The sequence below is a fragment of the Arthrobacter sp. Edens01 genome, assembly GCF_001307035.1.
Classification (GTDB): Bacteria; Actinomycetota; Actinomycetes; order Actinomycetales; family Micrococcaceae; genus Arthrobacter_B.
In genome coordinates, this window is record NZ_LKIU01000002.1 from 56069 (window position 1) to 112187 (window position 56119).

Consider the following 56119-nt stretch of genomic DNA (forward strand, 5'->3'; position numbering starts at 1 on the left):
GCCCGCTGGGGCTGACGGTCCGTTTCGCAGCGCCCAAGGGACAGAAGCTGGACGACCGCTGGGGAGACCCGACGCAGCTGAAGATCTCCTCCTCACCCGAGGAGCTGCTGGTCTCCGGAGGCGGCACCGCCGTCGGGCTGGTCCGTGAACTGGTGCTTTCCGACGCCGTCACTGAAGGCGTTCTGCACATCACCGCCCGTGCCGCAGCATGTGACGGCGAACCGGGGGGAGAGATCCCGGACCATGCTGCATGCCATCTGTACCAGCAGGACTGGGGCATCCCCGTGGTCGTGCAGGCAGGCGGCGAGACTGAACTGACCCTGGATCTGCGCGGACTGGACTAACTCCCGCACCCCCACCCAACGAGATAGCAGAAACTGCCCGTATCCGGCCGGATACGGGCAGTTTCTGCTATCTCGTGTTACTCGATAACCGCGGTAAGGGAGATGCCGCCGTCAGTCACTGAAAGCCGGGCACCGAAGGTGAAGTCCTTGTCTTCCACCAGAGGGCTCTGCACCCCGGAGAACAGATCGGTCTGGGTGGCTTTGACCCGGGCCGTGCCCTGCAGCGGGGCGAGCACCCAGTGACCCTCTGCGGGGGAGATCTCAACACTCGGGTAATCGACAATCTCCCACGTGATGGGAGGCTCAACCCGGTTGTCCGTCAGGTGGTAGAAGGGGCAGCCCGGAGGCGCCAGCCGGTTCTGTTCCCCGGCACAGCTGTCCAGGAACTCGCGGACCCGGGTGTCAACCGCTTCCACCAGCTCATCGGTGGGCTGGCTCCGCAGCGTCAGGTCCAGTGAATCTCCGGGAGAGGACAGGACTGCCGCCTGTTCAGGAGCCTCGAAGTACCCGCTCGAGTAGGAGGCCGCCACCCGGGCGGGGTAGAACGCTGTGAACGTGTTGCTGCCCTCGGGCAGCAGGACCTGGCTGCCGTTCAGCACAGCCTCGTTCTGGTTGGCGGCGTTGACCTGGAAGGTCGGGAGTTCCTGCGGACGGATCTTCCACTCATCGAAGAAGATCCAGCGGGTACCGGTCCGCTCAAGTTCGAAGGTCGACTGGTGTTCGGATCCATCCAGCCGGTACTTGACCACAACGTCGGTGCGTCCCTTAACGGATGCTTCTGCTTCATCCATGGACAGCACTTCAAGCCCGTCCATGGAGGCTTTCAGCGCCTCTCCGTCCAGGAGGGCGGCGTTGGCGTCTGGAACCTTGGCGTTCAGGATCCCGAGGGCCTGGCCGCCGTTGCCCTCCTGAAGCGCCTGGAAATAGTCCTCCACCTGGTTGGCCGGCCCGTAAACCTTTGCGTTTACGAGCCAGATAGCGACGACGGCGGACGCGATGGTCAGCATGAGGACAGTGAGCCATATGGTGACTGCCCTGATTACCGGTGATGATGCCTGCACGCTCTTACGTTACCTGCCGCGGGCGGGCGCAGCTTACCCGGAGGCGGCTGCGTGCCGTCCCCGGGTCAGCCGGACCGATGCCCCTTAGGCGTCCGCTGCGGTGGCCGCGGCTTCCTTTTGTTCGTCGCGGGCCATGGCGATTTCTTCGGCACGCCGCTCATTAGCTTCTTCAGTCAGTTCCGCGCCGGCCTCCGGATCGCGGGTCAGGTTCTCGCCCGTCTCCGGATCGAAGATATGGATCTTGCGGGTGTCCAGCCACAGCTCTGCCTCACGGCCGCCGCGTACCCGGCTGGCGGCGTCGAGGGTCACCACGATCTGCGGGCGGAGTTCATCCGCGTCCATGTCCCGCGCCAGGTTGTCCAGCAGTTCCCGGACCTCGGGCGTGGGGTCGAAGTGGATGTAACCGTACTGTTCGTTGCCGAGCCATTCGGTGTGGGTGATGGCGGCCTTGAAAGTGGATCCCTTCGCCAGCTTGTCACCTTCCACCAGCGAGGCATCCTCAAAGAACTCCGGCCGGATGCCCACTAGCACGACTTTCTTGCCCTGTGCCTTGGCAGCCTTGTCTTCGGGGACCTGGATATCACCGACGGCGGTCTCCAGGATGTTTCCTTCCTTGATGGTCGCCGGGAGGAAGTTCATGGAGGGGGAGCCAATGAAACCGGCTACAAAGAGGTTGACGGGCTGCTCATACAGTTCACGGGGGGACGCCACCTGCTGCAGGATGCCCTTTTTCAGGACTGCAACGCGGTCGCCGAGGGTCATGGCCTCGGTCTGGTCGTGGGTCACGTAGATGCTGGTCACGCCCAGGCGCCGCTGCATCTGCGAGATTTCCGACCGCATCTGGCCGCGGAGCTTGGCGTCGAGGTTGGAGAGCGGCTCATCGAACAGGAACGCATCGGCCTGACGGACGATCGCGCGGCCCATGGCTACCCGCTGGCGCTGGCCGCCTGAGAGGTTCGCGGGCTTGCGGTCCAGGTGCTCCGTCAGCTCCAGGGTGGAAGCTGCGTCATTAACGAGCCGCTTAACTTCCTCATCGTTGTACTTGCCCTTGTTGAGCCGCAGCGGGAAGGCGATGTTCTCGAATACGGTCAGGTGCGGATAGAGGGCATAGTTCTGGAACACCATCGCAAGGTTCCGGTCCCGCGGAGCCTTGTCATTGACGCGCTCACCGTTGATCAGCAGGTCACCGGAAGTGATGTCCTCCAGACCCACGATCATACGAAGCAGGGTCGACTTACCGCAGCCGGACGGTCCCACCAGGATGATGAACTCGCCGTCGGCAATGTCCAGGCTGACGTCGTTGACGGCGGGGAAGCCGTCCCCGTACTTCTTGACGAGATGGTTGAGAGTGATAGATGCCATGCTCATGGCTCCTTTTCTAGTACCGTGCGTCTGGGGGCTAGCCCTTGACGGCGCCCTGGGTTAGTCCGGATACGATCTGTCGCTGGAACAGCAGTACGAGTACAACGACCGGGATGGTCACAATGATCGCTGCTGCGGAAATTGCCCCCGTTGGTGCCTCGAACTGGGAAGCTCCCGTAAAGAAGGCCAGCGCGGCCGGAACCGGCCGGGCGGCTGAGGTCGACGTGAGTGAAATGCCGTACACGAAGTCGTTCCAGGCGATGAAGAATGCGATGATCGCCGTCGTGAAGACGCCGGGCGCGGCAAGCGGAACGATCGCCTTCCGGAACGCCTGCCACGTGGTGGCGCCGTCCACCTGTGCCGCCTGCTCCAGTTCCCACGGAATCTGGCGGAAGAACGCGGCCAGGGTCCAGATGGAGATGGGAAGGGTCAGCGAGAGGTAGGGAATGATCAGCCCGGGCCAGGTGTCGTAGAGGCCAATGTTCCGCCAGAGGTTGAACAAGGGGGTCACGATGGAGATCACCGGGAAGATCGAGACGCCAAGAGCTGTGGTCAGCACCAGCCGCTTGCCCGGGAAATCCAGGCGGGCGATGGCGTAGGCACACAACGTAGCAAGTACGACGGCGATGAACGTGGCGATCAGCGAAATGCCGATCGAGTTCCGCAGCGCGGAGAGGAACAGTTCCTGTGCGTCTCCAACCAGGATCTGTTCGTAGTTCACCGTGGACCAGGTGGTCGGCAGGAACGTGCCGGAGGTGAGGTCGCTGGGAAGCTTGAACGACGTCGCGAAGATGGATGCAACGGGGAACAGCGCATAGACGATCACCAGGATGGAAATGATGGTCCAGGTGATGCGCCTGCGTATCGGTGACGATTCCATTTAGTTGCCCCCTCGTGCGCCGGTCAGGTCCACCTTGAAAAGTTTGATCGCCACGAAGCAGATCAGGATCACGCAGAGGAACAACAGGACTGAAACTGCCGAACCCATGCCGATCTCCAGCCGGGTAATCGATGTGCGGTAGGCCAGGAGGGACAGGGTCTCAGTGCCGTAGGCGCCCCTGGTCATGATGTAGACGTTGTCGAAGATTCGGAAGGCATCAAGTGCGCGGAACAGGACGGCCACCATGATGGCTGCCTTCATGTTCGGCACGATCACCCGGGAGAACCGCTGCCACCAGGTGGCGCCGTCGACCTCTGCCGCCTCGGTGAGCTCACCCGGGACCTGCGCGAGTCCGGCCAGCAGGAGGAGGGAGATGAACGGCGTCGTCTTCCAGATCTCCGAGGCCATGATGACGGTGATGGCGGTACCGAAGTCAGCGAACCAGTTCAGGTCGGTGCTGATGCCCGGCACCCAGCTGAACCAGTGGTTTATGTATCCGGAGTTGATGTCGAAGGCGTAGAACCAGGCGAATGCCGATACCACGGTGATGATGCCGTAGGGGACCAGGATGGCCGTGCGCAGCCAGCCGCGGACTGCCTTCAGAGCGCTGTTCATGACCATGGCCAGCGCAAAACCGAGCACGAGCTCGATCACCACGGTGACCACGGTGATCAGCAGGGTTACTCCCAGGTCCCGCCAGAAGACTTCATCGGTGAGGATGGTGGCGTAGTTGCTGAGGAAGACGAACTCCCGGTCGTCCGGAGCCGTCAGGCGGTACTTGAAGAGCGAATCCCAGAGCGCCAGGAGGATGGGATAAGCGGTTACGGCCAGCATGATGATGAACGCAGGCCCGGCCAGCCAGAAACCCAGCCGCCGTTCAGCCCTGGCCCGGTCGCTCAGCCCGGGTTTGCGTCCTTTGGGACTGCCGCCGGCAGCGGCGGCACGCATCTCGACTGACGTGCTCATAGCAGCCTCTCTCCCTTCAGGACCTCAAGAATGAACTGCTGGCTGGTTTCCGGCGTGGTGTCCGGATTGACGTCCTGCGGCGGAGTCCAGGTCTGCTGGATGCCGGTGGAGATTTCGTTGTAGTACGGAGTCTGCGGGCGGGGTTTGGCCAGATCGAGCGATTCACGGATCGTCCCTGCCATGGGGAACGTATCCACCACCTCCGGATCGTTATACGCATCCGGGTTCGAGGGCGGGTTGCCGTTGCTGGCGAAGTAATACGCCTGGTTCTCAGGACTGACAATGCACTCGATCGCGTCGAAGGCCTCATCCGGATGCTTGCTCTTGGAGCCAACGCCCAAATTGATGCCGCCCAGCGGGGGAGCGGTTTCCTCGCCCTCGTTGACCTGGGGGTACAGTGCCCAGCCAATGTCGTCGATCAGGGAAGCCGGCAGGGCACCCTCCTCAACGGCAGCGTTGGTCGCGGGCCAGACGAAGGGATAGTTGACCATAAACGCTCCCTTGTCGCCCTGGAACTGGATCATCGAAAAGTTCTCGGTCTGGGTTGGAAGCCCCGGGCCGCCGAGGCCTTCCTTGCCGATGGTGGAGACGATTTCGGCGGCCTTCTTCCCGGCATCCGAGTCGATGCCCAGCCGGATCTCATCGGCCGAGGCATCCGGGTTCTCCACGATCTGCCCGCCGGCCGATTCGATCAAAGCGTTCACCCATACGGTCATGGACTCGGCCCGGGCGCCCTGGACGCTGAGGTACTTGTCCTGGCTGGCGACCGCTTCGATCAGCTGGTCCCAGGTGACGGGCTGGCTCATATCGAGCCCGGCGGCCTCGGCCACGGACTTGCGGTACCAGAGAATCTGAGTGTTCGCCCAGAACGGGACGGCGACTACCTCGTCCTTCCAGGTGGCACCGGCAAGGGCGCCTTCCAGGACGTTGGCGGTGGTGCGTTCACGCACGTCATCAGGAATCGGCGCCAGGTATCCCGGTTCCGCGTATTCAGGGACGTTGGGCGGGTCCAGGCTCATGATGTCCATGCTGGTGTCACCTGCTGCGAGCCGCCGCGCCAGCTGCTCCCGCTGCGACGGGGCATCGTTGGGAAGAAGCGAAGTCTCAATGGTGTATGCCCCGTCCGAAGCGTCAGTGCAACGCTTCGCGAGTTCGGCCTGGCCGCCGTCGTCGGGGTTGATGTACCACGTCAGGGTCGGCGCAGAACCGGAATCCGAGCTGCAGCCGGCCAGCAGAGTGGCACCAACGGCGAGGGCGAACCCCGCAGCTGCAGACTTCTTCATCCGGTGTCTGCCGTGATGTTTTGCACCTTGTGGCATGGGTGTCTGCCTCCACCTCGTCGTAGGCACGGACTGCATGATGTTCCGCGAAAGGTTGCTCAGCAACCTTTCGATCGACCATATGCCCTCAGGGGTGGGTTGCGCCACAGTTCGCTGGTGAAACCAGCGAAACCTCAGGTGGCAGGGGTGTGGACCGTTACCGATCCGTGTTGAAGGGGGCAGTACAAGCGTAGTTTGGGCAGCAAAAAAGGGCCGAAGGTGAGTAGTGTGCCCGCAGGTGTCTGCAGGCTTGCGCCGTCGGGGGCCCAGCCCGCTCCCGTCAGGGACTTGGTATGTCCGCGGCGCTAGGAACGGGAGGCAGCCAGCGGAGGGCGCTCCGTGCCGGGGGTGAGGGCTTCGGCGGGATCCGTGCCGAGCTGCAGGATGCGGTTGTCCGCATCAACGTGCACCACCGTGGGAACGTAGGCGCGGGCCTCTTCGGTGGTCATGTCGGCGTACGTGATCAGGATGACTTTGTCGCCAATGTTCACCAGGTGCGCGGCTGCCCCGTTGATGCCTATGACGCCGGAACCGCGTTCACCGGCAATGGTGTAGGTTTCCAGCCGCGAGCCGTTGTCCACATCCACGATCGCTACCAGCTCGCCGGGAAGGATGTCCGCTGCGTCCAGAAGATCCTCGTCAATCGTCACGGACCCGACGTAGTGGAGATTTGAATGGGTAACGGTAGCTCGGTGGATCTTGGACTTAAACATTTTGCGGTTCATAGCGTGTACAAGTCTACGCCCGCCCCGGTCCGGCCCCTGGGCTCAAAAAAGGATCACCCCGGCCGGTGAGCCAGGGTGATCCGTGTTGGAGCGGGCGACGGGAATCGAACCCGCGTATCGAGCTTGGGAAGCTAGCGCTCTACCATTGAGCTACGCCCGCATGGGCCGGTGAACACCGGCACAGGAGACCACTTTACATGTCTTTGGCACCAGCAGCCTAAACACGTTTCGGCTGCCGGTAAGGCTCCGGTGCGCCGGAGAACGGCTAGGCCCGGCGGGCCGCTTCGCCGCTGCGCGCCCGCTCCACCAGCTCGCGCCAGCGCCCCTTGAGCGAAGTCTCCGGGATGGTGACGGCCTCTTTGCCCACGCTTATCTCGTACGTGAAGCGGTCGGCACCGTTCTGCTCTTCCTGAGGCGGGTCCTGGAGCAGGGGAAGCCAGCGTTCTTCGGCCTCCTCGGGACTCACCTCACTGCTCCACGTGCGCCGCATGCCAGCCATACCTCCAGTACGCACCACAACGAGTCTCATACCATGACATTAACCTCTTCCCACGCCGCCTGCACAGCAGAACTTTCTTCGCTTCCGGAGCCGTAGCGCTTTTCCGCGGCCGCAACGGTGGCTGCGGCGAAGACGGAAAACGTGCAGTCGACGGGGAGGCCGGGCTCGGTAATGGTGTCGTACCAGACCTGGCCTGCGCGTTCCCAGGCGAATCCGCCCAGCCGCACGGCGGCAAGGTAGAAGGCGTGGTTGGGAATTCCGGAATTCAGGTGCACGCCCCCGTTGTCCGAAGTGGTTTCAACATAGTCCGCCATGTTGGCCGGCTGCGGATCCTTGCCCAGCACGTCGTCGTCGTAAGCCGTGCCGGGGGCTGACATGGATCGGAGGGCAGTCCCGGAGACTTCCGGAGTGAACAGGCCTTCCCCGATCAGCCAGGAGGCCTGCTCCGCCGTCTGCCCGCGGAGTTTCTGCTCCACCAGGGTTCCGAACACATCGGCCACGGATTCATTCAGCGCCCCGGCCTGGTCCTGGTAGACAAAGTTGGCGGTGTACTGGATGACACCGTGGGTCAGCTCATGGCCGATCACCGTCAGCGATTTGCTGAACCGCTGGAATACCTCGCCGTCGCCGTCACCCAGGACCATCTGGGCCCCGTTCCAGAAAGCATTGTCATAGTCACGGCCGTAATGGACGGTTGCGAGCAGCGGCTGCCCGGCGCCGTCGACCGATGAGCGGCCGTACGCGTCAGAGAACAGTGCGTAGGTGGCACCGAGCCCGTCGTAGGTTTCGTCGACGGCGGGATCGCCCGTAGGCGGGGTTCCCTCAGTCCGCACTTCCTTGCCCGGGAGTTCCTGCTGCCCAAGGGCGTCAAATACGGTCCTGCGGAGCTTGGGGCTGAACGCGGTTCCTGAGGACGGAGGCATCGCGGAGCGGCCGAGCTGCCGGGTTTCCGCCACGGAAGTGAATTCCATGAGCGTGCGCCTGGCAGCATCGGCCGCTGCAGCGAGCCGGTCGGGACGGTCCGCAATCCGGGAGAGCAGATACGGCGGAACGATCGAGCAGTTCATTGGGGAAGCTGGGAAACAGGTCACTTTACAGCCCTCCATCTGTAGTGAGTTTCCTCAGAGTAGACGCCGCCACCCCCACTGCAATGCCGTTAGGTGCAAAACCGTGCGGGCGTATCCAAAGGGCAATAAACGCGCCGCAAATCCCGGGGACCGGGCAGGGAAGGTGTTATTCGTTGGAGGAGTCTGTGCCTGCTGCGGAGCCGCCAAACGCGGCGACTACTGCTTCGACGCCTTCGGGGCCGAGTTCCAGGCCCAGGGAGTTGCCGGGGTTGATGGCCAGCCCGTATCCGGGAGCGATGCTGCGCAGGGTGGCTTCGCCGGAGGCCTTGACCATAATCGGGGCGGTGTCGCGGATCCGCTGCGGAATGCGCTGGGCGTCCGTGAAAGTGGCCGCTACGGGAGCTGCTCCTTCGGGCGACTGCAGGACCAGCGCCTGGAAGCTGGCGGGGTCGTCCTCCACTGTCAGGCGTCCCACGCTGAGCAGCTCCGAATTCCAGATTGCGGTAATGACGTCCTGGTTGCTGATCGTGCCCGACTGGCCGGCCACGATGGCCTGCTCCAGCGCAGTGGCAGGTTCGGGTGAGCTCGGGCGGGTTTCGCCTGCCGGCGTTCCGGCTGCTTCCTCAGCTGCGCCGTCGGGCGTGTTGTTAATGCCGTTGTCCAAGGGGGGCCTCCTCTGGAGGGTCGGATGCATAAACGGCCAGTCTTCCACAGCCTGTCCGTGGCGCAGAAGAAAATCCCGGCGGGCTGCCGCTACCGTGAAGTCAGCACTGCGGACCGCGCACCCGGCAGGCCCGGGACAACAGACCAAACCACAGCCACAAATGGAGCAGTGATGAGCGTAGACCGGAACACCCGGGACCTGGAGCCGGGCATTGAGCGGGATTTCAGCAGGAAAATGAGCTACGGCTCGTATCTGGGCCTTGATGAACTGCTCTCCGCCCAGCACCCGGTCAGTGACCACCATGACGAGATGCTGTTCATCATCCAGCACCAGACCTCCGAGCTTTGGCTCAAGCTGGTACTCCATGAACTGCGCGGAGTCCGTACCCGGCTGATGAATGACGACCTGCGTGCTGCCATGAAAGGGATCGCACGGATCAAGCACATCCAGCGTTCGCTGACCGAGCAGTGGTCCGTCCTGGCAACCCTGACGCCGTCGGAGTACGCGGAGTTCCGCGGCGAGCTCGGAGCCTCTTCCGGCTTCCAGTCCTACCAGTACCGTGCGGTTGAGTTCCTGCTGGGAAACAAGAACGCCGCCATGCTCGAAGTGTTCCGGGCGGACCCGCAGGCCCAGGAACTGCTGGCTGACCTTCTTGCGGGGACCAGCGTCTACGACGAATTCATCCGGGCCCTGCACCGGCGCGGTTACCCGGTGCCGCAGGAACTCCTGGACCGGGACGTCACCCAGGCGCATGTCTTCAGCGGCCCATTGATGGACATATTCCGGGACGTGTATGAAAACCCTGCTGAGAACTGGGACATCTACGAGGCATGCGAGGAACTGGTGGACCTGGAGGACAACTTCCAGCTCTGGCGCTTCCGGCACCTGCTCACCGTGCAGCGCACAATCGGCATGAAGCGGGGAACCGGCGGCTCCTCAGGGGCACACTTCCTCCGCAGCGCCCTCGACCTCACCTTTTTCCCTGAGCTCTATGCCGTCCGCACCGAAATTGGGCAGCGTTGAGGATGCGCTATTTTTAGAAGGTGCTGATATCTGACCGCGACATCCGAGCCGAAATTGCCGACGAGCGGATCGTCCTGGATCCATATGACCCCGCAATGGTCCAGCCTTCCAGCGTCGACGTGCGGATCGACCGCTACTTCCGGCTCTTCGACAACCATAAATACGCGCACATTGATCCGTCCCTGGACCAGCCGGACCTTACCCGCCTGGTTGAGGTGGCCCCTGACGAGCCCTTTATCCTCCATCCGGGTGAGTTCGTCCTCGGATCCACGTACGAAAGCGTTACCCTGCCCGATGACGTCGCTGCGCGGCTGGAAGGCAAGTCCTCGCTGGGCCGGCTTGGCCTGCTGACGCACTCCACCGCCGGGTTTATCGACCCCGGGTTCTCCGGCCACGTGACACTCGAGCTCTCCAACATGGCGACCCTTCCGATCAAGCTGTGGCCCGGTTCCAAAATCGGCCAGCTCTGCTTCTTCAGGCTCAGCTCGCCGGCCGAGTACGCCTACGGGTCCGGTGTCTACGGCAACCGGTACCAGGGACAGCGGGGACCGACGGCGTCGCGCAGCCACCTGAACTTCCACCGCACCAGCATCTAGGGCCAGGTCCGGCGCCAAGGCGCCCTTACTGTGGACACCTGCTCGGCACGGTGCCAGATTGTCCTGCATGGAACCCGCAGAATCAGATGCCCTGACGGACTACCTGGCTGCCCTGGACCACCCCATGTCCTCGGTGGTACGGCACCTGCGTGAGGCCATCCTTTCGGTTGACCCGCAGATCCGCGAGAACATCAAGTGGAACGCGCCGAACTTCACCCTCCGCGATGACTTCGCCACGTTCAACCTCCGGCGGCCGGACAACGTCCAGGTAGTGCTGCACACCGGTGCAAGGCCCAAGCCTGACCATCGGGAGATCACCGTCAATGATCCGCACAAGGTGCTGCGGATGGTTGGACGGAACAGGGGAGTCATCACGCTCTCCAGCCGCGCAGCCGCGGAAGCGGCCATGGCGGACTTCACCGACGTCGTGCGGCAGTGGGTAGCCCAGCTGGAATAGCGTCTGCTAAATCTCGGGAACGACGGCCCTGGGGGTGCGGTCCGGGGAACGGACCGGCAGGAGCGCCAGCAGTCCCAGGAGCAGGACCAGCAGGATTCCGATGATGCCGTAGCGCTGTGCCCCGAATATGGCGATGAACGCAGCGAACAGCGATGGTGCAAGGAAGCTCACCGCGCGGCCAGTGGTGGCGTAAAGCCCAAACAGTTCGGCCTCCTCGCCTTCGGGTGCCAGCCGTGCGAGGAACGCACGGGAGGCGGACTGCGCCGGTCCCACGAACAGGCACAAAGCGAGGCCGAAGATCCAGAACGTAGTGTCTCCGGTCCATTCCAGGCCCAAGACGCTGACATCGCCCGCTCCCAGGACAGCGATGGCAGATCCGGCCAGCAGCAGGCCGGTGAGAGCTCCAACGATCACCGGTTTGGGGCCAATCCGGTCGTCCAGGAAGCCTCCGGCGAACGATCCAGCTGCTGCGACGATGTTCCCGAAGATGGCGAACATGATGACCTGGGGCAGCTCCCAGCCGAAGGTTCCGCCGGCAATCACGCCGCCGAAAGTGAACACTGCGGCCAGCCCGTCCCGGAACACGGCACTGGCCAGCAGGAAGAAAATGGTGTGCGGGCTGGTCTTGTAGATGGCCTTGATTCGGCGGAACAGCAGGCCGTAGGACGCGAAGAATCCGATTTTGGCGGCGCGCTGCCGCGGGACCTCGGGGACGGTGAAGAAGATTGGCAGGGAGAACACCAGGAACCAGACAGCGGAGAAGACTGCCACTGCACGGATGTTCTGGCCATTCTCTGAAGTGACTCCGAACCACCCGACATCCGGGTTGATGAAGCCCACCAGCACCAGGGCGAGTGCGGCGATGCCACCCACGTAGCCCATGGCCCAGCCGAACCCGCTGACCCTGCCGATAGTGGAGGGTGTGGAGACCTGTTTGAGCATCGCAAAGTAGTTCACGTTGGCGAACTCGAAAAACACATTGGCCAGCGCGATCAGGGCGACGCCGAGCAGGAGGAAGTTCTCACCCGGATAAACGAAGAAGCACAGGCTGGTTGCTATGCAGACCGCAACTGTATTGATGCCCAGCCACAGCTTGCGGCGCCCGCCTGCATCCGAGCGCTGGCCGGCAACGGGCGCCAGTACGGCTACCAGCACACCCGCAACCGCCAAACCCGCCCCGAGGACGGCAGAAGCGTGATCTTCGCCACCAAATGAGTCGGATGTCAGATAGACGGTGAATACAAAAGTCGTCATGACGGCGTTGAAGGATGCCGATCCCCAGTCCCAGGAGGCCCACGCCCAAACCTCCCGCCGTCGCGCTTTAGCGGGGGCCCCGGAGTGTCCGGGGGATGCGTGCGTCGTCGAAGCCATGATCCAGATGCTAGCGGGCAAATGGGTGCGAAAGGAGAAGGGACGCGTCACAAATCTGCGGCGGATGCAAGGGGCACTGAATGTGACCGGCGCTTATGCCTCAGCTAGAATGAACGAAGCCCCTCGACCCGACGTTGATAACTAAAGCTGTGTTCTGACCTGCAAGGCCCATCAGAGAACCCGGGAGATCTACGTGCTATTTGTGCTAACCGTTCTATTTGCGGTGGCACTAGTGGCGCCCTTATTCTTCCGCCGGATTGGCAGGTCTGCTTTCTATCTCCTGGCGGCAGTTCCGGCCGGCGCTTTCATCTGGCTCATGGCAACTTACCCCCGGTACATCGACTCGGACCAGTCCCTGGCTTCCGGGGCCCCGAACGCGCCGCCGTCGGTCATCATTTCCTGGATCCCGGACCTCCGCGTGGAACTCGCGTTCCGGATGGACGCGCTCTCCGCCGTCCTGGCAATACTCATTCTTGGCGTCGGCTCCCTGGTGCTCTTCTACTGCGCCCGGTACTTCCGTCCGGAAGATCCGAAAATGGGCAGCTTCGGCGCCCAGCTGCTGGCCTTCGCCGCGGCCATGTTTGGTCTGGTTACCGCAGATGACCTGATCCTGCTGTTCATCTTCTGGGAACTGACAACAATCCTGTCCTACCTGCTGATCGGCTACGCGGCCCACCGGCTCTCGGCACGGCGTGCAGCGCTGCAGGCCCTGATCGTCACCACCTTCGGCGGGCTTGCGATGCTCGTGGGCATGATCATGCTCGGCTCCGCCGCAGGCACTTACCGGATATCCGAGATCATGGCGATGGCTCCGGAACTGGCAGCCAGCGGAGTCATCGTCGACGTCGCCGTCGTCCTGCTGCTGCTTGGTGCGGTTTCCAAGTCTGCGCTCTTCCCCTTCCACTTCTGGCTCCCGGCCGCCATGGCCGCGCCCACCCCGGTCAGTGCCTACCTGCACGCCGCCGCAATGGTGAAGGCCGGCATCTACCTCGTCGCCCGCCTGGCCCCGGGATTCTGGGAAACAACCTACTGGACCCCGGTCATCACCGTGCTGGGCCTTGCGACCCTGCTCCTGGGCGGCTGGCGCGCACTGCGCCAGCACGACCTGAAGCTGATGCTTGCCTACGGAACTGTCAGCCAGCTCGGCTTCCTCACGCTCGTTGTGGGGCTGGGCAACCGCGAAGCGGCCCTGGCCGGGCTGGGCCTGCTTGTTGCCCACGGGTTCTTCAAGGCCACCCTGTTCCTGGTTGTGGGCATCATCGACCACCAGGCCGGTACCCGCGACATCCGCAAGCTTTCCGGCGTCGGGCGTTCGGCTCCCATACTGGCCGTTGTTGCGGCCATTGGCGCAGCATCCATGGCGGGCCTGCCGCCGCTGCTGGGATTCGTGGCCAAGGAATCCGTCTACGAGACCTACGTCCACTTCGCCGAGGAACAGGGCACGCCTACGGCCGTGGTCCTGCTCATCGGCGTGGTCGCCGGTGCCATCCTGACCTTCGCGTACAGCTGCCGGTTTGTGTGGGGCGGCTTTGCCACCAAGGAATCCTGCAAGCCCACAGCGTTCAAGGCGATTCCTTGGCCCTTCCTGGCACCTCCGGCGCTCCTCGCAGCTGCCACCGTATTCTTTGGCCTCTGGCCCAAGCCGCTGGACACGATCATCAGCCCGTACGCGGATCTTTACCCGCTGAAGGGCGAAGCGACGCACCTGGCGCTTTGGCACGGCCTGACCCTGGCCCTGGGCCTCACTGCCCTGACGATCGCGGCCGGAAGCCTGCTGTTCTGGCAGCGCACACGGATGGAGAAGTTCCAGGCCCGTGTCGCAAGCCCGCTTGATGCCGAGCGTTCCTACCGCGGCCTGATCGGCATCCTGGACGACGCCGCTGTCTGGGTCACCGGCCGCACGCAGCGTGGTTCGCTGACGTTCTACCTGTTCGTCATCCTGAGCATGGCAATCGTTACCCCGCTGAGCGCCGTCCTGCTTCGCAACGCGCCAATGCCGGAGAACTTCTACTGGTTCGACACCCCTCTGCAGGCCGTGGTGGGTGCCGCCGTGGTGATCGGTGCCGTGGGTGCAGCCCGGGCCAACAAGCGGTTCCTGGCCGTGCTTATGGTCAGCGTGAGCGGCTACGGCATCGCGCTCATCTTCGCCCTGCAGGGCGCACCGGACCTGGCCCTGACCCAGATGCTGGTGGAAACGATCGTCCTGGTGGCCTTTGTGCTGGCGCTGCGTTCCCTGCCTGCCCGGCTCTGGAAGCGCGAGCCTACCGGCCAGCGGCTGCTCCGTGCCCTGCTGGGAATCAGCTTCGGCGCTGCCATGGTGGTCTTTGCGATGTCCGCAATGGCGTCCCGGGTTGCCGAGCCCATTTCACTGTCCTACCCCGAACTTGCCTACAAGGGCGGAGGCGGACTGAACATCGTCAACGTGACCCTGGTGGACATCCGCGCCTGGGATACCTTCGGTGAAATCTCCGTCCTGGCCATGGCTGCTACCGGCGTCGCATCCCTGATCTTTATCCGCGGCCGCGGCGACAAGCGCCGCCGTGCCAACGAAGTGGCAACCGGTTCAGTGGACCGGGGCCGCGAGCACTTCGCCTCCTCCGAGCGTGAAGCCGCAACCCTGGCGCTGGCCCGCAAGTTCTCCTCGGTGGCGCGTGAAGCCTGGCTGGTAGCCGGACGGACGCTCGCTCCCGAACGCCGCTCCATTATTTTCGAAGTCGTCACCCGCCTGCTGTTCCACTCGGTGATCATCTTCTCCATCTACCTGCTCCTTGCCGGGCACAACACCCCCGGCGGCGGCTTCGCGGGCGGCCTGATGGCCGGACTGGCGCTGACCATCCGTTACCTTGCCGGCGGACGCTTCGAGCTTGCCGAAGCAACTCCCGTCAGCGCGGGCACTTTGCTGGGCGGCGGACTGGGCCTCGCTGCCCTCTCCGCGGCAGCTCCGCTGTTCTTCGGCGGACAGGTCCTGCAGAGCGCGATTATCGAGTTCACCTGGCCGGTCTTCGGGGACATCAAGTTCGTCACCTCCACCATCTTCGACATTGGCGTGTACCTGGTGGTGGTCGGCCTGGTGCTCGACGTCCTGCGCAGCCTCGGGTCTGAAATCGATGAACGCAGCGAAGGCGGTTCAGACGATGACGACGACGATGACCTGGTGGAGCCCGAACCCGAAATCCTTGAAACGGAAGGAGTGTCCCGATGAGCGTCAACATCACGCTGCTGCTCATCATGGGCGCACTCTATGCGGCGGGAATCTACCTGGTGCTGGAACGCAGCCTGACCCGGGTGGTGCTGGGACTGGCCATGATGACCAACGCGACCAACATCCTGCTGCTCGCCACGGGCGGGTACCAAGGGCTGGCACCGCTGTTCAACGCTGAGATCCCGCCGGAAGACTACAACGACCCGCTGCCGCAGGCGTTCATCCTCACCTCGATCGTTATCTCCTTCTCCGTCACTGCCTTCATGCTGGGCATCATTTACCGCTCCTGGGTGCTTGGGCGGCAGGACGAGGTCCAGGACGACATTGAAGACCGCCGCGTGGCCAGCCAGAGCAGCTACGACGCGGAAGACGACGCCGATGTCCCCGAGGACACGACTGAGTTCACGCCGGCTGATGAGGCCGAAGAAGCACCCGGTTCGCAGCGCGGACAGGGCACCGGACCTACAGGAGAGGCAAAACGATGAACGCTTCCAGTTTTGCCCCGCTTGCCGTCGTCCTGCCGTTCTTCGGCGCCGCGCTGGCATTCCTCCTGATCCGGCACCAGCGCTCCCAGCGGATCGTCTCGATCAGTGTGCTCACCCTGACCCTGGTGCTGGAATGCATCCTGCTCGGTGCCGTGTGGCAGACCGGCGCGCAGGCGGTGAACCTGGGCGGGTGGATTCCGCCGTTCGGCATCACCATGGTGGTGGACCAGTTCTCCGCACTGATGCTGGTGGTCTCCACGGCCATCAGCCTGGCCGTGCTTATCTATGCTGCCGGCCAGGGCATGACCGACGGTGATGAAGACGGACCTATTTCGATCTTCCATCCGACCTACCTGATCCTGGTTGCCGGAGTCTCGAACGCGTTCCTGGCCGGGGACCTGTTCAACCTCTACGTCGGCTTCGAAATCCTGCTCACCGCCAGCTACGTGCTGATGACGCTCGGCGGCACCACACCCCGCATCCGAGCGGGAGTGACCTACGTCGTCGTCAGCGTCATTTCCTCGGTGCTCTTCCTTACCGCCATCGGCATGATCTACGCCGCGACCGGCACCGTGAACATGGCCGACCTGGCGATCAAGCTGGGCGAGCTGGACCCGGGAACGCAGATGATGCTGCACCTGATGCTGCTGGTTGCCTTCGGCATCAAGGCGGCCGTGTTCCCGCTGTCCTTCTGGCTCCCTGACTCCTATCCCACGGCTCCTGCACCGGTCACCGCCGTGTTCGCCGGCCTGCTGACCAAGGTTGGCGTCTACGCCATGGTCCGGACCGAAACCCTGCTGTTCCCGGGAGACCGGATCAACACGCTGCTTATGGTGGTGGCCGGGCTGACCATGCTGGTGGGCATCCTCGGTGCCCTGGCCCAGACCGACATCAAACGTATGCTCTCCTTCACCCTGGTCAGCCACATTGGCTACATGGTCTTTGGCCTGGCGGTGGCCTCCGTCGTGGGCATTGGAGCGGCTGTCTTCTACGTGGTCCACCACATCACGGTCCAGACCAGCCTGTTCCTGGTCACCGGCCTGATCGAACGCCGCGGCGGCACTGCCAACATGGACCGGCTGGGCGGGCTGGCCCGGCTGTCCCCGCTCCTGGCCGTGCTCTACTTCATCCCGGCCATCAACCTTGCCGGCATTCCGCCGTTCTCCGGCTTCCTGGGCAAGCTGGGCCTCATGCAGGCCGGCGTGGAGCTCGGAACCCCGCTGGCCTACATCCTGGTCGCAGCAAGCGTGCTGACCTCGCTCCTCACCCTGCTGGTAATGGCGCGGGTCTGGAACCGTGCCTTCTGGCGGACTCCGGAGGATGCCGTACACCCGGATCCGATTCTGCTGGCCACTACTACGGACGGCAGCACCGTCCGCGACTCCGGCAACGTCAGCGGACAGAGCAGCGGGCGCTTTGGCGGCCGTTCCACGGTAAACCTGCTGCCGAAGTCCATGGTCTACCCGACCGTGGGCCTGGTGGCGCTGGGCGTGTCGCTGACCATCCTGGCCGGCCCCCTGTTCTCCCTGAGCGACGACGCAGCGCAGGACCTGCTGGACCGCACGCCGTACATTGAAGCCGTCCTGGGCGAAGGGAGTGCACCGTGACCAAGAAAGCACGCATGCGCAGCCATCCCCGGATTCCGCTGCTGAAGGAACTGCCGCTGATCATCTGGCTGGTCCTGCTCTGGGGAGCCCTTTGGCAGGACTTCAGCCTGGGCAACCTGGTTTTCGGCGCGATCATCGCCTTCGTAGTCACCAACATCTTCTACCTGCCGCCCGTGGACCTGTCCGGCCGGTTCAATCTCATCTACGCCGCCGGGTTCGGAGCACGCTTCCTCTGGAAACTGGTGATCGCCAGCTTCCACGTGCTGTGGCTGGCTACGGTCCAGGGCCCCCGGATCAGGAACGCCGTCGTGGCCGTGAAACTGCGCAGCCATTCGGACCTGCTGGTCACGGCAACCGGCCACGCGCTGTCCCTGATCCCCGGCTCGCTGGTGGTGGAAGTGGACCGTTCCACGTCCACCCTGTACCTGCACTGCCTGGGTGTGGACAGCCAGGAAGCCGCCGAGAAGATCCGGGATGACGTGCGGGCCACTGAATCCTGGCTGATCCGGATGATGGGCACCAAGGAAGACCTGGCGCTGGTCCGGGCTGAACAGAAAGACCTGAAGGAACTGCGCGCAGGGGAGGTCAGCCGGTGACTGCTGTAATCATCGTCGTTTCGGTCATGCTGGCGGTCGCTGCCGCAGGGGCCATCTTTAGGATTATCCGCGGACCCTCCATCCTCGACCGGGTACTCGCTGCGGACGTGCTGCTGGCGATCGTCGGCGGCGCGCTGATAGTGGACATGGTCGTGTACCGGAACTTCGACTTCCTTGCCCTGGTGATCGCGATTTCGCTGATCGGGTTCATTGGCTCCGTGACCGTTGCCCGCTTCGTAACGGACCGGAGGTAGCCGTGAGCGAGACTGTGATTGACGTGATCGTGGCGGTCCTGCTGCTGGGCGGCGCCACCATGTCCCTGGCCGCGGCAATCGGCCTGACCCGGTTCCCTGACCTGATGAGCCGGATGCACGCTGCGTCCAAGCCGCAGGTGCTTGGCCTGCTGCTCTTCCTGCTGGCCATGGCCGTGGAGTTCCGCAGCTGGGTCCTGCTTCCGGTGCTCGGCCTGTGCTGGATCTTTATGCTGCTCACCGCTCCGGTCTCAGCCCACATGGTGGGCCGCGCGGGTTACCGGACCAAGCACCTTCGTCCGGAACTGCTCACCATCGATGAGCTCGATGATGTTGTGGAACGGGCCCAGCAGCTGATGTTCGAGGCCACGGCAGAGAAGGAAGATGCCGAGGACTCTGCGGACCCGAAGGTCGATGACGATCCCGGACAGGAGCCCGACGGCACCTACTACACGGGGGAACTCAGCGACGAGGACCTGGCGCAGGCCAAGGCTGAGGAGGAAGCTGCCTCCCGCCCGCCGGGACGCAGCCGCGAGGGCTGATCCGGCTCCCCAAAAGAAAACCATCGAGATGACAGAAACTGCCCGTATGAACGCTCATACGGGCAGTTTCTGTCATCTCGATGGTGGAACGAAACCGGGTTAGACGACCTCGGGAGTGCGGCTGTAGCGGGCGATCGCGCGCTGCGTGCCGCGGTTGGTCAGCACCCGGATAACCTGGCTGACGGCTCCGGAAACCAGGGCAAAGATGACGGCGGAACGCAGGCTTGCGTCCAGTGCGCCGTCCTTGTCCTTGGGTGGCTCATTGCCCGTGGCTTTGGTCCAGACAAAATCCAGGATCTTCGCGGAGGCCAGGCCCGCGCCCACGCTGACACCGGTGCCCAGCAGTTTCAGGATCAGGTTCATGAGTGCTCCTTGTGTTGTGCGTTGGTATTGCTCCCTACGCTACCTGCCGCACAGGGATTCCTCTCGGATCTGCGTGTACAGTGGACCTCGCATACATACGACAGGGGAGCGCCGCTTCCCGGCTCCGGGCCATCCGGAAGCCGGTTTTCGGGCGCTGAGAGTGCGGAACAAGCCGCAGACCCTCGAACCTGCTCCGGTTAGTACCGGCGAAGGGAGTCGAGTTCTCAGGGGTGCACCGCCACAGGCGGTTTTCCCTCCCCTCCTGAATCCAGGAGGAACCTTCCATGCAAGAAACCACTTTCACCACTGCGAGAAACCGGTCATCCTGGCGCGTAGTGGACATTGTTGTCGCGTCCGTTCTCGCCGTTGCTACCGGCGTTGTGTTCTGGGCCTGGTCACTGGCCTACGGCGGTGTGGCTGCCCTCTTCGTTGCCTTCCCTCCGCTGGGCGGGCTCTACACCGGCGGCTGGCTGATCGCGGGCGTCCTTGGCGGACTGATCATCCGCAAACCCGGAGCGGCACTGTACTGCGAAGTCCTCGCTGCAGCCGTTTCCGGTGTGCTGGGAACCCAGTTCGGCTTGTCCGTGCTGCTTTCCGGCGCCATCCAGGGCCTGGGCGCGGAGCTGGTGTTCCTGATCTTCCTCTACCGGAAGTTCACTCTTCCGGTGTCCCTGCTTGCCGGACTGGGCTCGGGCATTTTCCTCGGGGTCAGCGAAACCATCCTCTACATGCCTGAATGGGCATTCCAGTGGAAGGCGCTCTACGCCGTATTCGCCGCCGTATCCGGGATGATCCTCGCCGGAGCGTTGTCCTGGCTGGCCGTCCGGGCCCTGGCACGGACGGGGGTCCTCTCCGCCTTCGCTTCAGGACGGACGGCGGACGCGTAGATGGACCGGAGTATTTCCGCGGTGTCCAGGCCTGTGGCTGTTACCGCGCGGGACTGGGGCTGGCGGCACGCCGGCCGCAAGGCGCCGGCCGTTCAGGGCGCATCTTTTGAGATCTCAGCGGGGGAGAGGGTGCTCCTGCTGGGCGCGTCCGGGGCAGGCAAATCGACCTTGCTGCACGCGCTTTCCGGCGTACTGGGAGAGGACACCGGCGGCACGGAGAGCGGAACCCTGGCGCTCGACGGCGTCCACCCGCAATCAGCACGCGGCCGAGCCGGGCTACTGCTCCAGGACCCGGACTCGCAGATTGTGCTCTCCCGGGTGGGCGACGAGGTTGCCTTCGGGGCGGAAAACCTTGGCGTTCCGCGCACGGAGATCTGGGCGCGGGTGCAGTCTGCCCTCGACGACGTTGGGCTGGCCCTCCCGCTGAACCACTCCACTGCTGCGCTTTCCGGCGGGCAGAAGCAGCGGTTGGCTCTGGCTTCCATCCTGGCCATGTCCCCGGGGCTGCTGCTGCTGGACGAACCCACCGCCAACCTGGACCCGGAGGGTGTGCTGGAGATCCGGGACGCCGTCGCCCGGGTTCTGGACCGGACCGGCGCCACCCTGATTGTGGTGGAGCACAGGGTTGCCGCCTGGGCGGAACTGGTGGACCGGGTGATAGTGCTCGACGCCGGCGGGGGACTGCTGGCGGACGGCCCGCCGCAGGAGGTACTCACCGCTGAGCGGACACGTGCCCGGCTCACTGAAGCCGGAGTCTGGCTGCCCGGCGCCGCCCAGTCCATTCCGGAACCTTCTGCTGCTGATCCTTCGGCGGAAGCGCTGCTGAACGCCCGTGAACTGGAAGTGGCGCGGACGGCAAAGGGCCCCGCGGTGCTCAGCGGCGTCAGTCTTTCCCTCAAGGCCGGTGACGCACTTGGCATTACCGGTCCCAACGGTGCTGGAAAGTCCACGCTGGCCCTGACCCTTGGCGGGCTGCTGCGTCCCCGCGGCGGCACCCTCGAGGCAGCTCCCGGGCTGGCCAGGGAGGCAGGAAGCATCCCGTCGAAGTGGAAGTCTGCCCAGCTCGTTACCCGGATCGGGACGGTGTTCCAGGAACCCGAGCACCAGTTCCTGACCGGCAGCGTGCGGGACGAACTCGCCTTCGGTCCACGGCATGCCGGACGCGGGGACTCCGAAACAGCGGCAACGGTGGAGTCCCTGGCCAGCCGGCTGCGGCTGCACGGGCTGCTGGGCGTCAACCCGTTTACGCTGTCCGGCGGGGAGAAACGCAGGCTGTCGGTGGCCACCATGCTGGCTACCGCACCGGACATCCTGCTCCTGGACGAACCGACCTTCGGGCAGGATGCGAATACCTGGCGCGAACTGGTGGCGCTGCTTGCCGAACAACGCCGGGATTCGGGCTGTGCGGTGGTGTCGGTGACGCACGACCGGGAGTTCATCGCGGCCCTGGGCGGGAGCGTACTGCAGGTCCAGAACGGCACTGCCCGGCTGCTGCCTTCTCCACAGCGCATGACGGGAGAGGCAGCATGAGTGCGCCGGCCATCCAGCCCGCGGCTCCGGGAGCCCTTCCTGCATCGGGAGCCTCACGCCTCGCCGCGGCCAACCCGCTGGCCACCCTGGGCGCCGCCGTCGCGGTCACAGCCGCCGTCCTGCTGACCGTGGACTGGGTCAGTGCCACGGTGGTTCTGGCCGGTGAGCTGGCACTGCTTCCGCTGCTGCGCATCAACCCATGGACCCTGGTGAAACGGATCTGGCCCCTGCTGATCGCTGCATTGGTGGGCGCCTGGGGGACGGCACTGCTGGCCGAGAAAACCGGAGAAGTGCTGCTGGATGCCGGTCCGCTGCTGTTCACCGCGGATTCGGTGGCGGCAGGCATCGCCATTGGGCTTCGCGGCCTGGCGATCGCACTGCCTGGCATTTTCCTGCTGGTCACCGTTGATGCCACGGACCTCGCTGATGCGCTGGCCCAGCGGCTGCATCTGCCGTCCAGGTTTGTGCTCGGTGCGCTTGCGGCGATGCGGCTGGTAGGGCTGCTGGTGGAAGAATGGCGCACCCTGGGACTGGCCCGGCATGCCCGCGGGGCCGACGCCGCAGCCTCCCCTCTGGGCAGGCTCCGCAACTTCCTGGGGCAGGGTCTGGCGCTGCTGGTCCAGGCCATCCGCCGGGCAACCCGGCTGGCGGTAGCCATGGAAGCGCGCGGATTCGGCAGCGGAGAACGGACATGGGCACGTTCGTCCACGTTTAGCCGCATAGACCTTTGGGTGCTGGGTTACGGAATGGGATTGGCGGCCGCCGCCGTGGCCGCTTCGGTGGCTGCGGGAACATTCAACTTCATCCTGACCTAGGACACGGCCGGCCGGGGGCCTGCTCCATCTTCGAACCTCGCGCCCGGTCCTCACCGCGGCTACAGGACGGTTTCCACCAGGGCCGAGAGCTCGGCCGTCAGTTCGGCGGACACCGGCAGCGGTTCGCCGTCGACTGACTTCACCGGTGCCAGCAGGCGGATGCTGGAAATCAGCCACACGCCGTCCGCCTGCATCAGGTGGGATGGTTCCAGCGGTCCGTAGCCAAGCTGCCAGCCGGCATTCTCCGCGGCGGCAAAAAGCGCACTCTGGGTGGTGCCGGGCAGGATCCCGCTTTCGAGTTCGGGAGTGAGCAGGGTCTTGATTTCGTCCTCGACCACAGCCAGGACAACGGTGGAGGTGGGACCCTCCAGGACCTTGCCGTCCGAGGAAGTGAAGATGACGTCGTCTGCTCCGTGCTGTTTCGCGAAGCGGATGGCCGCCATGTTCACGGCGTAGGAGAGCGTTTTGGAGCCCAGGAGCAGCCACGGAGCACGCTCTGCCACGGAAGAGTCGTAGCCGCGGTCCAACAGGAGCACGTCCAGGCCTTCTTCACGCTGCTTCGCCGTCGAATCCGGCACCGGGGAGGCTGCCACCCATGCGGTTGGGACACCGGCGCCCTCGGGGCCGCGGGTCAGCATCAGTTTCACCACTGCGGGCACCCCGCTGTGGTCACGCTCAAACTCGGCCAGCGCCGTCGTGATGGCGGCCTCCCAGAGGGCAGAGGACGGGAAATCCAGCTGCAGCGCTGCAGCTGAAGACGCCATCCGCTCCAAATGCATGGCCAGTTTCCGGGGATGCCCGTCCACCGCCAGCATCGACTCGAAAACACCGTCACCGCGGGTGACCCCAAGGTCCGTAGCCATCAGCTGCGGCTTGGAAGCATCGGCCACGCGGCCGGCCGGGAACGCGGGATCCAGGAATACCAAAACTGTCATGAAGCAAGCCTAGTGCGCCCTGTGTGCCAAACCTGGCTCCCGTCCGACTAGGCTGAAGGGACGGTTGGGTGGTCGGAGGGACAAGCGCGCGTGTGGTGGACGGTTACTGCTCCAAACTGGCTTGCGACAAGTCTGACGATCCTCGACTTCGCGATCCGGATCATTGCGCTCGGCGTTGTGCCTGGAAACCGCCGTCCCACCACGGCCATGGCGTGGCTGCTGGCGATCTTCTTCCTGCCGGTCCCCGGGATCATCCTGTTCACCCTGTTCGGCAACCACAGGCTTTCTGAACAGCGTGTCGAACGCCAGACCATGATCAACCGCAGGGTCCGCGAGAACACCCGCGAGCTCGAGGCCGAGTCCAGCTCCTACTCAGGGCCGGATTGGGTGCTCTCCGCCGTGGAACTGAACCGGCGGCTGGGATCGCTTCCCAGCCTGGACGGCAACAAGGTCGAGCTTCAGCGGGACTATGAGGAATCCATCCGCCAGATGACGGACGCGGTGCGCGGGGCTGCCAAGTACGTGCACGTCGAGTTCTACATCATGAGCTACGACGCCGTCACCCGGGAATTCTTTACCGCGCTGAAGGACGCCGCCGAACGCGGCGTGACCGTGCGCCTCCTGTTCGATCACATTGGCACCCTGAGGGTAAAGGGCTACCGGCAGCTGCTCAAGGAACTGAAGACCAGCAGGATCCAGTGGCACCCCATGCTTCCCATCCAGCCCCTGCGCGGCCACTGGCGGCGGCCGGACCTGCGCAACCACCGCAAGATCCTTGTAGTGGACGGAGTCATCGGCTTCACCGGGTCGCAGAACCTGGTGGAACCGGGCTACCGCAAACCCCACAACCACAGGATGGGCCGCAAATGGGTGGAACTCATGAGCCGGCTCGAGGGCCCGGTAGTGGATGAAATCAACGTGGTGTTCGCTACGGACTGGAACATGGAAACGGACGAGAACCTCGAACAGGAGCTCAGCCTGTACGAGTGGACCTCCAAGCCCGGGGACATCACCTGCCAGGTAGTCCCCTCCGGGCCCGGTTTCACCACGGAGAACAACCTGCGGCTGTTTACGTCGCTGCTGTATTCCGCCTCCGAGCGCATCTCCATCACCAGCCCGTACTTTGTGCCGGATGATTCGCTGCTGTACGCCATTACGACGGCGGCCCAGCGCGGCGTGCAGGTTGAACTGTTCGTCTCCGAGCGCGGCGACCAGTTCCTGGTGGACCATGCCCAGCGTTCCTACTATGAGGCGCTGCTCGACGCCGGCATCCGGATTTGGCAGTACCCCGCACCGCTGGTGCTGCACGCCAAGCATTTCACCGTGGACAACGATGTTGCCGTGCTGGGTTCATCCAACATGGACATGCGTTCCTTCTCGCTGAACCTGGAAGTTTCAATGATGATGTTCGGCGGGAACATCGTGGAGAAGACGCGCCAGATCGAGGACACCTACCGCAGCCTGTCCAAGGAACTGATCCTCGAGGAATGGCGCAACCGGCCGGTCTGGCAGCGTTACGTGGACAACGTTGCCCGGCTGACGGCCACCCTGCAGTAGCCTGCTCCCGAACCTGCCCTTACCGCACCTGCCGTCCCCAGCCTGCTGACGGGAGCGGAAGGGACTCCAGTGCGCGCTTCACGTACAGGTGGAGCTGGCCGGACGCGGTTCCCGTGGAGACAACGATGTCCGCAGCATCAGCCACCGGATCAGACGCTGCCCAGGCCCCTTCCTGTGCCGCCCACCGGTCCCAGTGCGGCGCGTAGGTTTCGCCGTCGCGGGCCAGTGCGCGCTCCTTCCGGAGCTGCTCCGGTGCCTGGATCCAAACCACCGCGTCCAGGAGATCACGGGCAGCACGGTGTCCGGCGCCAACACCTTCGAAGACCACGATGTCCGCCGGTTCGGTCCGGTGCGTCTGGGCGTAGCATCCGGCGACCCAGTCCCAGGCCTGCCACAGTGCGGGTTCACCGGCGGCCAGCGGGGACAGGACCTTGAGCCGGTAATACTCCATCCCGTCCCGCAGTCCGTCCCACCCGGCATAGACATCTTCCAGATGGAAGACTTCCACTGAACGGCGGGCACGCAGCTCAGCCGCCAGTGCCAGTGCCAGGCTGGTCTTGCCCGCGCCGGAAAAACCGTCGATGCCGATCAGCAGCGGACGCGTTGCCTGAACTCTCACGGGTGCCGGTCCGCCAGCGCAGACCGGACAAAGTCCACAACACCCGGCACAGCAGCCTGGATCAGGGCGTAGGAGGAATCGAAATCGGACATGTCGCCGTACCAGGGATCGTCAATGCCCTGCCCGCTGGCCGGCAGGTCCGCGGCGGCGGGGTCGAAGCTGCGCAGCATCCGGATCCTGGAGCGGAACCCGGACGGGGCTTCTGCCTGCAAATGAGTCAGGTGTCCGTAATCAAGGGCGAGAATAAGGTCCCGTTCCCCATACCACTCCGGCTCAAAGGCACGGGCCCGGAAGCTGTCGACGGCGGGTTCGGGATAGCCGTGATTGAGGAGCTCGGCGGCAGCGCGGGGATCAATGGGCCGTCCCGCTTCCCAGGCAGTGACACCAGCGGAATCAACTGCCGTTTCTGCCTCCAGCCCGGCTTCGGAGAGCGCCTGGGCAAGAATGAACTGGGCCATCGGGGAGCGGCAGATGTTGCCGGTGCACACCGTAATGATGCGGTACATCGCTTAAGCCTACCCAGCCGCAGTGCGGCGGGCCGGAAACCGGCTCACGCCCGCGCGAGGAGTTCGCCGTTGGGAATCAGGAACCAGCCGTCAGCGGCCTCACCCCAGCGCAGCCACGTTTCTGCGATCCGGGCCAGGTCTGCCCGGGAAGCGAGGCCGCGTTCAACGGCCTGCTCTGCGTAGGCCGACTGGAGTACTCGCTGCGACCAGGCGCCGGCGTGCCAGCGGCGGCGGTCTTCCGTGGCGTACAGCCAGTTCGAGGACGACGGCTCCAGCCCGGTGAAGCCTGCCTCCAGGGCCCAGCTCACCAGCCGGCGTCCCGCATTGGGTTCAGCCCGGTTGCCGCGCGCAATTCGCTGGTAGGTGTCCATCCATTCGTCCAGCTCGGGCAGTTCCGGGTACCAGCTCATACCGTGGTAGTCGGCGTCGCGCACTGCCACCAGGCCGCCTGGGCGGGTCACCCGGCGCATTTCGTGCAGCGCTGCCACCGGGTCGGTCAGGTGCTGCAGCACCTGGTGCGCGTGGACCACATCGAACGTGTCATCCGGGAAATCCAGGTCGTAGACGTTCCCCGGCAGGAACTCCACGTTCTCCGTGCCGCGCTCGGCGGCCAGAGCCCGCGCCTGCACCAGCACATCCTCGGAACGGTCCAGTCCCGTGACCCGGCCGGGCGCGGCCACCGCCGCGAGATCCACGGTGATGCTGCCGGGACCGCAGCCAACATCGAGAATCCGGTGCCCCGGCTGAAGGCGGGGCAGGAGGTAAGCGGCAGAGTCACTGGCGCTGCGGGTGGCGTGGGCGTTCACCACGCTGCGGTGGTGTCCATGCGAATACGTGTCCTGGGGCATAGCAGGACGATACTCGGGTCGCAGGATGGAATGCAGGCAATTCGCCCCGGCCGGTCATGCTGTGTCATATCCGCTGCCGGAGGGCGCGGATTGGGAAAACCCTTGTGCCGCGCACCGTGTCGGTGCCTTGATGGAAGGTGATGTAACCGGGACCTGCGGAGGAAAGGGAACCGTGCATGAAAGCCGTCGTCCTGTATGACTCTGCCTTCGGCAATACCCGGCACATTGCCGAGGCCATCGCGCGCTCATTGGACGGGACCGGTGCGGAAGCAGTACAGGTTCCGGAGTTCCGTCCGAAGGACCTCCATCCCGGTGACCTCCTGGTGGTAGGCAGCCCGATCAACGGCTGGCGTCCCACGCCGATCATTTCGGCAGCACTGGAAGCATTCGGGCCCGATCAGCTGCACGGTGTCAAAGCCGCCGCCTTCGATACCCGGGTGCGGCTCTTTGTCCACGGGGATGCGGCCAAGAAGCTGAGTGATGAGCTGCGGCAGCACGGGGCTGAGATCATCTCCGCCCCGCAGCCCTTCTACGTGAAGGGAACCGAGGGGCCGCTCCTTCCGGGAGAGCTTGAAAAGGCTGCATTCTGGGCCCGATCCCTGCTCCACGCAGTTGGGCGCTGACGGCGCTGCCATAGTGGGCCAAAGTTGAGTGAGTATCACTCAACTTTGTTGACAAACCCGCGCCGGCCGGTAAAGTTGAGTGCAGAACGCTCAATATGCGCTACGGGTGGCTGCCGTTGATCTCCGGGATCCGGAAGTCTCCGGCGGCCATCGTTTTCCAAGGAAAGAGGAAGCAAATATGTCACGTGCAGTAGGTATCGACCTCGGAACAACCAACTCCGTAGTCTCCGTCCTCGAAGGCGGCGAGCCCACCGTCATTGCCAACGCCGAAGGCGGCCGGACCACCCCGTCGGTCGTCGCTTTCGCCAAGTCCGGTGAAGTCCTGGTTGGCGAGATCGCCAAGCGCCAGGCCGTCAACAACATCGACCGCACCATTTCCTCGGTCAAGCGCCACATGGGCACCGACTGGAACGTGGACATCGACGGCAAGAAGTACACCGCCCAGGAGATCTCCGCCCGTATCCTGCAGAAGCTGAAGGCCGACGCCGAAGCCTACCTGGGTGAAAAGGTCACCGACGCCGTCGTGACCGTTCCTGCCTACTTCAACGACGCCGAGCGCCAGGCCACGAAGGAAGCCGGCGAAATCGCCGGCCTGAACGTGCTGCGCATCGTCAACGAGCCCACCGCCGCTGCCCTGGCCTACGGCCTGGACAAGGGCAAGGAAGACGAACTGATCCTCGTCTTCGACCTCGGCGGCGGAACCTTTGACGTCTCCCTGCTGGAAGTCGGCAAGGACGAAGACGACTTCTCCACCATCCAGGTCCGCGCCACTGCCGGTGACAACCGCCTTGGCGGCGACGACTGGGACCAGCGCATCGTTGATTACCTGCTGTCCCAGGCCAAGGCAAAGGGTGCAGACCTGTCCAAGGACAAGATCGCCCTCCAGCGACTGAAGGAAGCTGCAGAGCAGGCCAAGAAGGAACTCTCCTCGGCCACCTCCACCAACATCTCCCTCCAGTACCTCTCGGTGACCCCCGAAGGCCCCGTCCACCTGGACGAGCACCTTTCCCGGGCCAAGTTCCAGGACCTGACCAAGGACCTGCTGGACCGCACCAAGAAGCCGTTCAACGACGTCATCTCGGAAGCGGGCATCAAGGTCTCGGACATCGACCACATCATCCTGGTGGGCGGCTCCACCCGTATGCCTGCCGTCTCCGAGCTCGTCAAGGAACTGGCCGGCGGCCAGGAGCCGAACAAGGGTGTGAACCCGGACGAGGTTGTGGCCGTTGGCGCAGCACTGCAGGCCGGTGTCCTCAAGGGCGAGCGCAAGGACGTCCTGCTGATCGACGTCACCCCGCTTTCCCTGGGCATTGAAACCAAGGGCGGCGTGATGACCAAGCTGATCGAGCGCAACACTGCCATCCCGACCAAGCGCAGCGAAACCTTCACCACCGCTGACGACAACCAGCCCTCGGTTGCCATCCAGGTGTTCCAGGGCGAGCGTGAGTTCACCCGGGACAACAAGCCGCTGGGCACCTTCGAACTGACCGGTATTGCACCGGCTCCGCGCGGGGTGCCGCAGGTTGAGGTCACCTTCGACATCGATGCCAACGGCATTGTCCACGTCTCCGCGAAGGACAAGGGCACCGGTGCTGAGCAGTCCATGACCATCACCGGCGGTTCCTCCCTCTCCAAGGAAGACATCGACCGTATGGTCCGTGAAGCCGAAGAGCACGCTGCGGAGGACAAGAAGCGCCGCGAGGCAGCCGACGTCCGCAACTCCGCTGAACAGCTGGCCTACTCGGTGGACAAGCTCCTTTCCGACAACGACGACAAGCTGCCCGAGGACGTCAAGTCCGAGGTCAAGGGCGACGTCGATGCGCTGAAGAAGGCACTGGAAGGAACCGACAACGACGACGAGGTGAAGAGCGCGTTCGAGAAGCTCCAGGCCTCCCAGACCAAGCTCGGCGAAGCGATCTACTCGCAGGCCCAGGCTGCCGGTGACTCGGGTGCCGGCGCAGCCGGAGGCTCTGCCGACGGTGAGAACGCAGGCGGATCGGCAGCCGGCGATGAAGACATCGTGGACGCCGAAGTCGTAGACGACGAAGAAAAGAAGTAGCCATGGCTGCTGAGAACGGCAACGGAAACCAGACCCCCGGCAACGAGCCGGAGGAAAACCAGGAACCGCAGTCGCAGCAGGCAGGATCCTCCGAGGCGGGCAGCCAGCCCGCCCCGGAGGGAGGCAGCGCCGAAGGCGATGCGCTCTCCCAGGCCGAAGAGATCCTGAACAGCGCCGGGGCCGAGGCCCCGGCGGCTGCCGGATCCCCTGAAGCCGCAGAGCTGCGCAATGACCTGCTTCGCCTGCAGGCGGAGTACGTCAACTACCGCCGCCGCGTGGAGCGGGACCGCGACGTCGCCCGGGAAATGGCAGTGATCGGAATGCTCAATTCCCTCCTGCCTGTCCTGGATGACATCGAGGCGGCCCGCAAGCACGGGGACCTTGCTGAGGGCCCTTTCGCATCCATCTCGGTAAAGCTGGAAAATACGCTCAAGGGCTACGGCCTGACCCGGATCGATGAGACCGGGGTGGAGTTCGATCCGAACGTCCACGAAGCGCTTATCCAGCAGCAGAGCCCCGACGTCACCTCGGACACCGTTACGCAGATCCTGCGCACGGGCTATAAGTCCAACGACAGGGTGCTGCGTGCGGCACAGGTGATCGTCTCCGTTCCGGAGCAGTAGCACTTCACGCCGGGGACCGCCGCTTCGGCGGTCCCCGGCGGCTCCGCATCGGAGCAGGCCCAAGCGTTGTTTATGCAAGACAGAGGAAGGGGACACCAATTGGCTAGCCAGGATTGGGTCGACAAGGATTTCTACAAGATTCTGGGTGTTCCCAAGGACGCTTCCGACGCCGACATCAAGAAGTCGTACCGGAAGCTCGCCCGCAAGTACCACCCGGACCAGAACCAGAATGACCCTGCCGCGGAGAAGATGTTCAAGGACGTCTCCGAGGCATACTCGGTGCTCTCCGATGCCGAGGAGCGCCAGCAGTATGACGCCATCCGCGCCATGGGCAGCGGTGCCCGGTTCTCGGCGGGCGGCGGAGGCGGCCCGGCAGGAGGTGCAGGTGCGGGCTTCGAGGACATCTTCGGCGGCCTCTTCGGCCAGCCGTCCGGCCGGTCCCGCCGCACTACCTACAGCACCGGCGGCGGCAATATTCCGCCGGAGTTCGCCGACCTCTTTGGCGGCGGCGGCTTTGGCGGGGGAGGAGGCTTCGGTTCAGCACCGCCGCAGAAGGGTGCCGACCGTACAGCCAGCACTACGATTTCCTTTGCCGGCTCCATCAACGGCACGGTAATCGGGCTGCGCGAGCCGAGCGGCGAAGTAGTGGAAGTCCGTGTCCCGGCCGGGGTCAAGGACGGCCAGCGGATCCGGGTCCGCGGCAAGGGGATGCCCGGCGCTGCCGGCAACGGGGACCTTATGGTCACGGTGCACGTCACCCCGCACGACTTCTTTGTCCGGGACGGGAACAATATCCGCATCCACGTTCCAGTGACGTTCCCGGAGGCGGCACTGGGTGCCACGATCGAGGTTCCTACACTGACCTCGGACAAGGTGAAGCTCAAGGTACCGGCGGGAACACCGTCCGGGCGCACGCTGCGGGTCAAGGGCCGCGGCGTACACACCTCCAAAGGCAACGGCGACCTCCTGGTGACTGTTGACGTGGCGGTTCCCTCCCACCTGAACAAGGATGCCAAGGCAGCGGTCGAAGCCTTCGCCGAAGCCACCAGGGGCGAGGACCCCCGCGCTGGACTGGCCGCCAAGGCGCGTCTCTAGGACCTCGGCGGTCCTTGGCCGGTGCCCGGCTAAGATAACGACAACACACGGAAGCGAAGGAGAAGGCAGTGGGCATTGACGTCAACGCGCCGATCTTCGTGATCTCGGTTGCCGCGGAACTCGCCGACATGCATCCGCAAACCCTCCGGCAGTACGACCGGCTGGGGATCGTGAGCCCCAGCCGGGCTCCGGGCCGTTCCCGGCGCTATTCCCAGCGGGATATCGAGATGCTGCGGGAGGTTCAGCGCCTATCCCAGGAAGGTGTCTCCCTGGAAGGCATCAAACGGATCATGCAGCTGCAGCAGCAGGTCAGCGGGCTGCGCGAGCGGGTGGACCAGCTTTCCGCGGAGCTGGACCAGGTCCAGCAGCGCAGTGCCGACATGGGCCGGGTCTTCGCTGCCGGACTTGCCGGTGACGTCGTCACACTTTCCCGCGGCCAGCGGCCGCCTGCATCCAAAGCGCAGGCACGCACCAGCGGCCTGGCTGCCCTGGTGGCCCGGAGCCGCCGGGTCATGGCGTTGCCGGCCGGCAAGGGCGCGGCGGTGGAAACGGAGCTCGGCTACACCGCCGACCGCGGCGAGTTCTTCCGCTCCGGCCAGTCCTAGCGGAACCTCCGGCCCTGATCCCTGCGGTTGGCCCACACAGCGCCCGCGCAGAGCAGCACAGTCCAGACCAGGAAGCAGAGTACGGATGTGGCCGGCAGATCCTCGCCGGAGAGCGCTGAGACCGAGATGTCCCGCGCGGCCCGGGAGGGCAGGAACTGCGAGAAGGTGTTCAGCCCCGGAGAAAAGATGACCGGCGGAAGCATCATGCCGCCTGCGAAGGCGAGCGGGAAAAAGACCACCTGTGTCACTGCGATCGCGACCTTGGACGTACAGAGGTAGCCGATCAGCAGTCCCAGGAAAAGGAACGGGAGCCCGCAAAGAAGCCAGACCACCACTGAGACCGGAATGCGCCACCAGGAGAGCGTTCCGTCAGTGTAGAGCTGCAGTCCAGCCGTAGTGGTGGCTCCCACTACCAGCACGGGGACCAGTGCGAAGAACGCAAACATCATGGCCGTTATTGCCCGCGCCACGGTTGCCGGGAAGGCCCCGACCGGCAGGGTCCGGACGTAGCTGCTCCACGGATTGGCCCGTTCCTCAGCCACGCCAATACCGTAGTTGAAGAGGAACGCGCTCATCACGCCGAAGACTGCCAGCTGCGCGATCGACATCAGCGAGGCCTGGGGGTCGGACGTAACCGCCGTCTGGGGCAGCACGAAGAACACCAGCGCCAGGGTCGGGAAGACCGTTGAGGACAGAACGGCCACCGGAATGCGCAGCTGTTCCAGGACCTGCGCGCGGGTGTGGATGCGGATCAGCTCGAACAGCGGCTTGTTAGCCGGTTGGGTTGCAGGCGGACGGGCCGCGGCAGTACCGGTCATCGGGCTGCCTTCCTTTCCGTGTTGTGTTCCGGGCCGCCGGCCCGTTGCGTGAGCGAGATGAAGGCTTCCTCCAGGCTCGCGGCATGGACCTCCAGTCCGCGGAATTCCACCTGCTCCCGAACGAGCCGGCGAACCGTGTCATCGGCGTCGTGCGTTAGTACTGTTGTTGCGCCGGACGCTGACAGGCTCGCCGACACGGTGCCCGGCTGGGATTCAAAGTACGACGGCGGCAGGGAAGTGTGGAATGAAACCCGGCTAATGCTCACCCGGCTGCGGATCGCATCCACGTTGCCGTCAGCCACCACGGAGCCGCCGTTGATCACTACTACCCGGCTGGCCAGGGTCTGGATCTCGTCGAGGTAATGGCTGGTAATCAGCAGCGTGCCGCCGCCGGCACGGTAGTCTGCCAGCCGTTCCCACAGGTTCTCGCGGGCCTCGACATCCAGGCCGGTGGTCGGCTCGTCCAGGATCACCAGGCGGGGACGGCCCACCAGGGCCAGGGCCACGAGGAGGCGGCGCTGCTGGCCGCCGGAAAGCCCCCCGCACTGTTTATTGGACGCAGCCCCCAGTCCGAACCCGTCCAGCAGCTCTGCTGTTGGCACCGGACTGGCGTAGTGCGATCCGACGAAGTCCACCGTTTCACGCACGCGCAGCGTTGCCGGCACTGAGGTCGCCTGCGGTGTGGTGCCTAATGCCTGGCGGGCCAACGGGTTCCTGGGATCCTGTCCAAAAAGCTCGACGCGGCCGGAATCGGGCTGCCGGAGACCGCTGAGCAGGTTCAGGAGTGTGGACTTGCCGGCGCCGTTGGGTCCCAGCAAACCGACGGTCTCGCCGGCAGTGACAGTGAAGTCCACGCCGTCCAGCGCAGTGGTGGCACCGTAGGCCTTGCTGACTCCGTGAGCTGCCGCCAGGACTTCCTGGAAGCTTCGGGAAGGAGCGGTCATTTTGCTTATCTCCTGGTGGCAGGGCCGGCCGGAATATTCGTTATGCCAGGCCGGAGAGCAGGTCGGAAAGGTTCTTGCGGTAGCGGGCATAGGCGGCTCTGCCCTCGGGGGTAATGCCCACGTAGGTAGCGGGGGTGCGGCCCTCTATCGTCTTGGTGACTTCCACGTAGCCCGCGGTTTCAAGCTTTCGCAGGTGGGTGGAGAGGTTGCCGGCTGTCATTTCCAGCATTTTCTGGAGTTTGGTAAAGGCAATCTGGTTGTTCTCACCGACTTCGTTGAGCGTAGTGAGGGCACGCAGCCGGGATTCGGCGTGGATGACCGGGTCGAGTTCAGGCATGGGCCCGCCCGTTCCGGAGCCTGCGGGTACGCAGGTGTTCAACCACGGCTCCGGCCAGCATGCCGGTGGCCCCTAGGAAGAGGAAAACGGCCAGGAAGAAATCCGGTCCGGAGACGAGGGCTGCCACCGTGACGACCAGCAGCCAGATTCCAAGGAAGGACTGGGCGCGGTCGTTGAAGGTGGTTCCGCCGGTGATGTACAGCAACCCGACGATGAGGATCGCGACGGAGTTGATGAGCAGGCCCCGCAGCCAGAAATCGTCGACCGCCCGTCCGATCACAGCACTCAGCGCTCCCATGACGGTAAACCCGAGTGCCCAGGCGGCGCCGTACATTCCGCCCTGGAACGCGGACTGTCCGCGCAGTCCCCGGCTGCTGCGGAAGAAGATCGCAATAGTCGAGCCGGTGGCTGCTGCGAGGGCTATTCCGAGGATCGCCAGTGCTGCCGAAGGTTCCATCGGAAGCCACCCCTGCTGTGTTCCCCACAAAGAGCCGTAGCCAATAATCCAGGTGACACCCCAGAGCAGGTACACCAGGGATGTGTTTCCGCTGAGGGTTCGGCGGGCGGAACGCTCTGCATCCTGGACCACGCGGAGGGCGGAATGCAGGTCCATGGTCTCTTCAGGGGCTGAATGCCCGTCCGTTTCTTTTCCGGACGTTGCGGCGGCCCCGGCAGGATCCGGTTTGCCTGCTTCAAGCTGGCCGTTACGGAAGGCTTTTTCGCTCATGCAAAGTAGTTTGCAGTACAAACCTGCTTCCGGCAAGAGGTATCAACAAAAACAGGGGAGACGACGCTTCGGCGTCATCTCCCCTGTTGGAGCTTTGCTAACTCCGGCTGTCTTCCGGGATGGCAGGTGTCTCGCTGAAGTCCAGGGTCGGCGTCGGGCGCCGGAAGAACCTGGTGAGGTACAGGAGGTGGAGAACGCCCACCCCAACCCAAATCAGCCCCACAACAAAGGTGGTGGCGGAGAGCGAAGTCCAGAGCCACAGGCACAGGGCAACGCCGACGGCGGGCACGGCAACGTATTTCAGCGCGTCCAGGCCGGTGCGCCGCCCGTTGTCGATGGCGTAGTGCTTGATCACGCTGAGGTTCACGAAGGTGAAAGCGATGAGCGCCCCAAAGCTGATCATCGAAGAAGCCAGTTCGAGACTGAGCACAAGAGCCACCAGGGAGACCGCTCCCACGATCAGCGAGGCGGAGTACGGCGTCTTGAACCGGGGGTGGATCCTGCCAAACACGCCGCGGGGGAGTGTCCCGTCGCGGCCCATGGACAGCAGGATCCGGGAAACGGATACCTGGGATGCCATGGCGGAGGCGATGCAGCCGGCTACATACGCTGCCGTGAAAAACGTGCTGAGGAAGGTGCCGCCCACGTGGACCATGACGTCAACGGCAGCGGAGTCGGGATCCGTAAAGGACATCCAGTCCGGGAAGGCAACGTGGCCAAGCCAGGACAGGCCCAGGTAGATCGAGCCGGAAAGGACGGTACACAGCAGGATGGCCCGCGGAATGATCCGCCGTGGGTCCCGGGTTTCTTCCGCCAGGGTGGAGACGGCGTCGAAGCCCAGGAAGGACAGACAGAGGATTGCGGCGCCGGCGAATATGGTGCCGGCATCGAATCCTTCGCTGTAGAAGGGTGCCAGCGGACTAATCGGCTCGGCATAGCCTGCGTAGGTGCCAAGGGACATCACCACAAACACGAGGATGAATACCGCCTGGGCGGCGATCAGGATCATGTTGGCGCTGGCGACCAGGCGGATGCCGATCACATTGAAGGTGGTGACGATGGCGATGGCCGCAACCACCCAGATCCACGCGGGGATCGCAGGGAAGGCCACACCCATGTAGATCCCGATGACCATGTAGTTGAGCATCGGCAGGAACAGGTAGTCCAGGAGCAGCGCCCAGCCGGCGAGGAAACCCGTGGAGGCACCGAAGGACTGCTGTACGTAGGTGTAGGCGCTTCCGGCCACCGGATAGGCACGAACCATGTTTGCGTAGGCAACGGCAGTGAAGATCATGGCGACCATGGTCACTGCGTAGGCAGCGGGAAGATGCCCGCTGGTCAGCTCCGTGACGATGCCGTAGGTGGTGAAGACGGTAAGCGGCACCATGTACGCGAGTCCGAAGAACACAACCGAGGGAAGCCCAAGGGTGCGCTTCAGCTGGGGTTTACGGACTGCCGCAGGGGCAGGTTGGGGAATTGCCATCCGATTTCCGTTTCTGTGGGGGCCAGGAACTGGCAGGGGAGGAAGAAAGCAGTAAGGCAGGCGGAACTACGCCAGCGCGGAATGGACGGGTTCTCCGCCAACTACGGTCAGCAGCACGGGCAGGTCGGTGAGCGCATCGCCGTCGGTCTCTGCCGGATCTTCGGCGAAGAGCACCAGGTTTGCGGTTGCACCGGGTTTGATCACGCCGAGGTCACCGCGGCCCAGTGCCTCGGCTGCCCAGCGGGTGTAACCAAGCAGCGCTTCGTAGCCGCTCAGCCTCTGTTCCGGTTCGAAAACAGGGGCCTGAACGTTTCCGGGGGTACGCCGCAGCCGCGCCCAGGCCATGCCGAGGCGCGGGTCGTACTGCGCCACAGGCCAGTCTGAACCGAGGGCAACGCGGCCGCCGGCTTCCAGCACATCCCTGACCCGGAAACCGCCGTGGGAGCGGTGCGGGCCCAGCCTGGACGCCCAGGCATCGGTGCCGTCTCCCGCACGCCACTGCATGTGCAGGGGCTGCATGGACGCTACGACGCCGGTTTCTGCCAGGTTTGAGATGTCCGGGTCGGTCAGGACTTCCAGATGTTCAATGCGGTTCGGTGCACCGGCAGCCGATGCCGTGCCCACACGCTTGTAGGCCTCAAGGATCTGGCCCACACCGGCGTCGCCCACCGAGTGCGTGGCGATCTGGTAACCGGCCTCGACATACCGGCGGGTGACTTCCTCGTACCGGTCCAGGTCCTTCCAGAACGAATGGGTGCCGGTGCCGCAGGTGTCCGGTTCGTTCAGCCAGGCTGTCCCGGACTCAATGACGCCGTCCAGGAACATCTTGATGAGCTGCACCCGCCAGCCCCGGCCGCTGCGTCCGAGCTGGGAGATGATCTGCGCAACCCGCTCATCGCCGTCGCCCGGCTGATGCCACATGGCGATGTGCAGCTGAACCGTCAGGTTCCCCGCTTTTTCCATGTCGGCAAGCAGATCGAGGTGTTTGTCCCGGCCGTCCATGACGACTGCGGAGGTAATGCCCACACCATTCAGTGTCGAGAAAAGCGACTGGAGCCGCTGGATGTACTCGTCCTGCGGGATCGGAGGAACGGCGTCCAGGAGCAGCAGATAGGCAGGGATTTCCCGGAGTTCGCCGGTGGGCACTCCCTGCTCGTCCACGACCACCAGGCTGGCGTCGTCGAAGGTCTCCCGGCCGGTAATGCCGGCAGCAGCCAGCGCCGCGGGGTTGCCCAGGCCGGTGTGGAGGTCATAGAGGACCACAGCCAGCGGCCGGCCGCCGAGCACATCATCGAAGAGGTCGCCTCGAAGCGGCCCGTCGAAGGCATTGTGGTCAAGGTTCCATCCGCACACCCAGGCATCCTCCGGAAGCCGGGCAGCTTCCTTGGCCAGAGCGTCCCGGATGCCCTCAAGGTCCAGGCCGTACAGGTCTATCCCGCGCGTCAGCTCGATGCCCCAGATCGGATGCATGTGCGAGTCGATCAGGCCCGGCACCAGGGCTGCGCCGCCCGCGTCGATGACCCGGGTATCGGGGCCGGCGAGGGCAAGCACATCGGCGTCGCCGGCGACCGCTGTGATCTGCCCGCCGGTGACCGCCACTGCTGTGGAAGCGGGGCCGAACCCGGGCGCTTCGGGCGCAGCCGACTCCATGGTCCGGACCAGGGCGTTGTGGATAATGAGATCTGCCGTCATGGCAGAAACCTAGTCCGCCCATGTTTCGTTTAGGTGTTTTTTTCAAACTATTTCGTCAGGTTTCCGTCGTTTGGCGCGCTGTAAACGACGAAACCCCGCACCAGCTGGCAGTGCGGGGTTCGGATTCGGGAGACGGTCAGAGTCGCCGGTACGTCAGGTCAAAGATGAGCCGTCCGGCCTGGTGCGCCTTGTTCTCAAAGCTGGTGAGGATACGACCGTCGAAGCGCGGAGCCCAGCCGCCGCGGGTGTCGACGTCGTCGGAGGCTTCCTTGCCTTCCAGTCCCTGGGCGCGGACCTGGGTCAGCGGGCTTTCGGTGCCCGCGCGCTCGCCCGGGTGCAGGCTTTCGAACTGCGGGGATGCATCCAGCACTTCGCGCATCTGGACGGCGTAGTCGGACCAGTCAGTGGCAAGCCGCCAGAGCCCGCCCGGCACCAGGGCCCGGGCAGCAAGTTCGGCGAAGGAGTCCTTGACCATACGGCGCTTGTGGTGGCGGGTCTTGTGCCACGGATCCGGGAAAAAGACCCAGAGCTCATCCACCGAACCCGCGGGAAGCATGGTGGTGAGGACCTCGGGAGCGTTCGCCTGGACCACCCGCACATTGGTCAGGTTCTTCTGGCCAATGCGCTGCAGGGTCTGGGCCAGCCCGGGAAGGTAGACCTCCACGGCCAGGAAGTTCTTCTCCGGGTTCTGCTCCGCCGCGTGGGTGATGGCTTCGCCGAGGCCGGAACCGATCTCGACGACGAGGGGAGCTTTGCGGCCAAAGGCGGCTTCGGCGTCGAACACGTAGTCCGGATCCACAGATGTGTCCGAATGAACACGCGGGACGTCGATGACGAAAACATCGGAGAGCTCGTCCCAGGCCTGCTGGCGCCGTCCCTGCAGGCGCGATCCCCTGCGGACAAAGGACACCGGGGCCCGGAAATGCACGGAATCAGGGCTCTCGGACCCGTCGGCAGCATCGGAAACGGGCAGGGCTGGGTCAGTAGTCATTACTGTTAATGCTAACCGTGTGCCGGCACCGGACTGTGTCCGTCGTAAGCACCCCTAATTAGGTAACTGGGACCGATCCGGTAAACTGGGGGAAGTTGTTGCGACTGCCGCGCCTAAAAGCCGCGTGTGTAAGCAGCGCAACCTGCGTCGATGAACGCTTTCTTTTGTCCCGCCCGTTATCTCACGGGGCGGTGGACACTGTCTGACTTTTCTTCGGCGAACCCTCTGCGCCACACGGCATAGGGGGCCACTTACCGAAAGTTGCCTGTCTTTTCATGACCACTTTTGCTGCCCTTGGCGTACCCAAGGCACTTGTTTCAAACCTCTCCGCCCAGGGAATCGCAGAACCGTTCCCCATCCAGGTGGAAACCCTTCCCGACACCCTCAAGGGCCGGGATGTCCTTGGCCGCGGGCGCACCGGCTCCGGCAAGACCCTCGCCTTCTCCCTGCCGCTGGTCACCCGCCTGGCTGAAGCCGAGGCCGCTTACCGCCGCCGGCCGAACCGCCCGCTGGGCCTGGTGCTCGCGCCGACCCGTGAACTGGCCACCCAGATCAACAACGTCATCGAGCCGCTGGCCGCCGAGCTGGGCCTGAACACCACCGTGATCTACGGCGGCGTTTCCCAGCAGCGGCAGGAAAAGGCACTCGGCGCCGGCGTAGACATTGTCATCGCCTGCCCCGGCCGTCTCGAGGACCTGATGAAGCAGAAGGTCATCAGCCTGGAGTCCGTCGAGATCACCGTGCTGGACGAAGCCGACCACATGGCCGACCTCGGATTCCTTCCGGTTGTTCAGCGCCTGCTGGACCGCACCCCGGAAAAGGGCCAGCGTATGCTCTTCTCTGCCACCCTGGACAACGGTGTGGACAAGCTGGTCCGACGCTACCTCTCCAACCCGCTGACCCACTCCGTGGATGACCCGCAGGCAGCGGTCACCACCATGGAGCACCATGTGCTGCTGGTCCAGGACCAGACCGCCAAGAAGCTGCTGGTGAAGGAACTGGCTTCAGGCCAGGGCCGCCGCATTATGTTCATGCGCACCAAGCACCACGCCCGCAAGATGGCCAAGTACCTGACGGACAGCGGAATCCCCACCGTCGACCTGCACGGCAACCTTTCCCAGAACGCCCGTGACCGGAACCTGGCGGAGTTCGCCTCCGGCGACGTCCGCGTCCTGGTGGCCACCGACGTCGCCGCCCGCGGCGTCCACGTGAACGACGTCGAGCTGGTTGTCCACATCGATCCGCCTACGGAGCACAAGGCATACCTGCACCGCTCCGGACGTACGGCACGTGCCGGCTCCGACGGCACCGTTGTCACGGTGACCCTGCCCGAGCAGAAGGGCGAGGTGTCCAAGCTGATGAAGGCTGCGGGCGTCGACGTCTCGATCGAGAAGGTTTCCCACAACTCCCCGTCGATCGCCAAGCTTATTGGTGAGCGTGCGGCAGTCGTTGAGCCTCATGTCCGTGCAGCCCAGCTGGCAGCAAAGTCCCCCCAGCAGGGTGCAGGCCGCTCCACTGGAGCCAACGCCCAGCGCAAGCGCGCTGCCCGTTCCGGTGCCGGCACGCGTGCCGGTGGACGCGGCGGTGCAGGCGGCCGCGGACGCGTCTCCGCAGAACGCACTGCCTCAGCCGATGCTCCCCGCGCCCAGCGCAGCCCTGAAGGACGCCGCGGTTCAGCTGCGGCAGCCACCTCGCAGGGACGCAACCGCCGCCCCGCCACCGGCCAGCGCGCCGGTGACGTCGCAGCTGCGGGCACACACCGCTCCGGCGGTACCCGTTCGGCTGCTCCGGCAGGCAGCGGCCGCCCGGCACGCTCCGCCGGCCCCCGCCGCGCAACGGCACCCGCGTCGAACGAACGCCGCGGCCGCTAACTGACGCTACGGCAAAGGCCCCGCATCCAGTCCGGATGCGGGGCCTTTGTCATTCCTTGAGGCCAAGGCCGTACTCATTCAGGGCTGCCTCGATGATGTTCAGTGCCTTTGGCCCAACACCGTGCAGTTTGGCCAGGTCCTCACGCGGAATGCCGGCCAGCTGGCGGAGCGTGGTGAAGCCCGCGGCTCCGAGGCCCCGGGAAGCGGGCGCCCCAATTCTCGGCAGCTCATTCAGTGAAGTGCTCATGTTCCGATGTTAGGGACCGGCGGACCGGCGGCACAGCCCCATCCCGGCCTAGTCCAGGGGATAAAAGCTGACGACGGCGGCAAAGCCGCGGCCGAGTACCGCGGGACTCTCTTCGCTGCCGGCGACGGTGTCCAGCAGGTCCAGATCTTCCGGGGCACCGCCGTCGAACGATGCCTTCGCGGAGCCCTGGAGCAGCACCAGGAACTGGTCCGGGCCCAGTGCCGGGGAGTTCTTCTTCGACAGTTCCACCACCATCACAGCGGCACCGAACCGGTCCCGTTCTGCGAATGTGTTCAGTACGGTGACTTCCCCGGTGGGCAGCGATGCCTGCACCGGGACGTCGCCCGGATACCGCAGCGGGCGGAGCCGCTCCATCGCATGCTCGGTGCCGTCCACGTTCAGGAGGAGCAGTTCACCCTCCACCGGTACGGTGATCCGGTCGGTGTTCTCGAACCGGGTGAAGGGACCGGACTTCTCGATTGTCGCGGCGGACAGCCGCCAACCAGGCGTTCCGGAATCCCATGCAGGGCCGGACGCGAGGTCCTTGGAACGCCCTGAACCTGACCCCCAGGAACGGGAAGGGACGGCGGTGAAACGGATCAGATCAGCGCTCATGCTACTCGGTGAGCAGCTGGCGGCGGCGGGCAGCGAGTACATGGCGCCGTGCTTCGTTGGTGATCAGGAAGCGGCGGCCGGTGGTCTCGGCGGGCACAATCCGGATGAAGTGGTTCTTCTCCCCGGACTGCCACGGGAAAAGTTCAAGGTCTTGGGAGTCCAGGACGTCTTCGATGGACTCAAGCTGAGCTGCGTCGCCCTTCAGTACCACGCTCCAGGCGTAGCCCAGCCGGTCGTCGTAGCCGTCCACCTCAAATGCAACTGGTGAATCGTCCAGCGCCGCAGACAGCTTGGTGCCCTTCGCGGTGCGGAAAATGATTGTTCCGTGATCCACGGCGAAGTTGATGGGAAAAATCTCCGGGCGTCCATCAACCACCACGGCCAGCCGCCCCACGGACGCCTGACGGATGTAGTCCCAGCAATCGCTGGATCCGAGTTCGACTGGTACCCCTGCATCTTTGGTTGGCGGCATGCACCCAGTCTAGGCATAACCTGTGCGGCGCCGGTACGCAGCACTCCGTGACTCCGCAGGCCAAATAGAGAACAATGAGCTCATGAAGGCAATCCTGAACGTCATCTGGCTCCTGTTCGGCGGCATCTGGCTGGCCCTCGGATACGTCGCAGCCGGCATCGTCTGCTGCATCCTGATCGTCACCATCCCGTTCGGCATCGCATCTTTCCGGATCGCATCGTACGCACTGTGGCCTTTTGGGCGGACTGTCGTAGACAGCGGACGGGGCACCGGTTTGTTCGCCACCCTGGGGAACGTCATCTGGATCATCTTTGCCGGTATCTGGATTGCCATCGGCCACGTGCTGACGGCCATCCCGATGTTCGTCAGCATCATCGGCATTCCGCTGGGCATCGCGAACCTGAAGATGATCCCAATTTCCCTGGCACCGCTGGGCAAGCGGATCGTACCGACGTCCGGCCCCGGACTGGTTCCGTACAACGCCGGTCCTCCGCCCGGGACCTACCCGTACGCGCCCTACGGGCGCCAGGCCTAAAGCCCGTCGAGAAAAGCCTGCAGCGCGGGAGCGGCCTGCTCCGGGTCGCTTCCTTCGACTAAAAGCGCGACGGCGATGTCTCCGCGCGCTGCCGTGATCCAGGCGTGAGGGCGCGGGGTGCCTCCGCCGGACACCGCCGTGCCCGCGAGCGCCAGCACGTCAGTGTCCGGCAGGACTTCTTCGGCAACTCCGCGCATCATGCTCTGAAGCGCCTTGGACTCGGCGGCCGTCAAGGGTTCAGGGGCGCCGGAAGCGTCGGGCAACGGCTCTTCGCCTGCCGTGGTTCCGCTGCCTGCCGGAGCATCGGCCGCGTTGAGGACCAAGGCGGGTTCTACCCGTTCGCCCCGGGCAATCGAGGCGGCGGCCACGGCCAGGGTGAAGGGGGAAACCACAGTGTTCCCCTCGTTAGCGGCGGCCTGCCGGGCCTCCCCGGTTGATTCCGGTTCCCCGGCAGCCGTACCTGAAAATGCCGGTGTGCCGAGATTCGGTTCAACGCCCAGCCCGAGGCTGCGGGCGGCGGCGTCGAGCTCCTGCTCGCTGCCGGCGGTCGCGGAGCCGGTGCCTCCCGGAGCGTTGCCGGAACGCAGGGCAGCCAGGCTGGCAGCCGGGGTGAACGCTGAGCCGAGGGAGAACTCTCCCAGCAGGGCAGTCTGGGCACCCTTGCTGCGGGGTCCATTCGCCACTGCCAGGACGTTCCCGGTGGAAGGCTGGACGGCCACAAGCGCCGAGCCGGCGGACTGGTCTGACAGGGCCGCTTCGGCAAGGGCCTGGACGCCCGCATCAAGAGTCGTTTTCAGCGGAACACCCGGTACTGCCGCAGCTTCAAACAGCGGCTTGGACCGGTTCTTGTCGGCATCGGTGATGCGCACGGCCACAGCATCGGCTCCGCGGAGCATTGAATCGTACTCAAGCTGCAGGCCGGAGACCCCGATCAGGTCCCCGGCGGCCAGCGGAATTCCTGCGTCCGCTGCCATTTCCGGAGTCGCTTCCCCAACAGCCCCCAGCAGGGCTGCCGCGAAGGTTGGGCTGGGTGCCAGGACCCGCCGCTCCGAAAGGGCAGCAGCGCCCGGGACGGTGGCGATGTCCTTCTCGAAGGCCGGAATGACTTTGTCCTGGCGCACCGTCACGGCTTCGATGAAGGCCTTCGGGCCGGCACCAAGGACCTCGGCCGTGTAGGCTGCCGGGTCCAGACCCAGGTACACAGCCAGATATCCGGCAGCGGAAGCGTACTCGTGTTCACCCAGCACGGACTTATCCAGCCCAACCCGCCACACCGGCCAGTGCCGCACCAGCACGTCGCCGCCGGCGCCGAGGATATCGGCGCGGGGCAGGGATGAAGATTCGCGGATCAGCCGCTGACCGGGCTGAAGATCGGGGTGCACGGTGGTGGACCGAAAGCGGGTTTCCCAGCCTGAATCAGGACCGCGTTCCAGGGTGACGGTGGTGTTATAGGTGTAGTCCTCCGGGGAGGCGTTGACGTCCCACACGTAGTGAAGGGTAGCCCTGGCCTCATTTCCAGAGACCTCCTCGATCCCCTCGACGGTCACCGAAGGTTCTATGTCCATTCCCGACACCAGATGCAGGAGCATTCCGTTTACCGCCTCCACCGTGGAGCCGGCGAATTCGTTCCCTGTCACGTCCAGCCGGGACAAACCGTCAGCCAGCGACTCGACGGCTTCTTCCGGTCCCGGGCGCTCTTCAGCGGAACATGCACTCAGCGGCAGGCCCACCAGCGAAACGGCGAGGACAATGGTGATCAGGCGGTTCTTCCCCATCCTCGAAGGCTATCGGCGGAGTCAGGAAATGGGGACAGAGGAAGCCCAAAAGCGCCTGCGTGCTGCAACGAATTGCGGCGCTGGACAGGACTAGCCGGCCAGGCCGTCGAGGAACTCCTTCATCACCGGACCGCCGGAGGTTGAACCCAGTTCGCCCTCTTCTATGAAGAGTGCGACGGCGAGGTCACCCTGGAGTGCCACGACCCAGGCGTGGGTGCGCGGCGGGGTGTCACTGCCGAACTCCGCGGTTCCGGTCTTGGCGAGCACTGGTTCTCCCGGTACGGACTGCAGCAGCTGCACGCCGCCTTCGGTAACCACGGAACGCATCATTTCCCGCAGGGCGGCTGCTTCCTCCGCGGTGAGCGGTGCGGAGTCAGTGTCCGTACCCGTTGGGGACGCAGAGGCTGAGGGCTCGGGTGAGTTCGTGGCAACCGGCTCACCGGTACCTTCCGCCGGAGCTTGAACAAGGACAGGGGAGACACGGCTGCCGTTCCCAATGGAAGCGGCGGCAACGGCGAGGGCGAACGGGGATACAAGAACCTCACCCTGCCCGATCATGGACGCCGCATGCAGTGTTCCGTCCGCAGAATCCGGTACGGACCCGAAGTAGGCACCTGTCCCGATTGGCGCCGGGACACCCAGGCCCAGGCTGCGGGCGGCTTCGGCCAGCCCCGCCTGGGAGACATCGCCGCGGGCATTGATAAAGGCGGTGTTGCAGGACTGGGAGAAGGCCTGGATCAGCGGGATCTCGCCGAGGAACTGGGCCGGGTAGGTACTGGCGTTGTTGAAGTTCCGCCCGTCAACGTTGAGTTCTTCCGGACAGGACACCGTTGTCTGCGCTGTAGCCCCGGAGCGCAGCATTGCCAGCGTCGTAGCGAGTTTGAACGTGGAGCCGGGTGCGTACTGACCCAGCAGGGCAGTCTGCTGTCCCTGCGAGCCGGGCCCGTTGGCGACGGCCAGGACATTTCCCGTGGAGGGCTGAACGGCAACGAGTGCCGATGCGGATGGTTCGTCCTCAAGCACGGATTCGGCGAGTAACTGCATGCGTGTGTCCAAGGTGGTGCGGAGGTCGCCCTTCTTTCCCGGATCCTCGAACAGTGGCGCCGAGCGTGCATCTTCCGCGGTGGCGGTCCGGATGGTCACGGGATCGGAGCCGCGCAGTACGTCGTCGTATTCGCGCTGCAGGCCGGAGAGGCCGGTGATGTCCCCGGGCGAGAGTGCGCCGTCGGAGTTCTCGATTAGTTCTGCGGTGGCTTCCCCGGCGGAACCGAGCAGGGCGCGGGCGAAGGTGCGGGTCGGGGCCAGGGACAGGGTGGAGTTCAGGGCCGCGGCGCCGGGGATCTCAGCGACTTCGGCTTGGAATACCGGCGGCGGGCTGACGTCATCCTGGCGGAGGGTGATGGCCTCAACGAAAGCCTCGGGCCCGGCAGCCTGGACCTGGGCAGCGAAGGGCGCGGGGTCCAGCTCCAGGAATTCGGCCAGCGCCGTTGCCGAGCTGTCCAGCTGCTCCGCTTCGATCCGGGTCTTGTCTATCCCCACATGCCAGACGGACCGCTCGGTGACGAGCACTTCGCCCCCGGCACCGAGGATATTTCCCCGCTGCTGCGGGCCGGTTTCCAGGAGGAGGTGATCTCCCGGAGCCAAATCAGGGTGGACAGCCGTGGACGTAAAACGGACCTGCCAGTCATCTTCGCCACCACGCTGCAGGGCCACGGTGGTTTCGTAGCTGTAGTCGTTCTCCGTGCTGTTGACGTCCCAGACGTAGCTGAGGGTGGCTACGGCTTCGTCGTCCGCCGTTTCTTCCACCGAGGTGACGCTGACAGCAGGCTTCAGCGGCTCCATGCCGGAGGTCCATTCCGCCAGGCGGGTATTGGCTTCTTCCGCTGTCGAGTCCAGGAAGGTGCTGTCCGAAACGTCCAGCTCAGCCAGGCCTTCAGCGAGGGTCTGTGCTGCCTCCTCGGGTGTGGGACCGCTGGCGGAGCAGGCGCTCAGCGACAGCCCCAGAACGGCGACGGACAGGACGGAAGCAAGCACGCGGTTTTTCCCCATCCGCACAGAATACCGGCGCAGCCAAAAAAGCGGACACAGGCGCCGGGCGCCCGTGTCCGCTTTTCGCGCCCGGTGTCAGACCGCGGCCGCACCGGCGGCCGCAGCGGAAACGGATCCGGCGCGGGCTTCGCGCACCAGCTCAGCGCAGCGCTCGCCGATCATCATCGTGGTGATGTTCGGGTTCACCGTGGTGAGCTCGGGCATAACGGATGCATCCGCCACGCGAAGCCCGGTGACGCCCTTGACCCGCAGCTGCGGATCCAGCGGCGACATCGCGTCGTCGGGGGCTCCCATCCGGACGCTGCCGGCCGGGTGGTACACCGTGTTGTGTGTTTTCTTGATGTACTCGGTGATCTGCTCGTCGGTCTGGACCTGGGGCCCCGGGTAGAGTTCGCGGCCTGCCCAACCGGCCATTGCCGGAGACGCAACGATTTCACGGGCCTTCTTGATGCCGTAGACCATCACGCGCATGTCGTGCGGATCGGTGAAGTAGCGCGGGTCCACCATCGGCTTGTCCCGGAAGTCCCGGCTGCGCAGCCGCACGGTGCCGCGGGAGCGGGCGTGCGTGACGTTCGGGGTCAGGCAGAAACCGTTCTCCGTGGTGGGGTAGCCCTGCCGAAGGGTGTGCATGTCGAACGGGACCGAGCCGTAGTGGAACATCAGGTCCGGCCGGTCCAGGCCCTCTTCGGTGGGGGTGAAAATCCCAATTTCCCACCACTGCGTGGACGTTTCGGTCATGGGCTGCTTCGCTTCCCACTGGATGACGCCCTCCGGGTGGTCCTGCAGGTTCTCGCCCACACCGGGGGAGTCCACACGGACTTCGATTCCGTGTTCGGCCAGATGGGCGGCGGGACCGATGCCGGACAGCATCAGCAGCTTCGGCGAGTCGATGGCCCCGGCAGAGACGATCACTTCCGTGCGGGCGGTGAGGGCGTGGGTGCGGGCGAACTGTCCGTCCACCACGTCCACGCCGGTGCAGCGGTTCGAGGCGTCGAACTTCAGTTCACGGGCGCGCAGGCCGGTGAGGAGGGTGAAATTCTCCCGTTCCATGATCGGGTGGATATAGGAAACGGACGACGACGAGCGGGTGCCGTCCGCACGCCGGTTGATCTGGAAGAAGTTGGCGCCGTTGATAACCGTTTCACCGGTATTGAACTTCGCCCGCGGGATGCCGGCCTGTTCGCAGGCATCGAGCAGGGCCACGCCGCACGGGTCGCGCGGCGGAACGTTCATCAGGTGCACGGGGCCGTCGGTGCCGTGGTGCGGGGCGTCCGGTCCGGCGTCCTCATTGGTCTCGAGCTTCCTGAAAAGCCGGAAAGCCATTTCCGAGTTCCAGCCTTCGGCGCCGAACCTGGTTTCCCACTCGTCGATGTCCTCCCGCGGCGCCCAGAAAGCGATGCAGGAGTTGTGGCTGGAGCAGCCGCCCATTACCTTGGCGCGGGCATGGCGCATAAAGGAGTTGCCGTTTTCCTGCGGTTCGATCGGGTAGTCCCAGTCGTACCCGGATTCGAGCAGCTCCATCCAGCGGTCCAGCTGGAGGATTTCCTCCAGCCCGCGGTCATCCGGGCCAGCCTCTACCAGGGCCACTTCAACGGAGGGGTCCTCGCTGAGCCTGGATGCGACGGCGGCACCGGCGGACCCGCCGCCAATGATGATGTAGTCGAACTCCGTCTTCTGCAGATCAGTCATGGTGCTTAGCTGACCTTTCCGTGGTCGGTGAACCAGCCGGTCACCTGGGGATTGATGTTCTGGTAGATGTGCTTGGCTTCCTGGTATTCGCCCAGTCCGGTGGGGCCGAGTTCCCTGCCGACGCCGGAAATGCCGAAGCCGCCCCATTCGGCCTGGGGGAGGTAGGGATGGAAGTCGTTGATCCAGATGGTGCCGTGGCGCAGGCGGCGGGCCACCCGCTGGGTCTTGCCTGCATCTGCAGACCAGACGGCTCCGGCCAGTCCATAGGCGGTGTCATTCGCGAGGGCAACGGCCTCATCCTCACCGTTGAAGGTCTCTACCGTGACCACCGGTCCGAAGGCTTCGTCCAGCAGGGCAGCGCTGCCGCGCTTGACGTTGTCCAGCACTGTCGGGGCGAAGTAGAAGCCCTTTTCCAGCTCGCCTGTTCCCCAGGTTCCGCCGCAACGGATCCGGGCGCCCTCTTCCTGGGCCTTCTGCACATAGGCAGTGACCTTGTCCCGGTGTGCTGCGGAGATCAGCGGTCCGGTCTCGGCGGTCTCGTCGAACGGGCCGCCCATGCGGATCTGTTCAGCGCGGCGCACCAGTTCGGACACAAAGCGTTCGGCGATCGGTTCTTCCACGATCAGCCGTGCCCCGGCCGAGCAGACCTGTCCCGAGTGGACAAAAGCTGCGTTCAGCGCGTTGTCCAGGGCGGCGTCGAAGTCCGCGTCCGCGAAGACAATGTTGGGATTCTTGCCGCCGAGTTCCAGCGCAACCTTTTTGACCGTGCCCGCCGCTGCGGCGGCAATCGTCTTGCCCGTGGCGACGCCGCCGGTAAAGGAAACCAGATCGACGTCGGGCGACTCTGCCAGCGGGGCGCCGGCAACAGCGCCGGCTCCGAGCACCAGGTTCGCGGTGCCGCGCGGCAGGCCCAGGTCCTCGAGGACCTTCATCATGAGGATGGACGTGGACGGGGTCAGTTCCGAAGGCTTGAGTACGAAGGTGCACCCGGCCGCCAGCGCCGGGGCGATTTTCCAGGCTGCCTGCAGCAGGGGGTAGTTCCACGGTGCGATCAGCCCGCAGACGCCTACCGGTTCGTACTCGATGCGGGATACGACGTCGGGGTTCCCGGCATCCACGATCCGGCCGGCATTCTGGCCCGCGATCTTCCCGAAGTAGGTGAAGCACGCAGCGATGTCGTCCATGTCGATTTCGCTCTCCACCAGCCGTTTGCCGGTGTCCAGCGTCTCGGCCCGGGCGAACTCGGCCTTGCGTTCCTTCAGCCCGGCAGCGACGCGGAGCAGGAAATCTCCTCGTTCGGGGGCCGGAACGGAGGCCCATTCCCCGCGGTCGAAAGCGGACCGGGCGGAGGCGATGGCCTTCCCGGCATCCTCACGGGTGCCTTCGGAAACGGTGGCGACCAGTTCGCCGTCGGCCGGATTGCGAATCTCGCGGGTGCCGCCGTCGGATGCGGGTACCCACGCGCCGTCGATGAAAAGGGTTGCAGCCGTGCTCATACTTTCTCCTCCCCGCCGACGAAGTCGGCGTCCCAGTTGTCCTTGACAACCAGGTCTTCGGTGATTGCGGTGTTGCCGGGCACCCCGCGGTTGAGGTGCAGGAATTCCAGGTGGCGTTCGTAGTGGTCCAGGACGTCCGTGATCAGCTGGTCCTTGGTGTAGCCCATAACGTCATAGCCGTGGCTGCCTTCGAGGGAGAACACCTCCATGCGGTAGTACTTGGTCTCCGTGGAGGCGCTGCGCAGCGCATAGGACGGCGTCTCATACTGGACCGGGTAGACCTGGTACTTGAAGGGGCGTTCCTCGCCCAGCCCTACGGCGAGGTCAACACACGGGATGTGATTCGGGCCTGCCTCTCCCAGAGTCAGGGTAACGTCTGCGCCCCTGGCAGCGAGTTCGTCATGGACTTCCTGGAGCGCCGGTTGGGCGAGGGTTTCCACGAAGCGCGTGGCTTGCTTGGGGCCGGGGTAGGTCATTGCGCGGGTGAGCCGCTGGCGCCAGGACCGTCCGCCCCGGGGATCGCCGCCCCGGCCGGCGATCATGCCCGGAAGCGACGCACGGAAGCTCGCCGCGAGGGAGTTCTCTACCCTGAGCGCCTTGTACACGCCCAGCATGATGAACAGCAGCAGGATTGAAAGTGGAAGACCCATGATGATTGTGGCGTTCTGCAGCGTGGTCACTCCGCCAACCATCAGCATGGCAAGGGTCAGCAGTCCCGTGATCACGGCCCAGAAAACCCGCATCCATTTCGGGGCGTCGGAATCGGCGTCCTTGAGGTGGGAGGTGAAGTTTGCCATCACCAATGCCCCGGAGTCAGCTGAGGTGACGTAGAAGAGCAGGCCGGTGAACGTTGCGATCGCGGCTGTTGCAGGCACCCACGGGAACTGCTCCAGCAGGCCGTAGAAAGCGCGCTCCGGCTGGTTCATGGCGACTTCGCCGAAGGCGGCGTTGCCTCCCATCACCAGTTCCAGTGCGCTGTTGCCGAAGATGGAGATCCACAGCAGGATGAAGGCGAAGGGCACAATCATGACGCCGAGGACGAACTGGCGGATGGTGCGCCCGCGGGAAATCCGGGCGAGGAACAGGCCGACGAACGGCGCCCACGCAATCCACCACGCCCAGAAGAACAAGGTCCATCCGGAGAGCCATTCGTCCGGACGGTCGTAGGCCATGGTGTCCATGGTCATGGACGGGAAGCGGCTAAGCACGTCGCCGATGTTCTGCACGATCCCGTCGAACAGGAAGCTTGTTTTCCCTGCGATGAGGATGAAAAGCATCAGGCCCAGTGCCAGGATGACGTTCAGTTCTGAGAGCCTGCGGATTCCCTTTTCGACGCCGGAGACCACGGAGACAGTCGCCATGATTACGGAGAGTGCGATCAGCGCAATCTGCACGCTGAGGTTCTCCGGGACACCGAACATAAAGCTCAGCCCGTAGTTCAGCTGTACGACGCCGATGCCAAGTGAGGTGGCGATGCCAAAGATGGTGCCCAGCAGGGCAGCGATGTCCACGCCGTGTCCGAGCGGGCCGTCGATCTTTTTGCCGAAGATGGGGTAGAGCGCCGAACGGATGCTCAGGGGGAGGTTGTGGCGGTACGCGAAGTACCCGAGGGCCAGCCCCATGAGTGCATACAGCGCCCAGCCGGTGATCCCGTAGTGGAAGAGCGTCCAGACCAGTGCCTGCCGCGCTGCTTCCGCTGTGGAGCCGTCACCGGCTGGAGGCGCCAGGTACTGGGTGACCGGTTCGGAGACCGAGAAGAACATCAGGTCGATTCCGATGCCTGCCGCGAAGAGCATGGCTCCCCAGGTGAAGAGCCCGAACTGCGGTTTGGAGTGGTCGGGGCCAAGTTTGGTTTTGCCGATGCCGGAGAGGGCAATCACCAGGACGAAGATAACCACGAGTGTTACCACCAGGAAGTAGTACCAGCCCATGTTGGTGGAGACCCACCCCACCATCGCGCCGATGACCGCTTCAGCGGAATCGGCGGAGATCATTGCCCACAGCGCTATGGCAGTAATTCCCACGGCAGAGCCGGTGAAAACAGCCTTGTTCATTCGCGTTTTCCCGGCCTCCGCGGGCAGGGCTTCTGTTTCTGCAGTCTTGGTCATGACGTCCTTCAAGGCGGCGTGGACAAAAAGTAAGGTCCCTTAGTCTTGACCTCGAGACTATCAAAAGAGCATGTGGGGGCCGATGCGGGGCGATGCGGGCCAGCCCCTGGCAGTCCACCACACCCCGGGAAGCGTGGTACTTACCGGGTCGAACCCGGCCGTTGGACCTGTCCTTGGCCTGTGCCATCCTGCTAATCTCCAAGAGGATGTGGAGATGTGCCATATCTCACAATCACCGGTACCGGGAAACTCCGGCCGGACCGCTGGAACGATCCGGAAGGCTCCTTTGGGACCGTGATGACGGCAGACTGAAGGAGCGGAAATGTCCGAGTTGGACGCGTTGCTATCCGAAACCGAGCGATCTTTCGGCCTCCGCCAAATCCAGGCGGGGCACGCCCGGATGCTTGTTATTGGCCGGGAACTGGGGCAGCCCATCGGGGAGGTCTGGAATGTGTTGTCTGATCCCCAGCGGCTGGGTGCCTACTTTGCGGAGCCTCAGGGTGAACTCCGGCGCGGCGGGGAGTACGAGGTAGCGAATTTTGCCACCGGGACCATTCTGAGGTGTGACCCGCCGCGGTTGCTGACGGTGTCCTGGATTCCGTCGCATGGGAATCCCGGAGAGCTGGAGATCCACCTGACCGACGTGGACGGCACCACGAAACTGGAACTGCGCTATGCGTCGGTGCGCAAGAGGTTCGCGGTCATGGACCCGGACGTGGCCGCCTGGGCGGCAGGGCCAGGCTGGGAAGCCTTCCTTGATCGGTTGCAGACCTATCTTCAGGAAGGGACAGGCCACCCTGCTGCTATCGGCTGGCAGCAGATGGAGGAGGACGAACTGGAGCTCTATCAGGCCCGCAATGCTGAATGGGAGCGTGTTCGGGAGGAGTTCGAACGGCAGCACGCACCGCTGCCAGGGCCGGAATAACCGCACGTCAGAAGCCAATAGGTGCCTGTGGATAACTTTACAGGTGGGGTTGAGTGAAGTACACTCAAGTTAGTTGAGTACGGCCGGATAAGGCCAGTTTTGGGTAAGCAAAGACTGGCCGGTCCGCCGGGAGCTTGAACGGTTTATCAGAGCCTGAGAAGGAGCCCGCCGTGGAGACCAAATTCACCAACAAGAGCCAGGAAGCGCTCCAGGCTGCCGCCATGAACGCAACCACCGCCGGCAATCCCCAGATCGAGCCGGCCCACCTGCTGAAAGCCCTCATGGACCAGCGGCAGGGAGTGGCGGTGGCCCTGCTAAAGGCCGCCGGGGCCAACCCCGATGCTGTCAGTGCTGCGGCGAGCAACGCCATCCATGACCTGCCCTCGAGCTCCGGCTCCTCCGTTCAGCAGCCCCAGTTTTCCCGTCCGCTCCTGCAGGTAATCAACGCTGCCCAGCAGGAGGCCGCCCAGCTCGGGGACGCCTACGTATCCACTGAGCACCTGTTGCTGGCCCTGTCAGTGGATAACGGTCCGGCAGGCAAGGCCCTGCGGGACAATAATGCCGGCCACGATGCCCTGGCCAGCGCCCTTCCTAGTGTGCGAGGAGACCGTAAAGTGACCAATGCCGATCCGGAGAACACCCTTCAGGCGCTGGAGAAGTACAGCACCGACCTCACCGAGATGGCACGTGCCGGAAAGCTGGACCCGGTTATCGGCCGCGACTCGGAAATCCGCCGCGTGATCCAGGTGCTCAGCCGCCGCACCAAGAACAACCCCGTCCTGATCGGTGAACCCGGCGTTGGCAAGACCGCCGTCGTGGAAGGCCTGGCACAGCGGATCGTCGCAGGCGACGTGCCGGAGAGCCTTAGCGGCAAAACGCTGCTGTCCCTGGACCTTGGATCGATGGTTGCCGGCGCCAAGTACCGCGGTGAATTCGAAGAGCGGTTCAAGGCGGTCCTTGAAGAGATCTCCAATTCCGAGGGCCAGATCGTCACGTTCATTGATGAGCTGCACACCGTGGTTGGTGCCGGGGCCGCTGAAGGATCCATGGACGCCGGCAACATGCTCAAGCCCATGCTGGCCCGGGGCGAGCTCCGGCTCATTGGTGCCACAACACTGAACGAGTACCGCGAGAACATCGAAAAGGACGCCGCGCTGGAACGCCGGTTCCAGCAGGTGTTCGTTGGTGAACCCAGCGTGCCGGACACGATTGGCATTCTGCGCGGTTTGAAGGAACGCTACGAAGCCCACCATAAGGTGGCCATCGCAGACTCGGCCCTGGTTGCTGCAGCGAACCTTTCAAACCGCTATATCACGGGCCGCCAGCTGCCGGACAAAGCCATTGACCTCGTGGATGAGGCAGCGTCACGGCTGCGCATGGAGATCGACTCCGCCCCGGAGGAGATTGACGAGCTGCGCCGCGCCGTCGACCGCCTGACCATGGAAGAACTGGCCATCAGCGGTGAAACCGATGCCGCTTCGCTGGAACGCCTGGAGGTCCTGCGGGAGGACATGGCGAACAAGAAGGAACAGCTCGCCGCGCTCAATGCCCGCTGGGAAGCGGAGAAGGCGGGGCTTAACCGGGTGGGTGACATCAAGGCCCGCATCGATGAGCTTCGCTCGCTTGCAGAAAAGGCCCAGCGCGACGGCGACCTGACGGAAGCCTCGCGGATCCTCTACGGAGAGATCCCTGCCATGCAGAAGGAGCTCGACGCTGCTCAGGAAGCTGAGGAGGACAAATACGGCGACGGCGCCCGGGAGCTGATGGTCTCCGAGGAAGTTACCGCAGACGACATCGCCGAGGTGGTGTCCTCATGGACCGGCATCCCCGCCGGCCGTATGCTGCAGGGCGAATCCCAGAAGCTGCTGGACATGGAAGCCGTGATCGGTTCCCGCCTGATCGGTCAAACCAAGGCAGTAACTGCGGTATCGGATGCCGTCCGCCGCTCCCGCGCCGGAGTCAGCGATCCCGACCGGCCAACCGGTTCCTTCCTCTTCCTCGGCCCCACCGGTGTTGGCAAGACGGAGCTGGCCAAGGCCCTGGCGGAATTCATCTTCGACGACGAACGCGCCATGGTCCGGCTGGATATGAGCGAATACGCGGAGAAGCACACCGTGTCCCGGCTGGTCGGTGCCCCTCCCGGGTACGTGGGTTATGAGGAAGGCGGCCAGCTCACGGAAGCAGTCCGCCGCCGCCCATACTCGGTGATCCTGCTGGATGAAGTGGAGAAGGCCCACCCGGACGTCTTCGACATCCTGCTGCAGGTGCTCGACGACGGCCGCCTCACCGACGGCCAGGGCCGGACGGTGGACTTCCGAAACGTGATCCTGATCCTGACCTCCAACCTTGGTTCCCAGTTCCTGGTGGATCCCGGCCTGACCGAGGACCAGAAACGCGACTCCGTGATGTCCATGGTCAATGCGAACTTCAAGCCGGAGTTCCTGAACCGGCTGGACGACGTAATCCTGTTTGACCCGCTGAATCTGGAGGAACTCTCCGAGATTGTGGACCTGCAGGTGAAGGCACTGGCGGCCCGCCTGCGGGACCGCAGGCTGACGCTGGACGTCACCGACGCTGCCCGGGAATGGCTGGCGCTCACCGGTTACGACCCGGCGTACGGTGCACGTCCGCTGCGGCGGCTGGTGCAGCGCGAGATTGGCGACAAGCTGGCCAAGGGCATCCTGGCCGGACGCATTTCCGACGGTGACACCGTGCTGGTTGACCGGCCGGAGGTCAGCAGTGACGAGCTGGCAGATCCCGGGCTGACCGTTCAGGCAGCGGCACCGGTCAGCTAGGCCGCATTCGACCCGGAAAAGGGAGGCCCGCCGAAACGGGCCTCCCTTTTTCTGTGGTTCTGTGGTTCTGCTGTTTTTCGGTGTTCGCGGGTGAGTTACGGCTGGACGATCAGGGACTCGGTCAGGTCCTCACCGGCTGCCACCACAAAACAGTCCACCCGCCGGTCACCCGCATTCCAGGAGTTCTGCGTCGGGACAGCGCGGTTCAGCTCGAGGTCGGTGTATTTGGATGCGGCGTCGGTGTAGATAACCGAAGAGCAGACTTCCTCGGCCTTTGCTGCAAGGCTGTCGGTGCCCGGGAAAGTATCCGATTCCGCGTAGGACTGGGTGGCCACGAGCTGGGCGTTGTGCGGGGTGTCGCAGGTAACCACGGTTACTTCGGCGTTCACGCTCTGGAAGTCCTTAAGGCAGGCCCCGGCCTCCAGGTCAACCGGCGCCACCGAGTCTTCCAGCACCCCGGCTTCACGG

At 64.5% G+C, this 56119-nt stretch carries 53 protein-coding genes, 1 tRNA gene, 1 pseudogene and 1 riboswitch (2 of these 56 cut by a window edge); of the genes and pseudogenes, 23 read left to right on the top strand and 32 right to left on the bottom strand.

Annotated features, from left to right (window positions below; all coding sequences use genetic code 11):
* Positions 1-344, top strand: the 3' end of a protein-coding gene (locus AO716_RS00660) for an NHL domain-containing thioredoxin family protein (RefSeq protein WP_055239041.1). The gene continues 1567 nt to the left of window position 1, outside the view; the window shows 344 of its 1911 coding nt (coding positions 1568-1911); its start codon lies off the left edge, out of view; it ends in the stop codon at positions 342-344.
* A 77-nt stretch (positions 345-421) separates the two neighbouring features.
* Here AO716_RS00660 and AO716_RS00665 read toward each other — a convergent pair whose 3' ends face one another.
* The 10 genes from AO716_RS00665 to AO716_RS00710 form a co-directional block, all read right to left on the bottom strand.
* Positions 422-1405 (bottom strand): hypothetical protein, encoded by a 984-nt coding sequence (locus AO716_RS00665; RefSeq protein WP_055239042.1) that lies wholly within the window; start codon positions 1403-1405, stop codon positions 422-424.
* Between the two features lie 84 nt (positions 1406-1489).
* Entirely contained in the window at positions 1490-2767 is a 1278-nt protein-coding gene (locus AO716_RS00670; RefSeq protein WP_055239043.1) for an ABC transporter ATP-binding protein, read from the bottom strand.
* A 37-nt stretch (positions 2768-2804) separates the two neighbouring features.
* Positions 2805-3647, bottom strand: a complete 843-nt coding sequence (locus AO716_RS00675) for a carbohydrate ABC transporter permease (RefSeq protein WP_055239044.1) — start codon at positions 3645-3647, stop codon at positions 2805-2807.
* A complete protein-coding gene (locus AO716_RS00680) occupies positions 3648-4613 on the bottom strand; it encodes a carbohydrate ABC transporter permease (protein ID WP_055239045.1) in 966 nt (321 codons plus the stop codon). It abuts the gene before it with no gap.
* A complete protein-coding gene (locus tag AO716_RS00685; RefSeq protein ID WP_152969809.1) occupies positions 4610-5896 on the bottom strand; it encodes an extracellular solute-binding protein in 1287 nt (428 codons plus the stop codon). Before AO716_RS00685 ends, AO716_RS00680 begins: the two co-directional genes overlap by 4 nt.
* Before the next feature lie 341 nt (positions 5897-6237).
* A complete protein-coding gene (gene panD, locus AO716_RS00690; protein ID WP_055239047.1) occupies positions 6238-6657 on the bottom strand; it encodes an aspartate 1-decarboxylase in 420 nt (139 codons plus the stop codon).
* 86 nt (positions 6658-6743) lie between these two features.
* Positions 6744-6817 (bottom strand) — tRNA-Gly (locus tag AO716_RS00695).
* A 105-nt stretch (positions 6818-6922) separates the two neighbouring features.
* Positions 6923-7186 carry a protealysin inhibitor emfourin gene (locus AO716_RS00700; RefSeq protein WP_321164358.1) on the bottom strand — a complete coding sequence of 88 codons (264 nt, stop codon included), beginning with the start codon at positions 7184-7186 and terminating at the stop codon, positions 6923-6925.
* On the bottom strand, positions 7183-8223 hold the full coding sequence (locus AO716_RS00705; RefSeq protein ID WP_055239049.1) for a M4 family metallopeptidase: 1041 nt from the start codon (positions 8221-8223) through the stop codon (positions 7183-7185). The genes AO716_RS00700 and AO716_RS00705 overlap by 4 nt, the downstream gene beginning before the upstream one ends.
* A gap of 166 nt (positions 8224-8389) precedes the next feature.
* On the bottom strand, positions 8390-8887 hold the full coding sequence (locus AO716_RS00710; RefSeq protein ID WP_055239050.1) for an SseB family protein: 498 nt from the start codon (positions 8885-8887) through the stop codon (positions 8390-8392).
* A 171-nt stretch (positions 8888-9058) separates the two neighbouring features.
* Here AO716_RS00710 and kynA point away from each other — a divergent pair, with 171 nt between their 5' ends.
* From kynA to AO716_RS00725, 3 genes are all read left to right on the top strand, one after another.
* Positions 9059-9910 carry a tryptophan 2,3-dioxygenase gene (gene kynA, locus AO716_RS00715; RefSeq protein ID WP_055239051.1) on the top strand — a complete coding sequence of 284 codons (852 nt, stop codon included), beginning with the start codon at positions 9059-9061 and terminating at the stop codon, positions 9908-9910.
* Between the two features lie 20 nt (positions 9911-9930).
* Entirely contained in the window at positions 9931-10506 is a 576-nt protein-coding gene (gene dcd, locus AO716_RS00720) for a dCTP deaminase (RefSeq protein WP_055239052.1), read from the top strand.
* Between the two features lie 67 nt (positions 10507-10573).
* Positions 10574-10963, top strand: coding sequence for a DUF1801 domain-containing protein (locus AO716_RS00725; RefSeq protein WP_055239053.1), 390 nt, complete (start codon positions 10574-10576; stop codon positions 10961-10963).
* A gap of 6 nt (positions 10964-10969) precedes the next feature.
* Here AO716_RS00725 and AO716_RS00730 read toward each other — a convergent pair whose 3' ends face one another.
* The gene (locus tag AO716_RS00730) at positions 10970-12334 is read right to left on the bottom strand and encodes an MFS transporter (RefSeq protein ID WP_055239054.1); all 1365 of its coding nucleotides are present in this window, start codon (positions 12332-12334) and stop codon (positions 10970-10972) included.
* 193 nt (positions 12335-12527) lie between these two features.
* Between AO716_RS00730 and AO716_RS00735 the strand changes: the two genes are divergently transcribed.
* The 6 genes and pseudogenes from AO716_RS00735 to mnhG all read left to right on the top strand — a co-directional run.
* Positions 12528-15536 carry a Na+/H+ antiporter subunit A gene (locus tag AO716_RS00735; RefSeq protein ID WP_055239055.1) on the top strand — a complete coding sequence of 1003 codons (3009 nt, stop codon included), beginning with the start codon at positions 12528-12530 and terminating at the stop codon, positions 15534-15536.
* Entirely contained in the window at positions 15533-16021 is a 489-nt protein-coding gene (locus tag AO716_RS00740) for a Na(+)/H(+) antiporter subunit C (RefSeq protein WP_055239056.1), read from the top strand. The genes AO716_RS00735 and AO716_RS00740 overlap by 4 nt, the downstream gene beginning before the upstream one ends.
* Positions 16018-17628 (top strand): Na+/H+ antiporter subunit D, encoded by a 1611-nt coding sequence (locus AO716_RS00745; RefSeq protein WP_055239057.1) that lies wholly within the window; start codon positions 16018-16020, stop codon positions 17626-17628. The genes AO716_RS00740 and AO716_RS00745 overlap by 4 nt, the downstream gene beginning before the upstream one ends.
* A gap of 14 nt (positions 17629-17642) precedes the next feature.
* Positions 17643-18224, top strand: coding sequence for a Na+/H+ antiporter subunit E (locus tag AO716_RS00750; RefSeq protein ID WP_055239058.1), 582 nt, complete (start codon positions 17643-17645; stop codon positions 18222-18224).
* Positions 18225-18250: 26 nt separating this feature from the next.
* On the top strand, positions 18251-18478 hold the full coding sequence (locus AO716_RS00755) for a monovalent cation/H+ antiporter complex subunit F (protein WP_055239708.1): 228 nt from the start codon (positions 18251-18253) through the stop codon (positions 18476-18478).
* Between the two features lie 2 nt (positions 18479-18480).
* Positions 18481-18822: pseudogene (mnhG, locus tag AO716_RS17635) on the top strand (monovalent cation/H(+) antiporter subunit G); the annotation flags it as partial.
* 294 nt (positions 18823-19116) lie between these two features.
* On the opposite strand, the gene AO716_RS00765 reads toward mnhG, so the two are convergent.
* Positions 19117-19380: a DUF4235 domain-containing protein gene (locus AO716_RS00765; protein ID WP_055239059.1), complete on the bottom strand. Its 264-nt coding sequence runs from the start codon at positions 19378-19380 to the stop codon at positions 19117-19119.
* A 92-nt stretch (positions 19381-19472) separates the two neighbouring features.
* Positions 19473-19612: riboswitch (TPP riboswitch) on the top strand.
* 52 nt (positions 19613-19664) lie between these two features.
* Here AO716_RS00765 and AO716_RS00770 point away from each other — a divergent pair.
* Genes AO716_RS00770 through AO716_RS00780 form a run of 3 tightly spaced genes read left to right on the top strand, consistent with a single transcriptional unit; the run spans position 19665 to position 22612 of the window.
* Positions 19665-20267, top strand: a complete 603-nt coding sequence (locus tag AO716_RS00770) for an ECF transporter S component (protein WP_055239060.1) — start codon at positions 19665-19667, stop codon at positions 20265-20267.
* Positions 20268-21797 carry an ABC transporter ATP-binding protein gene (locus AO716_RS00775; protein WP_055239061.1) on the top strand — a complete coding sequence of 510 codons (1530 nt, stop codon included), beginning with the start codon at positions 20268-20270 and terminating at the stop codon, positions 21795-21797.
* The gene (locus AO716_RS00780; RefSeq protein WP_055239062.1) at positions 21794-22612 is read left to right on the top strand and encodes an energy-coupling factor transporter transmembrane component T family protein; all 819 of its coding nucleotides are present in this window, start codon (positions 21794-21796) and stop codon (positions 22610-22612) included. Before AO716_RS00775 ends, AO716_RS00780 begins: the two co-directional genes overlap by 4 nt.
* A gap of 59 nt (positions 22613-22671) precedes the next feature.
* On the opposite strand, the gene AO716_RS00785 is transcribed toward AO716_RS00780, so the two are convergent.
* Positions 22672-23547 (bottom strand): aminodeoxychorismate lyase, encoded by an 876-nt coding sequence (locus AO716_RS00785; protein ID WP_055239063.1) that lies wholly within the window; start codon positions 23545-23547, stop codon positions 22672-22674.
* A gap of 90 nt (positions 23548-23637) precedes the next feature.
* Between AO716_RS00785 and cls the strand changes: the two genes are divergently transcribed.
* On the top strand, positions 23638-25104 hold the full coding sequence (gene cls, locus AO716_RS00790; protein WP_055239064.1) for a cardiolipin synthase: 1467 nt from the start codon (positions 23638-23640) through the stop codon (positions 25102-25104).
* 19 nt (positions 25105-25123) lie between these two features.
* Here cls and AO716_RS00795 read toward each other — a convergent pair whose 3' ends face one another.
* From AO716_RS00795 to AO716_RS00805, 3 genes are read right to left on the bottom strand one after another with little or no spacing between them, the layout of a single operon-like run.
* Positions 25124-25723 (bottom strand): AAA family ATPase, encoded by a 600-nt coding sequence (locus AO716_RS00795; RefSeq protein ID WP_055239065.1) that lies wholly within the window; start codon positions 25721-25723, stop codon positions 25124-25126.
* A complete protein-coding gene (locus AO716_RS00800; protein WP_055239066.1) occupies positions 25720-26229 on the bottom strand; it encodes a low molecular weight protein-tyrosine-phosphatase in 510 nt (169 codons plus the stop codon). The genes AO716_RS00795 and AO716_RS00800 overlap by 4 nt, the downstream gene beginning before the upstream one ends.
* A 44-nt stretch (positions 26230-26273) precedes the next feature.
* Positions 26274-27113 (bottom strand): class I SAM-dependent methyltransferase, encoded by an 840-nt coding sequence (locus AO716_RS00805; protein WP_268753551.1) that lies wholly within the window; start codon positions 27111-27113, stop codon positions 26274-26276.
* Positions 27114-27253: 140 nt separating this feature from the next.
* Between AO716_RS00805 and AO716_RS00810 the strand changes: the two genes are divergently transcribed.
* The 5 genes from AO716_RS00810 (at position 27254) to AO716_RS00830 (ending at position 32082) form a co-directional block, all read left to right on the top strand.
* Positions 27254-27700, top strand: a complete 447-nt coding sequence (locus AO716_RS00810) for a flavodoxin family protein (protein ID WP_055239068.1) — start codon at positions 27254-27256, stop codon at positions 27698-27700.
* 178 nt (positions 27701-27878) lie between these two features.
* Complete coding sequence (gene dnaK / locus AO716_RS00815; RefSeq protein ID WP_055239069.1) at positions 27879-29759, top strand: molecular chaperone DnaK; 1881 nt, start codon at positions 27879-27881, stop codon at positions 29757-29759.
* A gap of 2 nt (positions 29760-29761) precedes the next feature.
* Positions 29762-30382: a nucleotide exchange factor GrpE gene (locus AO716_RS00820; protein WP_055239070.1), complete on the top strand. Its 621-nt coding sequence runs from the start codon at positions 29762-29764 to the stop codon at positions 30380-30382.
* Between the two features lie 99 nt (positions 30383-30481).
* The gene (locus tag AO716_RS00825; protein ID WP_195840663.1) at positions 30482-31477 is read left to right on the top strand and encodes a DnaJ C-terminal domain-containing protein; all 996 of its coding nucleotides are present in this window, start codon (positions 30482-30484) and stop codon (positions 31475-31477) included.
* Between the two features lie 74 nt (positions 31478-31551).
* Positions 31552-32082 carry a heat shock protein transcriptional repressor HspR gene (locus AO716_RS00830; RefSeq protein WP_082413301.1) on the top strand — a complete coding sequence of 177 codons (531 nt, stop codon included), beginning with the start codon at positions 31552-31554 and terminating at the stop codon, positions 32080-32082.
* Here the strand turns inward: AO716_RS00830 and AO716_RS00835 are convergent.
* The 7 genes from AO716_RS00835 to trmB all read right to left on the bottom strand — a co-directional run bounded on the left by AO716_RS00835 (position 32079) and on the right by trmB (position 39074).
* Positions 32079-32900: a hypothetical protein gene (locus AO716_RS00835; RefSeq protein WP_055239072.1), complete on the bottom strand. Its 822-nt coding sequence runs from the start codon at positions 32898-32900 to the stop codon at positions 32079-32081. The two genes, AO716_RS00830 and AO716_RS00835, sit on opposite strands and share 4 nt — an antisense overlap.
* Positions 32897-33844, bottom strand: coding sequence for an ABC transporter ATP-binding protein (locus AO716_RS00840; RefSeq protein WP_055239073.1), 948 nt, complete (start codon positions 33842-33844; stop codon positions 32897-32899). The genes AO716_RS00835 and AO716_RS00840 overlap by 4 nt, the downstream gene beginning before the upstream one ends.
* A gap of 40 nt (positions 33845-33884) precedes the next feature.
* The gene (locus AO716_RS00845; protein WP_055239074.1) at positions 33885-34181 is read right to left on the bottom strand and encodes a transcriptional regulator; all 297 of its coding nucleotides are present in this window, start codon (positions 34179-34181) and stop codon (positions 33885-33887) included.
* Complete coding sequence (locus AO716_RS00850) at positions 34174-34908, bottom strand: hypothetical protein (RefSeq protein ID WP_235471971.1); 735 nt, start codon at positions 34906-34908, stop codon at positions 34174-34176. Before AO716_RS00850 ends, AO716_RS00845 begins: the two co-directional genes overlap by 8 nt.
* Positions 34909-35005: 97 nt before the next feature.
* Positions 35006-36391, bottom strand: a complete 1386-nt coding sequence (locus AO716_RS00855; protein WP_055239075.1) for an APC family permease — start codon at positions 36389-36391, stop codon at positions 35006-35008.
* 66 nt (positions 36392-36457) lie between these two features.
* On the bottom strand, positions 36458-38083 hold the full coding sequence (locus tag AO716_RS00860; RefSeq protein WP_055239076.1) for an amidohydrolase: 1626 nt from the start codon (positions 38081-38083) through the stop codon (positions 36458-36460).
* Positions 38084-38219: 136 nt separating this feature from the next.
* Positions 38220-39074: a tRNA (guanosine(46)-N7)-methyltransferase TrmB gene (gene trmB, locus AO716_RS00865; protein ID WP_055239077.1), complete on the bottom strand. Its 855-nt coding sequence runs from the start codon at positions 39072-39074 to the stop codon at positions 38220-38222.
* A 275-nt stretch (positions 39075-39349) separates the two neighbouring features.
* Between trmB and AO716_RS00870 the strand changes: the two genes are divergently transcribed.
* Complete coding sequence (locus AO716_RS00870; protein ID WP_055239078.1) at positions 39350-40945, top strand: DEAD/DEAH box helicase; 1596 nt, start codon at positions 39350-39352, stop codon at positions 40943-40945.
* Positions 40946-40994: 49 nt separating this feature from the next.
* Here the strand turns inward: AO716_RS00870 and AO716_RS00875 are convergent, their stop codons facing one another.
* Genes AO716_RS00875 through AO716_RS00885 form a run of 3 tightly spaced genes read right to left on the bottom strand, consistent with a single transcriptional unit; the run spans position 40995 to position 42279 of the window.
* The gene (locus AO716_RS00875; RefSeq protein WP_055239079.1) at positions 40995-41192 is read right to left on the bottom strand and encodes a DNA-binding protein; all 198 of its coding nucleotides are present in this window, start codon (positions 41190-41192) and stop codon (positions 40995-40997) included.
* A gap of 48 nt (positions 41193-41240) precedes the next feature.
* On the bottom strand, positions 41241-41807 hold the full coding sequence (locus tag AO716_RS00880; protein ID WP_055239080.1) for a HutD family protein: 567 nt from the start codon (positions 41805-41807) through the stop codon (positions 41241-41243).
* A 1-nt stretch (position 41808) separates the two neighbouring features.
* Entirely contained in the window at positions 41809-42279 is a 471-nt protein-coding gene (locus AO716_RS00885; RefSeq protein WP_055239081.1) for a pyridoxamine 5'-phosphate oxidase family protein, read from the bottom strand.
* Positions 42280-42361: 82 nt separating this feature from the next.
* On the opposite strand from AO716_RS00885, the gene AO716_RS00890 reads away from it, so the two are divergent.
* Positions 42362-42814, top strand: coding sequence for a YccF domain-containing protein (locus AO716_RS00890; RefSeq protein ID WP_082413302.1), 453 nt, complete (start codon positions 42362-42364; stop codon positions 42812-42814).
* Here the strand turns inward: AO716_RS00890 and AO716_RS00895 are convergent.
* The 5 genes from AO716_RS00895 to betT form a co-directional block, all read right to left on the bottom strand.
* Complete coding sequence (locus AO716_RS00895) at positions 42811-44589, bottom strand: hypothetical protein (protein WP_055239082.1); 1779 nt, start codon at positions 44587-44589, stop codon at positions 42811-42813. The genes AO716_RS00890 and AO716_RS00895 overlap by 4 nt on opposite strands.
* Before the next feature lie 90 nt (positions 44590-44679).
* A complete protein-coding gene (locus AO716_RS00900; protein WP_055239083.1) occupies positions 44680-46638 on the bottom strand; it encodes a penicillin-binding transpeptidase domain-containing protein in 1959 nt (652 codons plus the stop codon).
* A gap of 75 nt (positions 46639-46713) precedes the next feature.
* Entirely contained in the window at positions 46714-48327 is a 1614-nt protein-coding gene (locus AO716_RS00905) for a GMC family oxidoreductase (protein ID WP_055239084.1), read from the bottom strand.
* A gap of 5 nt (positions 48328-48332) precedes the next feature.
* Complete coding sequence (locus tag AO716_RS00910) at positions 48333-49823, bottom strand: aldehyde dehydrogenase family protein (RefSeq protein WP_055239085.1); 1491 nt, start codon at positions 49821-49823, stop codon at positions 48333-48335.
* Positions 49820-51931, bottom strand: coding sequence for a choline BCCT transporter BetT (gene betT / locus AO716_RS00915; protein WP_055239086.1), 2112 nt, complete (start codon positions 51929-51931; stop codon positions 49820-49822). Before betT ends, AO716_RS00910 begins: the two co-directional genes overlap by 4 nt.
* Positions 51932-52253: 322 nt before the next feature.
* Here betT and AO716_RS00920 point away from each other — a divergent pair, with 322 nt between their 5' ends.
* On the top strand, positions 52254-52856 hold the full coding sequence (locus AO716_RS00920) for an SRPBCC domain-containing protein (RefSeq protein WP_055239087.1): 603 nt from the start codon (positions 52254-52256) through the stop codon (positions 52854-52856).
* A 170-nt stretch (positions 52857-53026) separates the two neighbouring features.
* A complete protein-coding gene (gene clpB, locus AO716_RS00925) occupies positions 53027-55651 on the top strand; it encodes an ATP-dependent chaperone ClpB (protein WP_055239088.1) in 2625 nt (874 codons plus the stop codon).
* Between the two features lie 95 nt (positions 55652-55746).
* Here clpB and AO716_RS00930 read toward each other — a convergent pair whose 3' ends face one another.
* Positions 55747-56119, bottom strand: the 3' portion of a protein-coding gene (locus tag AO716_RS00930; protein ID WP_082413221.1) for a septum formation family protein. Its footprint extends 1607 nt past the window's final position; only the last 373 of its 1980 coding nucleotides appear in the window; its start codon lies off the right edge, out of view; the stop codon is at positions 55747-55749.

Bases quoted from the DNA above. Each gene is read 5' to 3' on its own strand.
- AO716_RS00840 (WP_055239073.1), bottom strand. From the start codon at position 33,844: ATGACCGCTCCTTCCCGAAGCTTCCAGGAAGTCCTGGCGGCAGCTCAC.
- AO716_RS00910 (WP_055239085.1), bottom strand. From the start codon at position 49,823: ATGAGCACGGCTGCAACCCTTTTCATCGACGGCGCGTGGGTACCCGCA.
- AO716_RS00890 (WP_082413302.1), top strand. From the start codon at position 42,362: ATGAAGGCAATCCTGAACGTCATCTGGCTCCTGTTCGGCGGCATCTGG.
- AO716_RS00800 (WP_055239066.1), bottom strand. From the start codon at position 26,229: ATGTACCGCATCATTACGGTGTGCACCGGCAACATCTGCCGCTCCCCG.
- AO716_RS00855 (WP_055239075.1), bottom strand. From the start codon at position 36,391: ATGGCAATTCCCCAACCTGCCCCTGCGGCAGTCCGTAAACCCCAGCTG.
- AO716_RS00810 (WP_055239068.1), top strand. From the start codon at position 27,254: ATGAAAGCCGTCGTCCTGTATGACTCTGCCTTCGGCAATACCCGGCAC.
- AO716_RS00730 (WP_055239054.1), bottom strand. From the start codon at position 12,334: ATGGCTTCGACGACGCACGCATCCCCCGGACACTCCGGGGCCCCCGCT.
- AO716_RS00860 (WP_055239076.1), bottom strand. From the start codon at position 38,083: ATGACGGCAGATCTCATTATCCACAACGCCCTGGTCCGGACCATGGAG.
- AO716_RS00705 (WP_055239049.1), bottom strand. From the start codon at position 8,223: ATGAACTGCTCGATCGTTCCGCCGTATCTGCTCTCCCGGATTGCGGAC.
- AO716_RS00755 (WP_055239708.1), top strand. From the start codon at position 18,251: ATGCTGGCGGTCGCTGCCGCAGGGGCCATCTTTAGGATTATCCGCGGA.
- AO716_RS00765 (WP_055239059.1), bottom strand. From the start codon at position 19,380: ATGAACCTGATCCTGAAACTGCTGGGCACCGGTGTCAGCGTGGGCGCG.
- AO716_RS00700 (WP_321164358.1), bottom strand. From the start codon at position 7,186: ATGAGACTCGTTGTGGTGCGTACTGGAGGTATGGCTGGCATGCGGCGC.
- AO716_RS00725 (WP_055239053.1), top strand. From the start codon at position 10,574: ATGGAACCCGCAGAATCAGATGCCCTGACGGACTACCTGGCTGCCCTG.
- panD (WP_055239047.1), bottom strand. From the start codon at position 6,657: ATGAACCGCAAAATGTTTAAGTCCAAGATCCACCGAGCTACCGTTACC.
- AO716_RS00750 (WP_055239058.1), top strand. From the start codon at position 17,643: ATGCGCAGCCATCCCCGGATTCCGCTGCTGAAGGAACTGCCGCTGATC.
- AO716_RS00745 (WP_055239057.1), top strand. From the start codon at position 16,018: ATGAACGCTTCCAGTTTTGCCCCGCTTGCCGTCGTCCTGCCGTTCTTC.
- AO716_RS00905 (WP_055239084.1), bottom strand. From the start codon at position 48,327: ATGACTGATCTGCAGAAGACGGAGTTCGACTACATCATCATTGGCGGC.
- AO716_RS00895 (WP_055239082.1), bottom strand. From the start codon at position 44,589: ATGGGGAAGAACCGCCTGATCACCATTGTCCTCGCCGTTTCGCTGGTG.
- AO716_RS00675 (WP_055239044.1), bottom strand. From the start codon at position 3,647: ATGGAATCGTCACCGATACGCAGGCGCATCACCTGGACCATCATTTCC.
- AO716_RS00740 (WP_055239056.1), top strand. From the start codon at position 15,533: ATGAGCGTCAACATCACGCTGCTGCTCATCATGGGCGCACTCTATGCG.
- kynA (WP_055239051.1), top strand. From the start codon at position 9,059: ATGAGCGTAGACCGGAACACCCGGGACCTGGAGCCGGGCATTGAGCGG.
- trmB (WP_055239077.1), bottom strand. From the start codon at position 39,074: ATGACTACTGACCCAGCCCTGCCCGTTTCCGATGCTGCCGACGGGTCC.
- AO716_RS00820 (WP_055239070.1), top strand. From the start codon at position 29,762: ATGGCTGCTGAGAACGGCAACGGAAACCAGACCCCCGGCAACGAGCCG.
- AO716_RS00920 (WP_055239087.1), top strand. From the start codon at position 52,254: ATGTCCGAGTTGGACGCGTTGCTATCCGAAACCGAGCGATCTTTCGGC.
- dnaK (WP_055239069.1), top strand. From the start codon at position 27,879: ATGTCACGTGCAGTAGGTATCGACCTCGGAACAACCAACTCCGTAGTC.
- AO716_RS00780 (WP_055239062.1), top strand. From the start codon at position 21,794: ATGAGTGCGCCGGCCATCCAGCCCGCGGCTCCGGGAGCCCTTCCTGCA.
- AO716_RS00835 (WP_055239072.1), bottom strand. From the start codon at position 32,900: ATGACCGGTACTGCCGCGGCCCGTCCGCCTGCAACCCAACCGGCTAAC.
- AO716_RS00900 (WP_055239083.1), bottom strand. From the start codon at position 46,638: ATGGGGAAAAACCGCGTGCTTGCTTCCGTCCTGTCCGTCGCCGTTCTG.
- AO716_RS00680 (WP_055239045.1), bottom strand. From the start codon at position 4,613: ATGAGCACGTCAGTCGAGATGCGTGCCGCCGCTGCCGGCGGCAGTCCC.
- AO716_RS00670 (WP_055239043.1), bottom strand. From the start codon at position 2,767: ATGGCATCTATCACTCTCAACCATCTCGTCAAGAAGTACGGGGACGGC.
- AO716_RS00770 (WP_055239060.1), top strand. From the start codon at position 19,665: ATGCAAGAAACCACTTTCACCACTGCGAGAAACCGGTCATCCTGGCGC.
- AO716_RS00775 (WP_055239061.1), top strand. From the start codon at position 20,268: ATGGACCGGAGTATTTCCGCGGTGTCCAGGCCTGTGGCTGTTACCGCG.
- AO716_RS00880 (WP_055239080.1), bottom strand. From the start codon at position 41,807: ATGAGCGCTGATCTGATCCGTTTCACCGCCGTCCCTTCCCGTTCCTGG.
- AO716_RS00785 (WP_055239063.1), bottom strand. From the start codon at position 23,547: ATGACAGTTTTGGTATTCCTGGATCCCGCGTTCCCGGCCGGCCGCGTG.
- AO716_RS00850 (WP_235471971.1), bottom strand. From the start codon at position 34,908: ATGAGCGAAAAAGCCTTCCGTAACGGCCAGCTTGAAGCAGGCAAACCG.
- AO716_RS00685 (WP_152969809.1), bottom strand. From the start codon at position 5,896: ATGAAGAAGTCTGCAGCTGCGGGGTTCGCCCTCGCCGTTGGTGCCACT.
- AO716_RS00870 (WP_055239078.1), top strand. From the start codon at position 39,350: ATGACCACTTTTGCTGCCCTTGGCGTACCCAAGGCACTTGTTTCAAAC.
- AO716_RS00875 (WP_055239079.1), bottom strand. From the start codon at position 41,192: ATGAGCACTTCACTGAATGAGCTGCCGAGAATTGGGGCGCCCGCTTCC.
- AO716_RS00845 (WP_055239074.1), bottom strand. From the start codon at position 34,181: ATGCCTGAACTCGACCCGGTCATCCACGCCGAATCCCGGCTGCGTGCC.
- betT (WP_055239086.1), bottom strand. From the start codon at position 51,931: ATGACCAAGACTGCAGAAACAGAAGCCCTGCCCGCGGAGGCCGGGAAA.
- AO716_RS00885 (WP_055239081.1), bottom strand. From the start codon at position 42,279: ATGCCGCCAACCAAAGATGCAGGGGTACCAGTCGAACTCGGATCCAGC.